Raw genomic sequence first — 52,330 nt, 5'->3', positions numbered from 1 at the left:
GCCGGTTGACCGTTCCATTGTTACAGCATAATGGAACGCGCCATGAGCACCGACGCCGCCAAGACCGCCCTGCTGGACGCCCTGCTTTCGCTGCAGACGCGGGCGGAGGCCGACGCCTTTCTGTCGGACCTGTGCACCCCCGCCGAGCTGCGCGCCTTCGCCGAGCGGTGGCAGGTGGCGCGGCTGCTGGACGGCGGGGACAAGACCTATCGCGAGATCGCGGTGGAGGCCTCGGCCAGCCCGACAACCGTGGTGCGCGTCGCGCGTTCCCTCAAAGACATGCCGCACCAGGGCTATCGCCTGGTGCTGGACAGACTGAAAGCCTGAGTTGAGATCATGAGCACCGTGCAGGGGCGGCTACGCATCGCCGTCCAGAAATCCGGCCGCCTGGCCGAACGCAGCCTCGACCTGGTCCGCGACGCGGGCCTGCGGGTCGTCAAGGGCAACAACGAACTACTGTACCGGATCGAGAACTATCCGATCGACCTGCTGCGGGTGCGCGACGACGACATCCCGACCTTTGTGGCGGACGGAGTCTGCGACCTCGGCATCGTCGGCGAGAACGTGCTGGAGGAGGTCAGGAACGGCGGGCCGAACGCCGAGGTGGTCATGCCGCTGGGCTTTGGCCGCTGCACCCTGAAGATCGCCGTGCCGCCGACGCTCGACTATGCCGGGCCGCAGTCGCTGGACGGGCTGCGCATCGCCACCTCCTACCCCAAGATCCTGCGCCGCTTCCTCAACGACCGCGACGTGCGCGCCGACATCGTCACCATGCGCGGCGCGGTCGAGGTGGCCCCGCGGCTGAAGCTGGCCTCGGCCATCTGTGATCTGGTTTCGACCGGGGCGACGCTGGAGGCCAACGGCCTGATGGCCAAGGAGACGGTGCTGGACAGTCAGGCGGTGCTGATCAAGTCACCGAGCGCGCCGGAAACCGGGCTGCAACACCTGCTGGACTCCATCATCGAGCGGATGGCCGGCGTCGTGTCCTCGCAGGGGGCCAAGTACGTCATGCTGAACGCCCCGCGCTCGGCGCTGGATCAGATCACCGCCATCCTGCCAGGCGCCGGCTCGCCTACCGTCATGCCCCTGTCGGGCCGCGACGACGCCGTGGCCGTCCACGCCGTCTGTCAGGAAGCCGTCTTCTGGGAGACGTTGGAGAAGCTGAAGGCGGCGGGGGCTTCGGCCATCCTGGTCCTGCCAATCGAGAAGATGATGTGATGAAGCGTATCGACTGGAACAAGCTGGACGCCGCCGGGCGTCAGGCGGCGCTGGCCCGCCCGCAGCAACGCACCGAGGGCTTCGTCACCAGCGTGGTGCGCGAAATCTTCGACGACGTGCAAGCGCGCGGCGGACAGGCCGTGACCGACTGGGCCATCAAGCTGGACGGCGCCGCGCCGCGCCGGGTGGAGATCACCGAGAAGGCCGCCGCCGAAGCGCGCGCCGACCTGCCCCCCGCCGCCGCCCGCGCCCTGCGGGTAGCCGCCGACAATGTGCGGGTCTTCCACGCCGCGACCCGGCCCGAGGACTCCGCCTTCATCGAGACCACGCCGGGCGTGAAGTCGAAACTGGTCTGGCGGCCCATCGGCTCGGCCGGTCTCTATGTCCCCGGCGGCACGGCGCCGCTGTTTTCGTCCCTGCTGATGCTGGCCATTCCGGCGAGCGTGGCCGGAGTCGGACGGCGCGTGGCCGTCACCCCACCGTCGAAGGACGGCTCGGTCCACCCGGCCATGATCGTCGCCGCCGCCGAGGCGGGTCTGGACGAGCTGTGGCTGCTGGGCGGGGCGCAGGCCATTGCGGCCCTGACCTTCGGCGTCGAGCTGGAGGCGGGCGTGATCGAACCGGTCGACAAGCTGTTCGGCCCCGGCAACGCCTATGTGGCCGAGGCCAAGCGCTATGCGTCCAGCCTGCCGAACGGGCCTGCGCAGGACATGCCGGCGGGGCCGTCGGAACTGCTGGTCATCGCCGACCGCGACGCCGACTTCGAGATCGTCGCCGCCGACCTGTTGAGCCAGGCCGAGCACGACGCCGACGCGCAGGTCATTCTGGTGTCCGACAGCGGCACGGCCCTGACCGAGATCAGGGCCGAGGTGGAGCGTCAGGTGGAGACCCTGCCCCGCGCCGCGATCGCCCGCGCCTCGCTGGAGCAGGCCCGCGCTATCCGCGTGGCCGACATGGCCGAGGCCTGCTTCGTGGCCAACCTCTACGGCCCTGAACACCTGTCGATTCAGGCCGAGGAGGCCGAGCGGCTGGTGGAGCGGATCACCGCCGCCGGGGCGGTCTTCGTGGGGCAATGGGCGGCCGAGACGCTGGGCGACTACGCCGCCGGGCCCAGCCACGTCCTGCCGACCGACGGCGGGGCGCGGACCCTGGGCGGCGTCACCACCGCCAGCTTCATGACCACCATGTCGGTGCAGATGGTGACGCAAGCCGGCGCCGCCGCCCTCGCCCCCGTCGCCGCCCGTCTGGCGCGAATGGAGGGGCTGGAGGCCCACGCGCGGGCCGCCGATCTGAGGACCGAAGCGTGACCCTGCCCGCCCCCTATCCCCCGCTGGTGTCGGGCGGCGAGGGTCTGGACCGCTATCCGGCCGACCCGACCGCGTTGGGCGCCCGTCTGGCCGAGCTTTACGGCGTCGCCGCCGATCAGGTGCTGCCGGTGCGCGGCCTGACGCACGGGCTGGAACTGGTCTGGCGTCTGGCCGCCCGCGACGGACTGAAGGTGCAAGCGCCGGAGGCCGAGCCCTATCTGGGACTGGCGGCGCTTTACGCCCGTCCGGCCGAAGGGGTCGAGGTCGCCGCCGTGGTCATCCGCGCCCTGGGCTCGCCCGAGGCGGTGGCTGAAATGGCGGAGCGCGTCGCCCCCGCCCTGCTGGTGGTGGACGAGGGCCTGGTCGAGTTCGCCGAGGCGGCGTCAGCGGCGACGGTCGCGAAAGACCACGCCAACCTGATCGTCCTGCGCAGCCTGTCGCTGGCCTATGGTCTGGCCGGGGCGCGGGTCGGGGCGGCGGTGGCGCAATTGCAGACGCTGGCGCGGCTGGCGAGCGTGCTGGAGCCCTACGCCCTGCCCGAGGTCTCGGTGCGGCTGGCGCTACAGGCGCTGGACCCGTCACGGATGATTGAAACCACCGAGCGCATCGACGGGGTGCGGCGCGAGCGCGCCCGCGTGGTGGAGGCCTTGTCGCGGTTGATGCCGCTGGAGGCCGGGGTCGGGCCGGTGATCATCGCCCGGCCCTCCGATCCGGCCGCCGTCATCGCCGACCTGCGCCGTTTCGGCCTGAGCGCTGATGAAGCCGGCGAACGGGTGCGCTTGCCCGTCTCGCTGAAGCCCGAGGTCAACGACCGCCTGCTGGTGGCCCTGGGCGCCGCCGCCCCCAAGGTCCGCCGCACCCGCGTCGGACAGGCCGTGCGCGACACCAAGGAAACCCGCATCGTCTGCGCCGTCGATCTGGACAGCGCCGGGCCGGTGACGATCGCCACCGGGGTCGGCTTCTTCGACCACATGATCGAACAGGTGGCGGCGCACGGCGGATTCTCCATCCGCCTGTCGTGCGAAGGCGACCTGCACACCGACCCGCACCACACCATCGAGGACTGCGCGATTGCCCTGGGGCAGGCGCTGAAGCAGGCGCTGGGCGAGCGAAAGGGCATCGCCCGCTACGGCTTCGTCCTGCCGATGGACGAGGCCAATGCGGCGGTCTCCATCGACCTCTCGGGACGGCCCTATCCGGTGTTCGAGGGGACGTTCGCCACCCCCTTCATCGGCGACTATCGCACCGACCTGACGGCCCACGTCATCCGGTCGCTGGCCGAGAGCCTGGGCGCGGCCATCCACGTCCGCGTCACCGGCGACGACGACCACCACAAGACCGAGGCCGTGTTCAAGGCCCTGGGCCGCGCCCTGCTTCAGGCCATCCGGGTCCAGGGCGATGTCGTGCCGAGCACCAAGGGGGTGCTGTGATGAGCGTTCCGTTTCCGCTCATCCCCGCGGAGGCGGGGACCCAGTCCTTTGGCCTCACGCGCGACAGCGACCGTCTCGACCGCATTGAAGCCAAGGGCGGCGTGCGTGGCTCTCACTGGGTCCCCGCCTCCGCGGGGATGGGCGGTGAATAGATGAGCAGCGTCACCCTGATCGGTTACGGCGCGGGCAATGTCGCCTCGGTGCGGTTCGCGCTGGAGCGGCTGGGCGCGCGGGTGCGGATCACCGCCGATCCCGCCGATCTGATTGATGCCGAGCGGGTCATCCTGCCCGGCGTCGGGGCGGCGGGCTATGCCATGCAGCGGCTGAACGCCCTGGGTCTGGTCGAGCCGTTGCGACGGTTCCAGCGTCCGCTGCTGGGCGTCTGCCTGGGCCAGCAGTTGCTGTTCGAGACCAGCGCCGAAGATGGGGGCGCCGACCTGCTGGGTCTGATCCCCGGTCGGGTCGAGGCCATCGCGCCCGCTCCGTCTCGCCCCTCGCCGCACATGGGCTGGAGCCGGCTGACCATCCGTCGTCCCGATCCGTTGCTGGAGGGGATCAAGGATGGCGACTGGGCCTATTTCGTCCATGGCTTCGTCTGCCCCGACGGCCCAACGACCCTCGCCGCCGCCGACTACGGCGTCCCTGTCCCCGCCGTGGTCAACATGGGCAACCGCTGGGGCTGCCAGTTCCACCCGGAACGGTCCGCCGCTGCGGGCGCGCGTATCCTGAAGAACTTCCTCGAGTTGCCCGCATGATCGTCTATCCCGCCATCGACCTGAAGGACGGCGTCTGCGTGCGGCTGATGCACGGGCGGTTCGATCAGGTGACCCGCTATGACGAGGTCCCGGCCGCGCGTCTGGCGGCCTTCGCGGCTGAGGGGGCCGACTGGGTCCACGTCGTCGATCTGGACGGCGCCGAGGCCGGGCGCGCCATGCAGCACGGCCTGATCGGCGAGCTGGCGGGGTCCGTCGCGGTCAAAATCCAGTCGGGCGGCGGCGTGCGGTCCGAGGCCGATGTCGAGCGTCTGCTGGAGGCGGGCGTCAGCCGCGTCGTGGTCGGGTCGCTGGCTGTGACGAAGTCCGACGAGGTGCTGGCCTGGCTGGATCGGTTCGGGTCGGAGCGCATCACCCTGGCGCTGGACGTGAAATATGAGGACGGGGTTCCGGTGCCGGCGCTGAAGGGCTGGACCCAGTCGGCGGGGGTCGATCTGTGGAGCGTGCTGGCGCGCTATCCGTCCGACCTGCTGACCCATGTGCTGATGACCGACGTGGGCCGAGACGGCGCCCTGACCGGGCCCAATCTCGACCTGCTGGGCGAAGCCCTGGCGCGTCGGCCCGAACTGAAGATCCAGGCCTCGGGCGGGGTGGCGTCGCTGGCCGACCTGACCGCCGCGCGCGATCTGGGCTGCGACGGGGCCATCGTCGGGCGGGCCATCTATGAGGGCCGATTCACCGTGGCTGAGGCGCTGAAGGCCGTGGCGTCATGACGGCGAGACGCATTATCCCCTGCCTGGACGTCAAGGACGGACGAGTGGTCAAGGGCGTGCGGTTCGAGGGTCACGTCGACATGGGCGACGCCGCCGAACTGGCCGCGCGCTATCGCGATGCGGGCGCCGACGAACTGGTCTTCTACGACATCACCGCCAGCCCGCAGGGGCGGACGCTGGACTATGGCTGGGTTCAGGACATCGCCCGGCTGCTGGACATCCCCTTCTGCGTCGCGGGCGGCATTCGCACGGTGGAGCAGGCGGCGCGCTGTCTGGACCACGGGGCCGACAAGGTGTCGATCAACTCCCCTGCGCTGGAACGCCCCGAACTGATCGGCGAGATGGCCGCGCGGCTGGGGCGGCAGTGCGTCGTCGTCGGCGTCGACAGCGCCTTTCAGGACGGCGAATGGCGAGTGCACAAATACACCGGCGATCCCGACGCCCGGCGCGGCGCGGGCAGGCTGACCATGGACTGGATCGTCGAGGCGCAAAGCCTCGGCGCCGGGGAGATCGTGCTGAACTGCATCGATCAGGACGGGGTGCGGCGCGGCTATGACATCGCCCAACTGGCCGAGGCGCGGCGGCGGCTGACCATTCCCCTGGTGGCGTCCGGCGGGGCCGGGGCGGTCGAGCATTTCCGCGATGTGTTCCTTGAAGCGGACGTGTCGGGGGCCCTGGCCGCCAGTGTCTTTCACTCGGGCGCGATCGCGATCCCCGATCTCAAACGTTACCTGGACACGCAAGGCGTGGAGGTGAGGATATGACCTCCTTTTTCCCGCTCATCCCCGCGGAGGCGGGGACCCAGTGCTTTGGCGACGAACGCCACGCCTTGGGTTTCGCGAACAAGGCCGCCGTCCGTCAGATGGCTCAAACCTGGGTCCCCGCCTCCGCGGGGATGAGCGGATCAAACGCATGACCCTCGCCAACACCCTCGACATTTCCAAGATCGACTTCGCCAAGGGCGACGGCCTGATCCCCGCCGTGGTGCAGGACGCCGACACCCTGCAGGTGCTGACCCTGGCCTATATGGACGAGGCGGCGCTGCGCGAGACGCTGGACAGCGGCCAAGCCACCTTCTTCTCGCGCTCGCGCGGCGGGCGGTGGCGCAAGGGCGAGACCTCGGGCGACTTCCTCAATGTCGTCTCGGTAACGCCCGACTGCGACGGCGACGCCGTGGTGGTAAAGGTCCGCCCGGTCGGCAACGCCTGTCACCTGAACCGCGTCAGCTGCTTCGGCGACGAGGACGCGCCCGGGCTGGGCCGCATCGGCCGCCTGGAACGCACCATTCAGGTTCGCGCCCAGGCCGATCCCAATGACAGCTGGACCGCGCGCCTGATCGCCCAGGGCCCCAAACGCGCGGCCCAGAAGGTCGGCGAGGAGGGCGTGGAGACGGCTCTGGCGGGCGCGGCGGGCGATGAAGCGGAACTCGCCAGCGAGGCGGCGGATTTGATCTATCACCTGCTCGTCCTTCTCCATGCCCGTAACATGGTGTTTCAGGACGTACTGGTCGTCTTGGCGAAGCGCGCGGAAGCGGCCAAGACCGAAGCCTAGGCCTTGAGGCGAATATCCCGCGCGTCGGGACCAGGGAGGAACGGGACGAATGGCGGCACTGATTCTGTTCGGCGGCGGCGGCGACCTCGCCATGCGGATGCTGTTGCCTTCGCTCTATTTTCTTGACCACGACGGCCTGCTTCCGGACGATCTGAAGATCATCGGCGCCGCCCGTTCGACCGAGAGCGCCGAGGAATATGTCGCCAAGGTCCATGAGGCGGTGAAGGCCCGCGCCGAGGCCGACGGCGGCTGGAGTGACGCCACCTGGGCCCGGATGAAGGCCCGCCTCGACTATCTGGCGGTGGACGCCACCGACCCGGCCAGCCTGGCTCCGCTGAAGGCCAAGTGCGGCGACGGCGAGGTGACCTCCTTCCTCGCGGTGTCGCCCTCGCTCTATGGCCGCATCGTCACGGCGATGAAGGCGGCGAGCCTGGCCGAGAAGAACTGCCGCATCGTGCTGGAGAAACCGGTCGGGCGTGATCTGGAGAGCTTCCTCGAAATCGACGACGCCGTGGCCCATGCCTTCGACGAGCGTCAGGTCTTCCGCATCGACCACTACCTGGGCAAGGAGACGGTGCAGAACCTGATCGCGCTTCGCTTTGGCAACACCATCTTCGAGCCGCTGTGGAACAATCTGACGGTTGATCACGTCCAGATCACGGTCGGCGAGACGGTCGGGGTCGGCGACCGCTGGCCCTATTACGACGAATACGGCGCCCTCAGGGATATGTTGCAGAACCACATGCTGCAGCTGCTGTGTCTGGTGGCGATGGAGCCGCCCAGCGACCTCGACCCGGACTCGGTGCGCAACGAGAAGGTCAAGGTGCTGCGCTCCTTGCGCCCCATCACCCTGGAAGAAGCCGAGCGCGTCACCGTGCGCGGTCAGTATGTGGCCGGGTCCAGCGAGGGCAAGCCGGCCAAGGCCTATCAGGAGGAACGCGGTCAGGCCTCGGACACCGAAACCTTCGTCGCCATCCGCGCCGACATCGACAACTGGCGCTGGGCGGGCGTGCCCTTCTTCATGCGGACCGGCAAGCGCCTGCCGGAAAAGCGCACCGAGATCGTCATCCAGTTCAAGCCGGTGCCTCACTCGATCTTCGACCACGGCGACCGGGGTGCGATCGAAGCCAACCGTCTGGTCATCGAACTGCAGCCCGAGGAAGACATCTCGCTGTCGGTGATGAACAAGAAGCCGGGGCTGGATCAGCGCATGCAGCTGCAGCCGATCAAGATGAGCCTGTCCTGGGGCGTTAACGGCAAGGACGCGGCCCCGCCGCGCCGCCGCATCGCCTACGAGCGGCTGCTGCTGGACGCCATGCATGGCGACAGCACCCTCTTCGTGCGCCGCGACGAGGCCGAGCAGGCGTGGAAGTGGGTCGACGAGGTGTCCGAGGCCTGGTCGGGCGCGAACTTCAGACCGCTGGACTATGCAGCGGGAACCTGGGGACCGGAGGCGGCGGACCTGCTGCTGTCGCGGACCGGGCGCAAGTGGAACACGCGCGATGAGTAGTCCCGCCATCGAAACCTTCCCCGACGCCGCCGCCTGGGCCGAGGCCGCCGCCGCGCGATTGGCCGAAGCCCTGACCGAGGGCGTCGCCGCCCAGGGCCGCGCGGTCTTCGCCGGCGCGGGCGGATCGACCCCCTCGCCCGTCTATGCGCGGTTGGCGCAAGCCGATCTGGATTGGTCGAAGGTCACGGCGACCCTGGTGGACGAACGCTATGTACCCGAGACCTCGCCGGACTCGAACGCGGCCCTGATGAAGCGGACCCTGCTGACCGGCCCCGCCGCCGCCGCGCGCTTCCTGCCGCTCTATGCGCCCTCGGTCACCGTGGACCGCGCCGCCGCCGAGGCGTCGAAGGCGCTGGCGACTGACGACGCGCGTCTGGACGCCGTCCTGCTGGGCATGGGCGAGGACGGGCATATCTGTTCCATGTTCCCCGAAAGCCCGACACTGAAGACCCTGCTGACGCCGAACCTGAAGCCCGCCGTCTATGGCGTGCCGCCGGGCCGGGACGGGATGGCCCCGCCGCAGGAACGCCTGTCGATCAACCTGCCCTATCTGATTTCCGCCCGCCGCGTGGTCCTGGCCCTGACCGGCGCGAAGAAGCGCGCCGTGTTCGAACGCGAGGCGGCGGGCGATCCGCGCATCCACCCCATCGCCGCAATGATCGCGGCCAAGGTTCCCCTCGAAGTGCTTTGGACGGAGGCTGTCTGATGGCGCTCAATCCTGTGGTGGCGGAAGTCACCGCCCGCATCACCGAACGCAGCAAGGCGACCCGCGCCGACTATCTGCGCCGCATGGACGCCGCCCGCGACAGCGGCGCCGGACGGGCCAAGCTGAGCTGCGCCAACTGGGCGCATGCGTTTGCCGGCCAGACCATCGCCGACAAGCTGACGGCCATGGACGGGTCCAAGCCCAATGTCGGCGTGGTCACCGCCTACAACGACATGCTGTCGGCGCATCAGCCGTTCGAGCGCTTCCCCAACGTGATCCGCAAGGCGGTGCGTGAGGTCGGCGCCACGGCCCAGGTGGCCGGCGGAACCCCGGCCATGTGCGACGGCGTCACCCAAGGCCGCCCAGGCATGGAGCTGTCGCTGTTCAGTCGTGACGCCATCGCCATGGCGACGGGCGTGGCCCTGACCCACGACGCCTTTGACGCCGCCATGATGCTCGGCGTCTGCGACAAGATCGTGCCGGGTCTGTTCATGGGGGCCCTGGCGTTCGGGCACCTGCCGGTCGTCTTCGCGCCAGCGGGGCCGATGCCGTCGGGCATTCCCAACGCCGAAAAGGCCCGTGTCCGCGCCGAATACGCGCAAGGCCTGGTGGATCGCACCACCCTGCTGGCCAGCGAGATCGGCAGCTATCACTCGCCCGGCACCTGCACCTTCTACGGCACGGCCAACTCCAACCAGATGATGATGGAGCTGGGCGGGCTGCATCTGCCCTCGACCGCCTTCGTCCATCCGGAGACGGGTCTGCGCGACGCCTTGACCGCCGCCGCCGCCAAGCGCGCCGTCGAACTGGCCCGCTCGGGCGAGAGCCGCATGGCCGACGTCATCAGCGAGAAGTCGATCGTCAACATGATCGTGGCCCTGCTGGCCACCGGCGGATCGACCAACCATGCCATCCATCTGGTCGCCATGGCGCGGGCGGCCGGGGTGCTGATCGACTGGACCGACATGGACCAGCTGTCTTCGGTGACGCCGCTGCTTGCGCGGGTCTATCCCAACGGCTCGGCCGACGTGAACGCCTTCCAGGCTGCAGGCGGCGTGGCCTTTGTGGCGCGTGAGCTGGCGCAGGCGGGCAATATCCACACCGACGTCGTGACCGTCATGGGTCAGGGCATCGAGGCCTATTTCCAGGAGCCGTCGCTGATCGACGGGGAACTGGTCTGGCGCGACGGCGTGTCGGAAAGTCTGGACCGCGACATTCTGCGCCCCGCCTCCGATCCCTTCGACCGCGAGGGCGGTTTGCGGCTGGTGCAAGGCGACCTGGGCCGGGCGGTGATCAAGATCTCCGCGGTCAAGCCCGAGAACCGCATCGTCGAGGCCCCCGCCGCCGTGTTCGAGACCCAGGAAGACGCCTTGCAGGCCTTCAAGGACGGCAAGCTGAACCGCGACGTGGTGTTGGTGCTGCGCTTCCAGGGCCCGAAGGCCAACGGCATGCCGGAACTGCACTCCCTGTCGCCGGCGCTCAGCGTCTTGCAGGACAAGGGCTTCAAGGTCGCCTTCGTCACCGACGGCCGCATGTCGGGCGCCAGCGGCAAGACCCCCGCCGCCATCCACGTCTCGCCCGAGGCCCTGGCCGGCGGCCCTCTGGCCCATGTGCGCGACGGCGACATCATCCGTCTGGACGCCGAGGCCGGGGTGCTGACCACGGTAGGCGTGGCCGATCTGACCGCGCGCCCCCTGGCCGTCCGTTCGACCGCCAACGCCGAGGGCGCGTCCTGGGGCTATGGCCGCGAACTGTTCGGGGCCTTCCGCCATGTGGTGACGACAGCCGAGCAGGGCGCGACCGTCTGCTTCGCCGTGCCCGCCGGGGTCGGCGGCCATACAGACACCCCGCCCAACCCCAACTTCGTCGACCGGACGGTGGACGCCTGATCCGCCCAACCGAGCGCAGGAAACGACCCATGAATGACAAGATCCTCCTCGTCGGCGACGTCGGCGGCACCAACGCCCGCTTCGCCCTGACCCGCATGGTCGACGGCCGCCCGGTTCTGGAGCACCATGAGAGCTTCCCGGCCTCGGAGCACCCCACCTTCCTCGGCGGGGTGAAGGCCTTCCTCGACGGCTGCGACATCAAGCCGACCGGCGGCGTCATCGCCGTGGCCGGACCGGTGACGGACGGCGAGATCGACCTGACCAACTCGCCGTGGCGGGTGTCGGAAGGCGAGCTTCAGACCCTGGGCCTGAACCCCGTCAAGCTGATCAACGACTTCGAGGCCCTGGCCTGGGGCGCGCCCATCGTGCCGGAGGACCAGCTGGCCTCGCTGGGCGGACCCGTGGACGGCGACCCGCACGCCACGGTGGCGGTGCTGGGCCCCGGCACCGGCTTCGGCGTCTCGGCCCTGGTGCGCGACGCCCACGGCAAGGAGATGGCCATGCCCAGCGAGGGCGGTCACGCCTGTTTCCCGCCCGGCGATCCGGTCGAGGACGAGATCCTGCGTATCCTGCGCCGACGCTATGATCGGGTGTCGATCGAGCGCCTGATCTGCGGGCCGGGCCTGCTGAACATGCACCGCGCCCTGGCCGAGATCGACGGGCGCGAGACGCACATCGAGGATCCCGCCGAGATCACCGAGACGGCGATGAAGGACCCCAACAGCCCGTGCGGCGCCACCCTGGCCCGCTTCTGCGCCATCCTGGGCGCCGTGGCCGGGGACATCGCCCTGACCACCGGGGCGCGCGGCGGGGTCTATATCGCCGGCGGTATCGCCCCGCGTATCCTGCCCTTCCTCAAGGCCAGCCCCTTCCGCACCCGCTTCGAGCGCAAGGGCCGGTTCCAGCCCTATATGCAGGCCATCCCGACCAAGGTGATCCTGCACAAGCAGGCCGCCCTGCTGGGCGCCGCGCGGGTGGCGTTCAACGAGGCGGGCTGACGCCCGCCTCGCGTCTTCATCTCAGTCGATGCAGAGGGTGGCCTCGGCCTTGCCGTCCTTGACGGTGGTGCGGCAGCCGAAGCGGTTGCTGTCGGCCTGACATTGACCGACCGCGCGGGCGCCCGGCGCGACGCCGCTGTTGCCCGCGATCTCGCACTGGCCTTCGCATTGCGAGGCGTCGGTGCAGCGCTTGCCCGCGTCGGCGTAGTTGACCACGCACTGCCAGGTCTGCGCCCGTCCGACCTGCTGCATCTGCCCGCCCCGCGACGAGCAGGACGAGGTGCTGATGCTCATGGTCGGCGGCGGCTCGGGGGCCTCGGCGGGCGTCGGGACCACCGGTTCAGGCGCCGGGGCCGGCGAACAGGCGGCCAGGGCAAGGCCCGCCGCCAGCAGAACAGCTTTCAGCTTCATCCGACCTTTCCTTTTTCAAACCCGGTCCAGCAGTCGTCGTAGTCGAGCTGCATCAGCGGCGTCTTCTCGGCCCAGGCCGTGGTGCGGATGGGCATCCGGGTCTCGAACATGAAGGCCAGGGTGTTCTCGATCTTCATCGGCTTGAGATCGGCCTGGGTCGCGCCGTTCCAGCTGGCCTGATCCGGGCCGTGACCGCTCATGCGGTTGTGGAGACTGGCGCCGCCGGGGGCGAAGCCGCCCGCCTTGGCGTCGTATTCGCCAAAGATCAGCCCCATGAACTCGCTCATGACGTTGCGATGGAACCACGGCGGACGGAAGGTGTTCTCGGCCACCATCCAGCGCGGCGGGAAGATGACGAAGTCGCAGTTGGCCGTGCCGGGCGTGTCCGACGGGCTCGTCAGAACGGTGAAGATCGACGGGTCCGGGTGGTCGAAGCTGACCGTACCGATGGTGTTGAACCGCGCCGTGTCATAGCGATAGGGGGCGTAGTTGCCGTGCCAGCCGACCACGTCCAGCGGGCTGTGATCGAAGGTCGTGGCCCACAGCAGGCCGCCGTATTTCTGAACGCACTCGGTCGGGCGATCCACGTCCTCGAACCAGGCGACCGGGGTTTCGAAGTCGCGCGGATTGGCCAGGCCGTTGGAGCCGATGGGGCCGAGGTCCGGCAGACGGAAGGGCGAACCGTAGTTCTCGCAAACATAGCCGCGGACTTCTCCATCGACTTCCACACGGAAGCGCACGCCGCGCGGGATGACGACGACGTGGCCCGGCCCCGCCTCGATCACCCCCATCTCGGTGACGAAGCGCTGCGCCCCCTGCTGCGGCACGATCAGCAGCTCGCCGTCGGCGGAATAGAAGACGCGATCGACCATCGAGCGGTTGGCGACATAGAGGTGGACGCCCACGCCCACGCCGGAATCGGCGTCGCCGTTGCCGCCATAGGTGGTCAGGCCCTCGACCCAGTCGGTCGGCTGATCCGGCATGGTCAAGGGGTCCCAACGCATGCGGTTGGGATTGGGCGGGGTCTCGGTGAAGGGGCCGGAGCGCACGCGGCCCTGCGCGAAGGGCTGATAGGGCCCATGCTGGGCCGAGGGCCGCAGACGATAGAGCCAGCTGCGCAGATTATGGTCGCGCGGGGCGGTGAAGGCGGCGCCCGACAGCTGCTCGGCATAGAGGCCCAGGGCCGGGCGCTGCGGCGAGTTGCGGCCCACCGGCAGGGCGCCCTCCACGGCCTCGGTGGCGAAATGGTTGGCGAAGCCGGTCTGATAGGCGGGCGCGTTGGATCGCGTCATATGGTTTCTCCCTTGCGGGAGGTTTAGCCGGGCGAGACCGATGCGTCACCCCGGCCCGGCTCAGCTTTGCCCTGGATCAAACCCATCATCCTTCTCCCCTTGAGGGAGAAGGTGGCTCGCGCAGCGAGACGGATGAGGGGTGTGAGCGGCACCGTTGAATATGTTCGCGTATCGCCTCGAACACGAGGTTCGGGTTCCTCAGGATCATCGCGTTGTCGAAGCGCAAACCGTATAGCCCGCCTCGGCCAGCCAGGCGTCACGGTTCGCATCCGCTTCCTCGCGCAGACGATGGACACCCCCGTCAGCCTCGATGACCAGCTTCAGCGCATGACAGGCGAAGTCGGCGACGTAGGGGCCGATGAGGACCTGCCGTCGGAACTTGATGCCGTGCAGTCGTCGGTCGCGGAGCAACCCGCCAGAGTTCTGTCTCGGTGTCGGTCATCGCCCCGCGTGATCGGCGGGCGAAGGCGCGGTTTCGGTCGGACGGTTTCTCCATGGCGAGCCCCTGCGCTGACACCCCTCATCCGACCTGCTCCGCAGGCCACCTTCTCCCTCAAGGGGAGAAGGAATTTAGAACCCCTGCGCCTGCGCCAGTCGTTCGGCGTGGAAGCCCGCGTCGCCCAGCAGTTCGTTCAGGACGCGGACGCGCTTCATGAACAGGCCGACGTCGAACTCGTCGGTCATGCCGACGCCGCCGTGCATCTGGACCGCCTCCTGCACCGCCAGTTCGGCGACGCGGCCGGCCTTGGCCTTGGCGATCCCGGCGGCCTGCTCGGCGTCGGGGCGGCCCGCGTCGATGGCTTGAAGGGCAGCCAGGGTCGCGGCCTTGGCCAGTTCCAGCTCGGTGAACAGGTGGGCGGCGCGGTGCTGCAGGGCCTGGAACTCGCCGATCAGCTTGCCGAACTGCTTGCGGGTGCGCAGGTATTCCAGCGTCACCTTGAAAGCCTGATCCCCCGCCCCGACCAGAGAGGCGGCGGCGCAGGCGCGGCCCAGAACCAGGGCGGCGTCCAGCGGCCCCTGCCCCTCGCCCACGGCGCCGATGACGGCGTCAGCGTCCACAACCACGTCGGTCAGGGTGACGCGGGCGGCGTTGTGGGCGTCGACCATGACGGTGCGTTCGACGGCGACGCCGGGCGTCTGCGGATTGATCAGGAAGAGGGTCAGGCCGTCATCTGTCTGCGCGGCGACAATCAGGGCGTCGGCGACGTGGCCGTCCAGGACGAAGCCCTTGGCGCCGTTCAGTCTGAAGCCGTTGCCGGACCGTTCGGCGCGCGTGGCGATCTTGGCGGGGGCGTGCTTGGGGCCTTCATCGACGGCGAGGCTGAGGATGGCCTCGCCCGCGGCGATCCTGCCCAGCCAGGCCTTCTGCGTCTCTGATCCCGCCGCCTTCAGCACGCTTGCCGCCAGCACCGACGAGCCCATGAAGGGCGAGGGCGTCAGGGTGCGACCCAGGCTTTCGGCGATGACGCCCGCCTCGACGGCGCCGAGGCCCGAGCCGCCGTCTTCCTCGGGGATGACGACGCCGGCGAAACCCATCTCGCCGAAGGCACGCCACAAGTCGCGCGAGACGCCGTCCGGGTCGCGGCTGTCGCGCAGCTGGCGCAGGTGGGCGATGGGCGCGTGTTCATTCAGGAAGCCGTCAGCGGCGTCCTGAAGCATGGTCTGCTCTTCGGTCAGGATCAGGGGCATCAATCCTACTTTCTCTTCGTCATGCCCGGACTTGATCCGGGCATCGGGCGTTGGGGCGAGCGGGCGGCGTCCGGTCCGGCGCAACCCTCGATCCTCGGGTCAGGCCCGAGGATGACGGCGGGCGTGGCGTCACGCTCCCGGCAGTTGCAGCAGGTGTTTGGCGATGATGTTCAGCTGAATTTCGCTGGTGCCGCCCTCGATGGAGTTGGCCTTGGTGCGCAGCCAGTCGCGGGCGGCCTGGCCTTCCTTCGAGCGGTCGCCCTCCCATTCCAGGGCGTCCGAGCCGCCCGCCGCCATGGCCAGTTCGTGGCGGCGTTTGTTCAGTTCCGAGCCGTAGTATTTCAGCATGGAGGCGATGGCCGGATGGGCCTGCTTGGCCTTCACCTGATCGCCCACCCGCTCCATGGCCAGACGGAAGGCGGCGGCGTCGATATCGTAGTCGGCGATGCGGGCGCGAAGCAGGGGTTCATCCAGACGCCCGGCCTCGTCCACGCCCAAGGCGTCCGTCGCGACCTGGCCCAAGGGACGACCGACGCCGGTGTCGCCCATGGCGCCGATCATGGTCCGCTCGTGGGCCAGCAGGGCCTTGGCCACGTCCCAGCCGCGGTTCAGCGTCCCGATCAGGTTCTCTTTTTCCACCCGGACGTCGTCGAAAAAGGTCTCGCAGAAGGGCGACTTGCCCGAAATCAGGGTGATGGGGCGGGTGCTGACGCCCGGCGTCGCCATGTCGAACAGGACGAAGCTGATGCCCAGATGCTTGGGCGCCTCGGGGTCGGTGCGGACCAGACAGAAGATCCAGTCGGCCTTGTCGGCGTAGGAGGTCCAGACTTTCTGGCCGTTGACGATCCAGTGGTCGCCGCGATCCTCTGCGCGGGTCTGGATCGAGGCGAGGTCGGAGCCGGAACCGGGCTCGGAATAGCCCTGACACCAGCGGATCTCGCCGCGCACAATCGGGGGCAGGAAGCGCTGCTTCTGTTCCTCGGTCCCGAAGGCCAGCAGGGCCGGACCCAGCATCCAGATACCGAAGCTGGCCAGAGGCATCTGCGCCTTGATGCGGCGCATCTCCGAGGCCAGCACCTTGGCCTCTTCACGGGACAACCCGCCGCCGCCGTATTCGCTGGGCCATTCCGGGGCGGTCCAGCCGCGTTCGGCCATGCGGTCCAGCCAGAGCTTGTGCGCGGGCGTCTTGAACACGGCGTTGCGGCCGCCCCAGACATAGTCCTCGTCGCCGTCGCGCGGACCGCGCACCTCCGGCGGGCAGTAGGCCTCCAGCCAGGCGCGCGTCTCGGCGCGGAACGTCTCCAAATCGGCCATCTAGCGTGCCCTTGCTGCGTTTCCCTGAGGCCACGCTAACAGCAATCCGTTGCGATTGGCTACGGTCCCTTGGATGCGGAAACACCTTGGCCGTTGGAGCGTTGGCCCAGGACACGAAAGAGGCCCGTCCATGATTCTTCTGACCCGCATCGTCTTCGGCGGCGCCAGCCTGTTGTTGCTGCTTCTGGCGCTCGGCCTGGTGTTTCTAGGGGTCGACGAAGCCCTGCGCGCCGTGGTCAGTCCGGACCATTCGGGCGTGGACGCCCTGCTGGACGTGCTGGGCTATGTCATCGTCGCCATCGCCGTTTTCGACGTGGCCAAGTACCTGTTCGAGGAAGAGGTCCAGCGCGACAAGGAAAAGCGCAGCGCCGCCGAGGCGCGGCGCAGCCTGACCAAGTTTCTGTCCACCATCGTCATCGCCATCTTCCTGGAGGCCCTGGTCGTGGTGTTCAAGACGGCGCGCGAGGACGTGGCCTTGCTGATCTATCCCACCGCCCTGCTGGTGGCGGCGGTGATCGTGCTGGTGGGCCTGGGCGCCTTTCAGCGCTTCTCGGCAGCGGTGGAGGAAAAGGTCGGGGTCGAGGACGAGGCGGCGGATCGGGCCGACGCCGCCAGGGCGACCCGTCGCAGGAGCGCCGTCAAACCACCGGCGTGATTGCAGGCTGCCCCGACAGCACCGCCAACAGGTTCTCGACCACTAGCCCGGCCATGGCGGCGCGGGTCTCGACCGTGGCCGAGCCGACATGGGGCGTCAGGACGCAGCGCGGATGATCCAGCAGGGCCTGAGGCACGCGGGGCTCATGGGCGAAGACGTCGAGGCCCGCGCCGAACAGGCGATTCTCGGTCAGGGCGGCGATCAGGGCCCCTTCGTCCACCACCCCGCCGCGCGCGATATTGATCAACACGCCGTCGGGGCCGAGGGCCGCCAGCACCTCGGCGTCGACCAGCCGGTCGGTCGTCGGCCCGCCGGGCGTGGCGATGATCAGCACGTCCACGGCCTCGGCCAGCGACCGGGCGCTGTCGTAATAGGCGTAGGGCGCGCCCGCCACCGGACGGCGGCTGTGATAGGCGATCGATCCGCCCAGCGGCTCCAGCCGTCGTGCAATGGCCGCGCCGATGCGGCCCAGGCCAAGGACGCCATAGCGCCGGGCGCTGGCCCGGCGGGTCAGGGGCGCGCGTTCGCCCGCCGCCCAGCGGCCGCTGCGCAGATGATGCTCGACCATCGGCAGGGCCCGCAGAGTGTTCAGCGTCAGGGCCAGGGCCAGATCGGCCACGTCCTCGGTCAGGACGTCGGGGGTATTGGTCACGACCACGCCGCGCGAGCAGGCGTGCTCGACGTCCACCCCGTCATAGCCCACGCCATGAACGGCGATGATCTTCAGGTTCGGCAGGGAATCGATCAGGGCGGCGGAGGCCGGACTGCCGCCAAAGACGACATAGGCGCTCGCCGCCTCGGCCTGTTCCAGGGCGGGGGCGCCATCCAGCGTCTGCAAGCTCAGGCCCGAGGCCCTCAGCGGCGTCAGCAGGCTATCGGGCAGGCCCGGCGCCAGAAGGACCAGTCCGGTCATTTCTTCGACGGCAGGAAGGGCGAGAAGGTGATGACGGTGAAGGTGTCGCGGATGTGCGGGCGGGTCTGGACCTGTTTCGTCACGAACGTGCCGATGTCGGCGTCCTTCGGCAGCTGGAACTTGGCCAGCAGGTCATGCTGACCCGAGGTCGAGTAAACTTCCGACACGTTTTCAACATTGTCGACCAGATCGGCGGCGACGTCGTTGGCGTAGCCCAACTCGCATTTGATGAAGACGAAAATGGCGGTCATCATGGTCGGAACCTCCCGTTCAAGCGGAGGTGCATAGCGGATGGAAACGGCATGGGTAAGGCTCCGGCGACACTGACGGCCCCTCCAGTCGATTACGAGGCGGCGTACAACAATCGGGAACGGGTGCCGGGACACCCGGCCATCCTGAAACGATGGCGAGAAGATTCAGCCCGCGTCATTGACGCCCTGAGGCCGGAAACCCACGAATACGGCCCCGGCGAGCGTCAGAGGATGGAATGGTTCGACGCCGGCGCGGGGTCGCCGACCGCCGTCTTCATCCACGGCGGCTACTGGCAGGCGCTGGACCGGGCCTGGTTCGCCTGGGTGGCGCCGCCCCTGCTGGATCACGGAATCAGCGTGGTCATCCCCGGCTATGACCTGGCCCCGACGGTCAGGGTCGGCGCCATCATCAGCGAGATGCGCCGGGCCACCGAAATGGTGCGCGACCGCACGAGCAAGCGGCCCCTGGTCTTCGGCCATTCGGTCGGCGGGCACATGGCGGCCTGCATGCTGTCCGAAGGGCGGGCGCGGGCGGCATTGGCCATCTCGGGCGTGTTCGACATCGAACCGCTGATCCACACCTCCTTGAACCAGGCGCTGGGGCTGGACGCCATGACGGCGCGGGCCCTGTCGCCCATCCACTGGCCTGCCCCCAACGGCGGGGCGCCGGGCGGACGGACGCTGGACTGCTGGGTCGGCGGAGCGGAAAGCAACGAGTTCATCCGCCAGAGCCGCCACATGGCCGCCGAGTGGGGCGGCAAGGGCGCCGACACCCATGTCGAGGTGCTGGACGGGCTGGATCACTTCACCATGCTGGACCCGCTGGCCGACAAGGACAGCGCCATGGTCCGACGCCTGGTGACGCTGGCGACCGCCGAATAGGCGACCGGTTACCGGGATTGATCGGCGCTCCCTTGACGGGGGCGCCGTGAACCGCCGATCTGCGGGCTGCAAGGCCTGAAGGAGACTCCATGCGACACGACCGCCTCAGCGTGCTGACCGCCCTCGAAACCCAGGGCGTGGTCCCGGTCTTCTATCACGCCGACCCGGAGGTCTGCGCAGAGGTGATCCGCGCCTGCGCTCGCGGCGGGGCCAAGGCCGTCGAGTTCACCAACCGCGGCGACTTCGCCTGGGAGACCTTCACCGCCCTGTCGAAGCAGTTCGCCCAGACCGATCCCGACATCATCATGGGCGTCGGCTCGATCCTGGATGCGCCGACGGCGGCGCTGTACCTGGCGTCCGGCGCGCGCTTCGTCATCAGCCCCTGCCTGGTTCCCGAGGTGGCCCAGATCTGCAACCGCCGTCAGGTCGCCTATTCGCCGGGCTGCGGCTCGGTGCGCGACATCTCGGAGGCGCAGGCCCTGGGCTGCGAGATCGTCAAGCTCTTCCCCGGCGCCTCGGTCGGCGGGCCGGACTTCGTCAAGGCGGTGCTGGGGCCCATGCCCTGGACCAAGATCATGCCGACCGGCGGCGTCGATCCTGACGAGGCCTCGATCGCCAAATGGTTCGGCTCGGGCATCGTGGCGGCGGGAATGGGCTCCAAGCTGATCACCGACGCGGCGATCCAGGCGAAGGACTGGGCCGGGATCGAGACCAAGGTGCGCCAGACAGTCGAGACGATCGCGGCGTTCCGCAACAAAGGCTGACCCTCTTTCCTCCCCACTTTGTGGGGAGGGGGACCGCGTAGCGGTGGAGGGGCTTGCGACGACGGAACCAAGCAGCCCCTCCGTCACGGCGCATATCTGCGCCGCGCCACCTCCCCATGAAATGGGGAGGAGAAAGCCGCACTCACACGGCGAGCGATAGAGCCCAAGAAAAAGGCCCCGCCGGTTCGCCAGCGGGGCCTTCTTATTCAGACTCTGCGTCGCCTCAGGCGGCGACGTCGCCCTTGGCGGCCAGCTTGGCCTGGTGGGCGGCCATGCCGGCGGCGATCAGTTCAGCGGCTTCGCCCGCGTCGCCCCAACCGTTGACCGTGACCGACTTGCCCTTCTCCAGGTCCTTGTAGCGGGTGAAGAAGTGCTCGATCTGCTCGATCAGGATGGCGGGCAGCTGACGGTAGCTGGAGACCTCGGTGTAATAGGGGTTCAGCTTGTCGACCGGCACGGCCAGGATCTTTTCGTCGCCGCCGGCCTCGTCGACCATCTTCAACACGCCGATCGGGCGCGAGCGGATGACGCAGCCCGGCACCACCGGTGTCGGGTTCAGCACGATGACGTCGCAGGGGTCGCCGTCGTCCGACAAAGTGTGCGGCACGAAGCCGTAGTTGCCCGGATAGTACATGGCGGTGTGCAGGAAGCGGTCGACGAACAGGGCGCCGGATTCCTTGTCCATCTCATACTTCACCGGCAGGCCGCCTTGCGGGATCTCGATGATGACGTTGATGTCCCACGGCGCGTTGGGGCCGACCGGGATGGCGTCGATGTTCATGATGCGCTCTTGTTGCAGGTGCGAACGGGGAGATTTGACGCGCGTGATAAGCTTTGCGTCGCCGAACAGCAAGCTTCAGGGCAGGCTTTCTGCGGCGTTCGCCCTTGCTCCCTAGGCCGAACTGAAGGCATCAACAGGGCATGACCCTGATCGACTGGATCGCCCTTTTCCTCTTCTTCACCGCATGGCTCGGCTATGGCCCGCTGCTGAAGCTGATCGCCCGGCGCAGCGGCTCGCTGAACGACGACATGCTGATCGTCCGCGACAGCTGGATGACGGCCATGACCCATCGCGAGATGCGGCTGATCGACAGCCAGCTGATGGGCCATTCGATCAACTCGGCCTCCTTCTTCGCCTCGACCAACCTGCTGCTGATCGCGGCGGTGGCCGGCATCCTGTTCGGCGGCGAGAACGCGCTGAAGGGTTTCGCCGCCGTCGGCGCCGAGGCGGTGCCGATGAAGATCCTCGAGGCCAAGCTGGCCCTGGTTCTGGTCTGCCTGGCGCGCGGTTTTCTCGACTTCATCTGGTCGCTGCGCCAGATGAACTACGCCCTGGCCCTGATCGGCGCCGCCCCCGAAATCCACACCGAGACGGATCGCGTCGCCTACGGCCACGCCGTCGCCCAGGTGCTGAACCCGGCCCTGGGCGGGTTCAGCCAGGGGGTGCGCGGCTACTACTTCGCCCTGGCGGCGGCGGCCTGGCTGTTCGGACCGGTCTGGCTGGCCCTGGGCGTGATCTCGGCTTTCGGATTGCTGGTCTGGCGGCAAGCCGGATCGCCGGCGGCGCGGGCCGTGCGGGCGGCCAGACGGCTGCTGGAGCGCAGTTAGGCCCGACTTTGGTCTTATTGCAGCCGCGAACGATTCGTGTGCATCCGCCCTTTTCCGCCGCGTAACGACGAAACGGATTTACGTAACAGCCTGTGATCACGAGTCAAAAATCGGCGCTTGAAATTTTGTGCGCCGCAACCTAACTTGGCTTTCGACGCCTCCGGGCGTCATGCCCTTCCTGGGCGTTTCCTCCCTATAGACTTTATATGCCGCGCCCCCGGGCGCGGCTTTTTTTTGGTCCGCAGCCAGGATCAGGCGAAGTCTTCGCCCAGCGCCGCGATCACCCGGTTCAGACCTGACTGGCAGCGCGCCCAGCCGACCGAAGGCCCGCCCGCCGTCTCATCCCAGTAAAGCCGCCGGTTCAGCTCGATCTGGATCGCCTCGAAACCCTCGTCCGGCCGCCCCCAGATCTGGGTCGCATAGCCGCCCGCATAGGGTCGGTTCAGCGCCACGCGCCAGCCCATGGCCTCGAACAGGGCCCGTAACCGGCGAGTCAGCCCGGTCGCACAACTGGTTCCGTGACGATCGCCCAGCACCACGTCCGGTCCGTTCGGCCCGGTGGCGCGCGACGGCATGGAGTGCCAGTCGATCAGGACCGCGCGTCCGTGCCGGTCACGCGCTGTCTGCATCAGACCGCCCAGGGCGGCGTGATAGGGAACATGGACGCGCGCCACCCGCTCCCTCGCCTCCTCCAGCGTCAGACCACGGTCGTAGAGCGCCGTCCCGTCCCCGGCGAGCCGCGGCACGACGCCATAGCCGGCCATGGTCTTCGCACCCGGCGGCGGCGCCTCGGGGCAGTTGAGGACCAGGATCGGGTCCAGTTCGTCCGGCGCCCGGTTCAGGTCGACATAGGCCCGCCCGATCCGACCGGCGATCAACACCGCCCCCGCCGCAGCGCCGGCGGCCAGCAATCGATCCACGGCCGCATCCTCGGCGCTGCGCAAGGTCGCCTCCGACAGCCCTTCCGCCGCCCGCATGTCGTCGGGATAGAGCCCGCCCGAATGAGGCGAGGCGAACACCAGCGACGTCGTCCGCCCCGCCAGGGCGGGCGTCAGACTGAAGGTCGCATCGGTCGCCGAAGGGATCATGGCTTGGCCATAGCCTGATTTATCCCCGACCGCGCCCTCTACGCGCTCGCCCTCACGGTGATTTTCACTGCGAGTTTACAGATCTGCGCCTAGGGTCGCGCCCGGTATTCAAGGACTTGACCCCGCATGGCGCGTATTCTGCTGGCCGAAGACGACGGCTCGCTTCGAGGTTTCCTGACCCGCGCGCTGGAACGCGCAGGTCACGCCGTGGTGGACTGCGAAAACGGGGACGACGCCATCGACGCCCTGGAGCAGGGCCCCTACGACCTGCTGCTGACCGACATCGTCATGCCCGGCGCCGACGGGATCGAGGTGGCGCGCGTCGCCGCCGTGCGCCAGCCGGGCATCCGCATCATGTTCATCACCGGCTTCGCCGCCGTCGCCCTGTCGGCCGCACAAGCCACGCCCCAGGCCAAGGTCCTGTCCAAACCTGTCCACCTGCGCGACCTGGTGAACGAGGTCGAACGCATGATCGCGGCCTAACGAAAAAATCCGAAAAAAGAAGACACAAGCCTCTTGCGGCCCCCGCGAACTGCGGGTTATAGACGCCGCCTTCCCGCCCACCGACACATCAGTCGGCCGGGCCGCAGAACAGGCGGACGCGTAGCTCAGCGGGAGAGCACTACGTTGACATCGTAGGGGTCACAGGTTCAATCCCTGTCGCGTCCACCATTCTTTTCAATTACTTAGTTGATTGAGAAGCCAAACACCCCCCTGAAATCCCCCCAGAAACGATCCGAAACCGGGGGGCATGCCCTGCCTTAGATCAGACGGGCCTGAGCTGCAGCAGACCCCAGCTCCACGCCCTTGCCGATCAGCAACTCGGCCGCCGGCGACGACTTGTCCCCACCCGCAATCGAATAGGTCGTTTGCACCGCCTCGATGTCGGCCCAGGCGAACATCTCGCGGATCTCCGGCCGGTCGTTGATCGACAGCAGGAACCGCCCGTCGATCGCGCGCAGCTTGTCCGCCATCCGCTGGAAGTCACCGCGCACGAAGACCCCGGCGCCATAGTCGCCCTCGCCGCCCCAATACGGCGGGTCGAGGTAGAAGAGCGTCCCTGGCCGGTCATAGCGGCTGATGACCGCCAACCAGTCCAGGTTCTCGATCACCACCCCGGCCAGCCGGTCATGAAGGCGTCGCAAGCGCGGCTCGATGCGGGCCAGGTCAAAGTTGTGCGGTGAACCGGGGCTGACGCCGAAGCTGCGGCCCGCCATCTTGCCGCCGAAGGCCAGGGTCTGGAGATAGAGGAACCGCGCCGCCCGCTCGATGTCGAGCAGGTCGCAATCACGGGATTCCTTCAGGCGGTCGAACTCCGACCGCACGGCCGGCCGCCAGCGGAACTCGCGCAGCAATGCATCGGGAAAGCGCTGAAGCACGCGGAACAGGGTGACGATGTCGCCGCTGATGTCGTTGATGACCTCGACCGATGGCCGGACCCGCCGGCGCAGGAAGACGCCGCCCATGCCGATGAAGGGCTCGACATAGGCGTCGTGCGGCGTAGCGGCCAGCACATGACAGATGCGCTTGGCCAGATGGCGCTTGCCGCCCAGCCACGCCGCAGGCGGCTCGGCCGAGGCGACGGGGCGCTGATCGACAATGAGAACATTTCGAGAACAATTCATTTGCAGGAAGACCTTTTGCACGCGTAGGAGTCCCCGGCTCGCGCGAGCGGGGGCGGCGACAGGCCGGACGGCCGGTCGGTCCAGTCGTGCGGGGGTCTGCCCGCAGATCGGTGCGTTGACGCGCGCCGATCCCGCCCCGGACGTGAGGCGGAATGAAGAGGAGGAATTGAGATGTCAGACGAACCCGGTTCGCCATCGCCTTCCGAAAAGGCCTTCGCGAACGACCTGCCCCAGCTGGAGCAGGAACTGGCGGACCGCGCCGAGCCGACACGGTCAGACGCACAGGTCCGCGCTGTCGTCGCCGGCCTGCTTGCCGGCATGACCCACGTCGGGAGGCCCTCGCGATGACCGAGGCTGCACACACCAAGGCCGAAGTCGGTCTCGCCCGCATGGTCGCCATCTGGCAGCACGGCGAGGCTGCCGAGCAAGACCCGGTCCTGATCAATATGCTGGCCCGAGAGGTGGCCGACCTGAACCGCCTTGTGCCTGGCGCTGTAGACAAGGTGCGTAACGCCTTCGAAGACATGAAGGCTCGCGGACTGTCGATGGCTGAAGCCACGGAGGGCTGGCCATGAGCCGCTACAAGGGCATGTCGAGCAAGGGCGCGCTGGACGTCGACGACCTCATAGAGCTCCATGACATCTACCACCGCCTTCAGCGGCTGCACGGTCAGCTGAATGCCGTCTCCTCGCAACGCCTCCCCCTCATGGCCGCATCTGCCACCGTAAAGGCGGCCTGGGCTGAACTCAGCGGGGCAGAGCAGGGCTGGAGTTTCCCCGTCGAGGCCATGTCGAAGGCGACAGCCAGGATGAAGGGGGTGGGCGGCGGCTGACTCCACAATCGCCGTTCCGCGTGTCAGGCTCAGATCATGTGCAACAACTTCCGACTGCACGTTCCTGCCAACCAGCTCGCCGCGCCCTTCACGGCGACGCGGCGACCTCTGGCCTTCCCTGAAGGTCTGCCGAACCTTGGATCGGCCGACTACCGTATCGGCGACCGCGCGCCGGTTATCACCCTGGGCAATGACGCACCGCAGCTGACGATGGCGTCCTGGGCATGGAAAGGTCCGAGCGGGAAGCCCGTCTTCAACTTCCGATCCGAGGGCCGCTCCTTTGCGGGCGCGACGCGCTGCCTGATCCCTGCCGATGGCTTCTATGAGTTCACCGAACCCAAGGTGGCGGGCAAGAAGACCAAGTGGCTATTCACCATGGCCGGCCAGCCGTGGTTTTGGATCGTCGGCATCGTCAGGGACGGTGCTTTCGCGATGCTGACGACAGCGCCTGGCCCAGACGTTGCGCCCTATCATGACCGGCAGATCGTCGTCCTGCCGCCTGATGCAGGTATTCACTGGCTAGACCTGTCAGCCAGCGAAAGTCTGATCCTGACACCCAGCGCCTTGGGCGCGCTCAACGTCGAGAGGATCTATCCATGAAGCCGCCTCGCGAACGGGCCGCCCGCGCCCTTTGTCGCCTCCATGGACTGCCCGAAGACACCAGATTCGAGGGCAGGCCAATGTGGCAATCCTATCTGCCCGAGGTCGATGCTGTGTTGAGCGCAGCGCTTGCGCCTGAGGAATGGGAACGCATCAAGGACGCCCCATAGGACGACGAAAGCCCGCCCCGGCGAACCGGAGCGGGCCTGAATAGCGGAACCTGAGGGCTCGACGCTGGAAGGGGGTCGTTCAGACCGATACCCCTAGCCCGGCCAGAGTTTAGCCCACCACGGCCGCTCTATTCGCCTGACCGCCGCCGCATCCCGCGCCTCGCAGGACGTCACGATCTCCACCACGTCCGCCGTGCGTCCGTTGGCGCGGGCGAGTTGACCGGTCTGCTCGATCCCAAACACCTGCCAGTCGGCCTCGACGGCGTCGGCCGGCGGCAGGGCGGCGGACGGAACAGGCTCAGTCCACCCGCTTGGGATCAGCGAGGAGCAGCCGACAGTCGGTCCCAGCACCTGGGTTGATCCGGCACACGCCGCGGCGAGCGGCGAGAGTAGCAGCAGAGCGATCAGGGGCCTGACGGACATCGGCGGTTCCTTCCTGGATGTCATTGGTGATCTGGTCGTTTCGGGCGTCGGCGCGGTCGCGTACGGCGCTGGCGTCCTGAGCGGCGCCTGTGCGGCCCCCTGCGAAGGCTTGACCCGCGTCGGCCTTGCGGGCGTCGTGCCGGGCGCTGCGCATGGTGAAGACGGCCATGGCCAGGCTCAGGACGATCCCGAGGACCAGCAGGCCGAAGATGATCTTGGCGGTTGTGTCGAAGGCCTTGAAGGCAGCGATCATGCTGCGATCCCCACGCGCGTTCGTAGCCAGCCGTAGACGAAGCTCTCGTTGGCCTGCCGCTTCTCGGCCAGTTCGATGTAGCGTTCCCCCTGCAGCGCATTGAGGCCCTTGAGCAGGACACTCTCACCCTCTTTGCCCCGAACGCGCAGGAAGGCCGTCAGCGACCGCAGCGTGGCAGGCCCGACGTCGCCGTCGACCTTGATATCGGGGTAGTCCTTGCCTTGTCGGTTCAGGGCGTTCAGGCACCGCTGGAGCATGGTTGAGGCCACGCCCGGCCCCATGTTCACGCCGGTGTCGAATAGCTCCTCAGCGAGCTTTTCGGACAGGGCGGCGACGCGGTCATAGCCCGGACCTGTCCAATACTGCGCCCGATATATCTCGACGGCCCGGATGCGGGTCATATTGCCCATCGGCCCGACGTATCCATAACGACGGGCCGTTCCGACCGTGATGCCCCAGATCGTTTCGCCACCCTTGTCGTCGGGATGGTTCACATAGCCGCCCTCACGGCCGATTACGCCCTCGATCAGGCGTGCGAAAACATCGCTCATGGCGGTCTCCAGTTCAGATTGTGGGGGAGCAGTCGGGCCGCGCCTGCTGGACAACCGCGCAGCGTGGCGAAATATTATCGTTGTTCAGATGGAGGCAAGACGTGGCGAGAAGGCCAAGCAAACGAAGTGGTCGGACATTGGAGATTGTCCTCACCCTGTTGTGCCTGGCCCTCTTCGGCGTCTTGGGCTGGCTCGCATTCGGCGGTTAGCCGCCGCTGTCGCTCGATTGGTTGCGCCCGAAGTAGAAGCCCAGGATCAGCAGCATCCCGTCCTTGAACATCGACGCGACCAGCATGACGGCGTCGGCGTAGCGCTCAGCGACCATGTCTCCCAGCCAGGCGATCACCGGTAGGAACAGCAGGTTTCCCGCGAGAAAGCCCAGGGCGAGGATCGTGGTAGTGCGCGGCAGGTTGATCACCTGCGGCCACCAGCGGGGCGGCTTGCGGCTCATGTCGATGCTCCTCGACGACGTTGGCGAGCCGGCACGGGCGGCAACTCCAGCGCCTTGCTGGCCCGATCGGTGACGATGTTTGAAAGCGAGCGCTGGAGGCCGCTGACGTCCCTGCTGATGTGGCTGATGTCGCCTTGCGCCGTGTCCATCTGGACCGTCAGCTTGGTCACGGCGTCGCGGATGCCCTGAAGCGCCGACCCGTCACGCTCCAGCGTGGTCACCCGCTGGGAGAGCCGCCCCAGCATGAAGGCGAACACGGCCACCTGCACAAACAGGCCCGCGAACAGGCCTGCCATGGCGACCCATACAGATGGCGTCATGCGCCCCCTCCGTTGTCAGATTGTGATGGATGCCCCGACACGAAAACGGTTCGTCAGGTGGGCCAACCGGCCGTGATGTCGACGGACCAAGGCTCATCGGCAGCAACGATCAGCGCCGTCAGCGTCTCTTCACGATCGAAGCAGGCCTGAATGTGTGACCGAATGGCGATCCCGTAGGCCATCACCTGCTCGAAGGTCCAAAGCCGGAACTCATTCTGAGCCAGCTTCCAGACCGTTGCTCCTTCGGGGGGAGCGATCTGGGCCGCAACCACAAATCCGGTCACAGCCGCCAGAGCACTGTCGGCCGGGGCCGCATCGACGCCGTCGAAGTTGAAAGTTTGGGACTTTTGCCAACGCAAAGCTGCGAGCGCTTTCAGGTGATCGGCAGCCGTCGGGGGTTCAGGAACAATCAGAAGTCCTGGCGCCGTACCTTTGGCGAAAGAGAGCGCGCGCGCCAATGGTGCGGGCAGGCCAGCCGGGAAGATCGTCACGTTGTTTTCGACTTGTCCCAGGGCTTCAGCAACAGCAATCAGCTTGAGGCCCACATAGGTTTCTACCGCAGCGCGGTCAGCTAAATCGGTCATGCGCCATACAGTCCTTTGAAGCGGCCATTGCGTGCAAAGGCCGTGGTGACGTTGGGGCCCTGCGGGTTCATCTGCAGGAGAATTTTCTTGTTGCCGCGGGTGGTTGAGACATGACCCTCCAGCCATTGCTGGATCGGGGTGAAGGTCAGCCACGCCCCTTCAGTGCCGACATTCAGGGTATTGGAGTGGATGACCTGCAGGCCCGATCCGTCCTGGTTCGTGATCGCGATGCGAATGCCGGTCGACCAGTCATCTGCCCCGCCGGGCGCCCCGTTGATCTGATAGTCGAACCACTGGCGAACGACCCAGTCACCCTCGTTGAGCAGGAATTTGGAAGGGACCGCGGCGATTGTAGTCCAAGTGTTCTTGGGCAGGCTGATGGACGTTGCGCTTGGCGCGCCACTGTCAAAAGGGCCGCTGTTCGTCTTACCTCCGAAGAAGGAGTCGCCTGTGTTGTCCCGCCACTGGCCGTTCACCGACTCTGCTGAGGCCTTGCTGGCGGCGGCTGTAGCGACCGTCGACGGACCAACCCAGTAAGTCAGGTTGTCCGGACCGAAAGGAGCGCCCATGGCCGTGATGTATCGAACGCTTCCCGTCGTGGTCTGAAGGGTATCGGTCGCATCTTCAAAGACGGTGTTGTCGCCCCAGTAAATGTAGGGCGCGTCCAGCGCTATGGCTGACCCCAGCGTGGAGGAAACCATCCTGAAGCGGGCAGGCTTGCCTCCCGAAGCTGCCGCGACCAACTCGAACTTGGCGAGCGCAGCGCCAGTCTCGAGGTCAACGATGGCCAATTGCTGCTGGGATACCGAGGCTGAGAGGTCCCGCGCCGTCGCCTGATCGGCCCAAGAGACTGGAGACGGGCCGGCATTGACCATGATCCGCGAGAAGGCTGCGGCGTCCGTGGACGCAGTCTTCCGCAGGACGACGCGCCAGAAATAGGCACCTGACGCACCCGACCCCGGCGCGGGGAAAGGCCCGCCCTTGCGACGGGTCAGCCAGTTTCTGTCGTTGGCGCCGACTTGTGCGCTGGTGCCCAAAAGAGCGGCCGGAGCGCCGTCGTTGCGAGACCAGAACTCAATATAGGCGACTTGGTCACCATCAGGATTGGAGCCTCCGTCCCCATTGAGACTGAGGTTGAACAACTGGCCAGGCTCGCAGTCATAAAACTTCGACCGCAACAGGTGTGACCCGGCGGACGCGCATCGGAAGGCGGATCCGTAGGCTGGATGGGACGCCACCGTCCAAACGCCGCTCACCGGCGTCCAGCCATTCAGGCCGGCGGCGCCGTCCGAGTTGGTCAGCAAATTCGGCGCTTCAACCAATGACGCAGTGATTGCATTGTTCTGCTGCTCCCGAATGACCGTCTCGCTCGCTTGCAGGGCCTCCAGGGCGGCGAGTTCTGCGTTGAGTGCGGTGATCGTCGGTGCGGCCGGCGAAACGTCTACGGCAATGAGGTCCGGCGCGGTGTAGGGCCCATAGACATAGCGTTCGCTGAAGTTGCCTCCGCGCTGATACTGGACGGCGACAAAATAGGGGACCCCCGGCTGCAACCCGTCGATGGGAATGTTCGTCACCGTCGGCGGGCCTTGGTATGCCTGCGTCCATGGACCTGTGGCGCTCGTCCCATGCTCGACGATGATCGCCGTAGCCGTCTCATTGCTGACTACGCCGCCAAGATCGAAGCCAGGTAGTTGTCCTCCGCCAGGAGCAGGGGGACGAGGCGTGATGGTCCAATCGCCGGGGAGCGGGGGGGATACCAACGTAGGGTCGGCAGGCGTCAGGCTTGGATAGTCCGGCATGGTCGTGGTCTTGCCCAGCGCCAGATCATGCTTGCCGTCCGTCTCAGACCGGAAGGCGATGCGGACCTCGCCCGACTGGGGTTGATAGGTCCGGCTCAGGACCATGCATTTCACGCCGTCCAGCAGGAAGCCCGGCTCGTCGATCACGAAGCAGTCGCCCCGTTTGAGGCGGCGCAGGTGGGGCTTGAGCGGGATGGTTCCGCTGAACGGTTCGCGGGCGTCGAGGATGTCATAGGCCGCGAGTTGGGCCGCCTGCTTCACCGCCGGGACGAAGCGGTACTCGATGCTGTCCGACTTCTTGCCGCCGTCCTCAGTGCGCAGGGAGGCGAAGGTGACCGGGTCGGCCGGGACCTTCTTCCATCCATGGGCCTCGGACATGAACTCCGGCGTGATCGTGTTCAGCCGGTTGAAGCTGCTCGATCCGGTGTCGAGTTCGAGGGGGCCGTTGGTGTCCCGGCCGGTGATCGTGACGATGCTCGCCCGCGCTGCGCCTCGGCTGACGCAACTGATCTTCCCGGCATGGCGCGCATAGGAGGCTCCGCCCGCCTGCAGGAACTGCTTCAGGACCTGAGAGACGTCCTCCGACGTGTCAGGCCAGGCCGTCACCTTCCAGTCGTTGGCGTCGGCGATGTTCGCTGCCTCCACGAAAGCGGGCACATCGATGCCGTCGATGCTGGCGCCGACACCACCAACGACCTGACCGTTCTCGACCAGACCTAGTGCCCAGTTCAGGGCGGCGATGATGGGGTTGTCGATCCAGCGATAGGTGGCGCGGACACCAAGGCGGCAAGGCCCGGCGCCCCCCGGATAGGTATCATCAAAGCGCGGGTCATATCCGTAGACGCCCTCAATCACCACCAGCGGCGTGGGTTCGCCCGAGGGGTAGACGTTGAACTTGGAGTCCTGCTGCAACACGAGCATGTCGCAGGCCTTGCCGGACAGCTTGTGACTGCTGCCCCAGCCCGGCACTTGCTGACCAGCGCCTCCAGGAAGACTGAGCGCGAGAGCAGTGTCTGGTTGGGAGCCCGACCGGGTGGCGCGCCACATCTGGCCGGCATATTTGCCGATCGCGGCTCCTGCGCCGGTGAAGCTGACGGTGAGATCACCAGCCTTGTAGGACTGGAAGCTCCGCACAGGCCCCGCGCCGGAGTAGACCGAAACGATCACTTGTCGGAAGTTGTCGGGGCCGAACTCGTCGCGGTGAATGATCTTCCCGACGCAGCCCACCCGACCAAAGGCGAAGGGCGTTGGCTGGTCGGGATTGGACGTCCAGTCAGAGGGGGAGCCCGAGCCAGCCGACTGAGGCTTCTCGAGCAAACCGCCAACCGCTGTCAGACCCGCGCTGACCATATTGAGCGTGCCGGCCGACACGCCGAACAGCGTCACCGATCCCGCCAGACCCGGCATCAGCAGTGCGCCGGCGCCGGTGGCGATCAGGGCTGCGGCGCCGATCACCATGCCGACGGTCTTGAGGGTCCTACCCATTCAGATGACCCTCCAGGCGCAGGGACCGAGGCTGTCGGTCACGAAGGTGGTCACGCCGGTCAGCACCTCGGCGTTTCCGGTGTGGTCGGTGAAGGCCAGCAGATTGCCGTTGCCCATGCTGACGGCTAGGGCTCCCAACTGGTGGGAGGTGGGCAGGGCGACCAGATCGGCCGCCAAAGCCATGGCCGGCGGGATGCGGGGCAGGCCCAGGCTATCGACGGCCTCGATCAGGCTCTTGAACCCGAGCGACTTCAGAACGCGAAGCCCCTCCGCCTCGTCCTTCCACTTCAGGCCCTTGGCCCAGGGCACGGAGACGCCAGCCTTGCGCAGGGCGTGCAGGGCCAGAAGCGGACAGTCGCGGGCGCCGGGCTTGTAGGGTTTGCCCTGGAAGCGCAGGCGGCAAGCCTCGGCGGCGCGCATGCGGCGGGTGGAAGGCTGGATCATCTGGCGTTCAGTGTGCTGGAGATTGAACCGCCGCCGGACACATATCCGCCGCCGCTCGAAATGGCGCCGCCTGACCCGCCGGGCTGATCGACGCGCCAGTAGATCTTTCGGCCGACGCCGGTGACGTAGCTCATGCCCAGTTCGCCAGGCCAGACATCGCGGTGATGAGGGTCCGACAGGCGCCGGTCTTCGTTCGGCTCGTTCAGTCGGGCCTCTTCGGTGCCGCACTCGATGATCAGCTCTTCCGAGGAGCCGATGGTGTAGCGGGCGAAGTCGTATTCGCCGCGGAACAGCGGGTCCGGTTCTCCGACCATCAGTCCGGTGTCAGGATCAACGCAGGCGTCCCACACCTCGACCAGAGCGGTCTGGTGCTTCCGATCCGCAAGCGCGGCGAGGGCGGCGTGGTCGGCGGGATAGAGCGTGATGTCCGCCCGGGTCGTCTGGCTGTCGATCCCGTCTTCAAACAAGGGCAGGTCGCCGAGCGTGCCGTAGGTCAGATCACGCTGGACGAACAACTCAGAACCCCAAACGAGGAACCCGCCCGTCGTCAGACGCAATGTGAAGTCGTCCGTCGTCAGGCGGAACAACTGCACCAGCCAGACGGCCTTGCCGGAACGGCCGGCGATACCGGCGGCGTCCATTACTCGCGCTCCTCGACGGTGAAGCGCGGCGTGACCAGGCCATCCACGCCGACTGTCAGGCTGTCGGTGTCGATGGTGGGCCAGCCCTCGACCATCGGCTGAGCGATCTCGACCACAGCGTTGTTCAGCGTGGGGACGCGCAGCATCGTGCGCAGCGGCAAGGCCATGTTGCCCGAACCATCGGCGGTGGCGGCGGCGCTCGACTTGTAAGCGAACCGCTGCCCGTTCTGGATCAGAGACAGCCACTGCCCCTTGCGGAACACATAGCCCGGCGTCAGGCCCTTCAGGTTCAGGGTGCGGCCCGACTGGTTGGCGCCATTGATCAGGGGAGCGCCCGGCGCTCCGATCACCAGGCCCGGCTGAAGGATTTCCATGACGACCGTGTCGTCCTCGGACAGAAGGTCATCCCACGCCAAGCTCTCGACGTAGCTCATGGCCGGCAGTTCGATGTCCCACGCCCATCGCGTGCCGGGGCGAAGGTTCCGTCCGACAGGACCGGCGCCACTGGCGGGGCGCGTTTCATTGCGCGTGAAAATTGGCCGGGGCGTCATGCTCGACGGCCCGGGCCACGTAGGCAGGATCAGAGGCATCAGCGCTTCCTTCGGCCGATCTGGTGCTGCTGCTGCTTCACCGACTTGGACTGGGTGACGGCCGGGACGTTCTTCGTGGCCCAGGTCTTGGCGTTGCCCTCAGCCTGCGCGCCGATGGCGTTCATCTGGTTCAGAAGGTCTTGGGTCAGAACCGCGCCGCGCAGGTCGAAGTAGGGAGCGCTGCCTCCCATCAGGTTCTGGCCCGGTCGGCGGATGTCCACCATCTCGCCGGGCGTCGCTTTGAACGCGACGAGCGAGCTGTCCACGCCGCCGCCGCCGCCAACCCGGAACGAGCCGCCGGTCTTGAAGCCAGGCAGCTTGCCGAAGAAGCTTCCGATTGTGGACGCGACCTTGCCCCATGCCGACCCGCCTTCGCCGCCTGATCCCCTCATGCTGTCGAAGATCGATCGGCCGGCGCTGCGGAAGCTGTTGCTCAGGATGTCCCCGAAGATCGAGCGCAGCACACCCTGCCAGTCGCCACGCAAGGCCGCGTCGATGCCGTATTCGAAGGCGTCGGCGAACTTCTCACGGCTGTCGTGGATCGCTTGGTTCATTGAGGCGATGGCGTCGTTGACCGCTTGGACGCCAGGGAGGTCGGAAACCGAACCGAGGGTCTGTGCCGCGGGAAGCGTCATGCCCTCTGCCAACAGCCCGCCTTCCATCTGGCGGCCGATCTCAGAAGAAATAACCCCGGAGGCCACTGCCTCTTTCACCTTCTGCATCTCGCGGGCGAGCCTGAGGGCCTTGCCCTCCGTGTCGCTCAACAGCCGGTCCATGATCGCGGCGACATCGTCGCGCAAACCTTTGAAGGCGTCGCTTGCAGCCTTGGTCGCGCTCAGGGCCGGCTGGACCATCCCCGCATCGAGCTTGGCCATCCACTGGGCAATGCCGATCACCATGTCGGGGATGTAGGAGTGACCGACAACGGCATCGTAGAGCTTGAAGAAGGCGTCCGAGACGCTCTTCACCCGGTCGATGACCGCGCGCAGGACGCCGAATAGACGACCCTGAAGCCAAGTCGTGACGCCCTCGACCATCTTGCGGACGGACCCGATGACGCCGGGGAACAGGGACTCGAAGGCGTTGAGGATGGCGCTCACGGCGGACTTCACGGCCTGCCAGAGGAAGCCCCACATGGCGCTGAAATCGCCGCGCAGGAGAGCGCCGAGGGCGCGGAACACGTTGGTGATGATGTTGACGGCGCCAGTGATCAAGTCGATGGCGGCCGCGAACACCTGCGCGATGCTCTGGCCCCAGACCTTGAGGTTGGTTGACGCACTGCCGCCGCCCATCCCGAAGATCGCGGTGAAGACTTCTCCGACAGCGGACACAGCACCTTGCAGCGCGGCGAACAGCGGCTGGACCTTCGGCCCTACCGTTTCCTGGAGCGAGGTCCAGAAGGCTTGCAGCACGGGGATGATGTCGTCTTTGAACGCCATGAAGGCGAGCACGACGGCTCCGACAGCCAGACCGATGGGGCCGAGCAGCGGCAGCAGACCAGCAAGGAAGCCGCCGCCAGCGAACGCAGCGGTGATGGCGCCGACCGAGGCGACCAGAGCGCCGAAGCCTATCAGGATCGGGCCCAGCGCAGCCGCGACCGCTGCGCCAACAGCGACGAACGTCAGCACTTGCGGCGACAGCCCGGCGAAGGCGCGGGCTATGTCCGCCACCTTGGCGATCAGCGGGGCGATGACGTCGCGGATGATGGGCTCGAACGCGCCCTCCAGGTCCATGAGCGCCGTCTTCATAGGCTTCCAGATGTCGGCGTTGCCGGCGGCCTCAGCCGCGCCGCCGAACTGGCGCTCCAACTCGCCAAGCATGATGGCCTGGGCGCCGGCGACATTGCCGACCTCGGTCATCGCCTTGATCATGTTCTGTTGGTCGTCGGTGAACTGGATGCCGACGCGGCGCAGAGCGGCGAGACCCTGAACGGGATCGTTCAAGGCCTTGCCGACCATCATGGTCGCGCCCTGAAGGTCGGAGCCCATGCGGGCCGAAAGGTTCAGGATAGAAAGCTGGGCGCGGTCGAAGACGTCGCCCGACACCTTGCCGAAGGTCAGCAGGTTCGCCGTGACCTTGGTCATGATCTCGTCGTCATCGACGCCTGACAGATTGCGCAAGCCCTCAGCGGCTTTCGCCAGCTGATCGAACGTCTTGCCGCTGGCGTCGCCCATGCTAGTCAGGGCGGCGTTGACCTGAGCGGCGGCGGCCGCCGCGTCCTGGCTGCCTTGCAGAAGATGGAAGCCCAGGGCGATGAATGGGGCGGTGATCGCGGCCGACATTCCAGCGCCGACCGTGGCCAGTCCGGCCCCCACGCGCTGCATCTTTGCGCCGGCGTCCTTGAGGTGCTTCTGGGCGGCGGACAGACCGTCCGTGAACGCGCCGCTGTCGAGGCCAAGGACGACGCGCAGGGCGCCGACTGTTGCTGTGGCCATTCGACCTCCTTGCGCGGCGCGGCCGCACGAGTCTCAATGCGAGGATGAAAATGATCTTGATCGCGGCTTTGGCCGCCGGCGGACTTCAGGCCGCCACACCGGTAGGCCCGCCGTCTGCCGCCCTGCTCGGCGCCGCCAAGGACGCTCTAGACAGGCAGATGTTCGACTATCCGAGCGCGCGCTTTCGCGATGTTCGCGGCAACGCCATGGTCATCTGCGGCTTCGTCAACGGGAAGAACCGCATGGGAGCCTACGGTGGCTGGAAAAGGTTCGCCTACACCGAGCTCGCAAACGATCCGAGTTTGTATGTCGAAGGCTCTGATGACGTAGACGACCTGATGTTGAACGGCTTTTGCGGGGTGGATGGCCGGCGAATGACCGGACCCGACTACACCGCCCGCATCGCACCTTCCCGCGACTAGGCAGTAAGCTCTGACCTGATCGCCGCAAACATGGCCCGCATTTCTTCGGGCGACTGGACGCGCGGAGCGGCTCGTTCGCCCGTCAGGCTCTCCAGCTTCGGCATGTGCTTGGGAGCGTGGAAAGCGAAGGCCATGAGGCTGGCGGTCGTGTGGGCCAGCCAGGCCCGGTTCTTTCTGTCGGTCTCGGCGGCTTCGCCCTTGGCCTGAAGACAGAGGCGGTAGAGGCGGGGCGTCTGACGCCAGAAGGCGTCGGCGTTGAACCCCGCCTCGATCCATAGCGCGAGAGCGCGCTCCCAGCTCCAGGCTTCTACCGAGCCTTCTGAGGGCGCGCGGGTTCCTTACCCTCCGACTTGCCAAAAGACGCGGCCATGGCCTCGCCGATCAGCTCGCCGGCCCGCTCAATCCCCACGGCGTGGATGATCCGGCCGGCGGCCTTCACGTCCAGGTCGGAGTGATACTCGGACAGGGCGGCGTGGAAGACCGCACGGACCGCAGTCGGCGACTTGATTTCCGCCGTGCCGTCCATCAGGCCGGGCACGAAGGCCTCCAACTCGCACAGCGCGTTGAAGTCCAGCAGCAGGGTGTAATCCTTGCCGTCAGCGGTCAGGGCGACTTCACCCTTGATCTGGTTCGCCATCGGTTAGGCCGCCGGGGTGTAGGTGGGCAGGCCGGTGACCTTGATGGGCAGGCTGAAGCGACGAACGCTATCGACCTCGATGGCTTCGGACGGCTTGCCGGTCACGATGCCTTCGAAGTCCTCTGTGCCGCCGTCAGGATACTCGACGCGGAAGATGGTCACGCCGTCCGCCATGAACAGCGTCGAGGCGATGGCGTAGGCCGCGTCGGTGAAGTTGAAGGTGACCTCGGCCTCGCCGGGATCGCGCAGCGTGCCGCGAAACTCGCGCGTGCCGTTGGGGCTGGCGAGGTGTGTCACATCGACCGTCTCGCGAACCGGCTGCGGCGGCTGGATGGAAACAGCCTCGCCGATCTCGGTGTAAACGGCGGGCGGGCCGTCGTCGGTCTGATAGCTGAACTTGGTGCCCAGACCGATGGTGGCTTCTGAAGCGGCCATTGCGGATCTCCTATGCGATGGCGTGATGGACCATCAGGTCCAGGGAGGTTCGGTAGAGGGCGTCGCCGCCCTCATCGAAGGTGTCGTCGCGCTCGTCCGCGATCAGGACGGCGTCGATGCGAACCGGGTTTGTCGTCCAGCGCTCCCCGGACAACTCGGCCTCAACCGCGCGGGCGGCGTGCTTGGCGGACGCAAAGCTGTCACCCCAGCAATCCACCTGGACGCGGGCGGCGATCAGGCCGGACGGACCCTTCAGGTGATAGTCGCGGGGTGCATCGACCAGATGCAGAACGATGGCCGGTAGCGCGCCGCCCTGGGCGCGACGCCCCCAAGTGACGCGTTGGCCAACGCGCGCGGTCACATCCGCTGACGCCAGCAGGCGAGCGATTAATGCGGCTTCCATTCAGCGCCCCTTCGCGGCCAGCCGAGCAGTCTTCCGCGCGAGACGGGCAGCCGCCTTATCGATCTCGGCCCAGAGGTCTTCTCCGACACCGGGCAGGAGGTCGCCCTTCCCCTCGTCCCAGGCCGGGCGGGCAAAGGGTTGCGGCCCGTGCTGTGACGTGCCGAACTCCTGAAGGTGCGCCTGCGGATGACGGCCAGGGCCGGCAAAGGCCTCAACCTCAGACACCTTCCGATGTCGCTTCGGCCGCTTCGTCGTAACCGCAACGCTGTCCTTCAGGTCCGACAGATGCACCGGAGCGTTCTGGCGCATGGCCTCGGCAATCGGCTCAAGTCGCGCAATCGCAACGCGGCGCAACACGTTTCGGCCCGTCGCTTTCGGAAGCTGGCCCAGGGCGGCGTTGACCTCGCGAAGCCCGGCGATTCTGAAGGCACCGCCTCTAGCCATCTCCTCGCCCCACGGCTGTCAGTTCAATCCCCTCGCGCCGACCGATCTCCTTGACGTGGGTGATGGCGTAGGCCCGGCCGTCGAAGACCAGCCGATCTTTCGGCGTCACGTCCTTGACTATCGAAGAGTATCGGATCTGGAACCGAGCGCTGATTTCAGCCGCCCGCTCACCAGCGCGGAAACGCTCGCCGTCCGACACCGGCCGATAGCTGGCCCAGACCGTCGCCAGATCCGCCCAGGTTTCGACCTCGGCGTTGAACTCGTCGCGCGTGATCGTCGCCCTTTGCAGGACGATGCGCCGATCAAGCCTTCCGGCTTGCATCGCGCTTCTCGGGTTTCAGAGCGCCGGCGTTTCGAGCAGCCGCTTCGACCTCCGCGCTGACCGCCAGCCGGGCGCCAGCCGGATACTCGGCATGACCGTCCGGCAGCGGATGGATATAGCGTTTGGCGAAGATCACGGTGCGCATATCGACCTCTTCAGACCCGGATGATGCGATAGGGCCCCAACAGGGCTCTGACCGCGAACGGCGGCTCGGTAACGATATTGCCGACGTTCACCGCCTCCCGGACGGAAAACCACTGCCCGACCAGCAACAGGACCGCTTGCTTGACAGGCTTGGGGACCTCGACGAACCCGGCCTCGTATCGAACGCGGACGCCGTTGGGGTCGCCTCGGAGCAGGGGCCAGGCGAAGCCAGGGGCGCGGTCCATGGCGTCGTCGTCGAGGACATACTCGGCAGGGTCGAGCGTCCGCTCGACGCCGTCGGCGGCGACGTACTGGACGCTGACAATCGCCTGGACGGGGCCGAGCGGCAGTCTCGAAAAGCCGCCGAAGACGTTCGAACGGACCTCGAGGACGTGCTTGCCGATGCATCGGCCCAGCCAGCCCCAGGGGCCGTCAATCCACGCGCAGGCGGCTGCGATGTAACCCTCGATCGAGTCGTTCTCGTCGTCGGAGGTGACACGGAGATGGGCCTTGGCTTCATCCAGGGACACAAGCGGGCCAGGAAGCGTGACGACGAGAACGGCCATGGATCAATCCTTCGGCGGGGAAAATCGGGGCCGGAATGAACCGGCCCCGTCAGTCCTTAGACAGCGATCTTGAAGCCGCGCATGGCCTCGGGGTTCTGGACCCCGCCGCCGACGCGCTTGACCGTGTAGAAGCCGACGTAGGGCTTGTTGGTCAGGTTGTCCCGGATCACCCGGATGCCCAGACGGTCGACGACCAGGTAGGTCGCCTTCATGTCGCCGAACAGCGCCGAGATGGCATTGGCGGCGATGTCGGGCATATCCGGCAGCTCGACCAGCTCATGCCCAGCCAGCGTGACCGGCTGGCCCAGTTGGTAGGACGGCTGCCACAGGTAGTTGCCGTCGCCGTCCTTCAGCTTGCGGGCGGTGCCCTGCGTCAGACGGTTCATGTAGAACTTGGCGTTCGCGCGGAACTTCGCCGGCAGATCGTAGATCAGGTCGATCAGGGCGTCGGACTTGTCCATCGCCGCCGCCGTGCCGGAGTTCTTCAGCTTGATCGCGCCGAAGGGGTGCTTCGCCGCGTTGGCGGCGCCGGTCACATACGTCAGCAGGCCGAAAGGCTTGTTGGCGCCATCGCCCGAAAGGAAGGCGATATTCTCCTGGCGGCTGAACTCGTCCTCGACTTCCGAGGCCAGCCAGGCCTCCAGATCCACAGCCGAGTCGTCCAGCATCTGCTGAGTGGCCTGCGGGTTGGCGTAGAGTTCGCCCGGGATGAAATCCAGGGCGTTGAAGCCCGGGGTGCCCGTCGCCGGGCGCGCCGCCGTTTCGCCGACCCAGCCCGAACCGACTGCACGGTCGGTGAAGACCTTGCGGAAGCCGGCGGTGCTGATGGTCATGACCGTGGCGTTCTCACGCACGGGCGACGACTCCTTCAGCTTACCGGTGATCGTGCGGTCCCACTCGACCGGAGCGAGGAAGCCGCCCTCGGCGTCAGCGCCCTTGTTCAGAGCGGCCTGCACCTCGCCCTTGCGCATGTGGGCGCGGAAGGCGCCGACATACTCGGGGTCGCGCTTGATCTCGCCGATGACGTTGTCGTCTCCGGCGCCGTTCAGCTTCAGCGCAGCGATCTGCTTGGCGTGATCGTCGATGACCTTCTGGCCCTCGTCGATGGCCGCGTTGATCTTGTCGAGCTTCTCGGACAGGACCGTGTCGGCCTTCTTCGAGTTGTCGTCGTTCGTCTTCTTGAACTCCTCGAACGCGGCATTGACCTTCTCGATGGCCGCTTTCACGTCGGAGCTCGAGATGGGGCCTTCAGCGCGCACGGCGCCGCACAGGGCGCGCGGTGCCGCGCCCATCAGATGAGTCTTCATGGTGGTGGTCTCCTAGCGCTCTATGCGCGAATGGTGGCTGTCAGATTGTCCAGAAGGGCGGACAGGCCCGAGGCGCCCGCATCACGCGTGGCGGGGTCCGGGGCTGCATCGCGCGCGCCCCGAATGCGGTCGATACGGGCGCGCGCCGCGTCTCTGCTCATCCCGGCAGAGATCAGGCTGCGTTCCATCCCGCGAAGTTCGTTGACGCGCCGATCCTCAGACTTGGCGTTCTCGTCGACGGTGATCTTGTCCGAGGCCAGCAGAGCGTCGGCGAAGCCCTTGTCGATGGCCTGCGATCCGGAAAGCCAGGTCTCGTCATCCAGCATCTTGGCGACGGTCTTGGCGTCCTGGCCGGTGTGGGCGACATAGACGTCGCACATGGCCTGATCGAACGGCGCCAGCCAATCGGCCAGCTCACGCAGGTCGTTGCGATTGCCGAAGGCCAGCACCCAGCAGTTGTGAATCATGATGAAGCTGGAGGCGCCGATCTCGATGCGGTCGCCGGCCATGGTGATGATCGAGGCAGCCGAGGCCGCCATGCCCATGACCTTCACCGTCACTTCATGCGGGTGCTCCCGCAGGACGTTGTAGATCGCGAAGCCTTCGAACATGTCGCCGCCGGGCGAGTTGATCTGGACCTCGACGGGGCCGGTGATGGCGCGGAGTTGGCTGGCCACCTTCTTCGCCGTCACGCCGCCGCCGGTCCAGTAATCCTCTCCGATCACGTCGAACATGGTGATGACGTTGTCGCCGCGCTCCAGGGCGCGAACGCCGGCCGCGTCCTCGGACCAGCGGTCGAAGACCTCGGGTCCAGTGAAGGCGTGCACATCCTTGCGCGCGGGCACGGGAAGAGCGACGGGCCGATCCTTAGCCTTCACCCGACCGACAAGACCACGAGGCTGTGTCGGCGGCTTCAGAGGAAGAGCGCGCGGAGGCGCGGCGACGGCCGGAGGGGCGGGTTGGGGCTGGGACGCGCGGTCAGTCATTGTCGGTCTCCACGGGCTTGCGCTTCGCCAGGGCCTTGGTGGCGGCGGCATCGGCTTCGGTGTCTTCGGAGATCGGAGCAGCCTTGCCCGACGCGGCCTCCAGTCGGTTGCCGTCCGGATGCGCGGGCATGTTCAGCAGCTTCCGGATTTCGTTCGGCGTCATCCACGGCTTGTGACCACCAGCGCCGCTCGCCTTCGCGAACGCGTCGTACTGATCCTTCATGGTTCCGTTCAGCAGGGCGGCGGGGTTGAACTTGGCGTCGTGGTCGGCTTCGGCGTCGGTCAGCAGCGAGCGGCCGATGGCCTCCTGCCAGGCGGTGAACCACGGGTTCAGGCCGAACCGGACAAAGCCGATGGACAACTGCTCGATGCCGGTCCCCCAGCCGGTGTCATCCAGCATGGCCAGCGGGCGCGGAACGCCGAAGGTCCGCAGGATTTCCTCAACCTGAAAGCGCCGGCTCTCTATGGTCTGCGCCTCGCGCGCGGTCTGGGCGAACGCCTGATACTCGGCGCCGCCCTCCAGCAACGGGGTCGACCCGGCGTTCTCCGCGCCCTGATGCCGCTCGTTCCAGCTGATCTTCAGCCGTTCATATGCCTCGGGCGAAAGCTCGTTCGGAATTTTCAGGGCGCCGGAGGCGAAGGTGCCGTTCTTGAACAGCGCGGCCGTCGCGCGTTCGGCCTGCAGGGCGATGCCGATAGCCTCGGCGGCGCGGCGGACGCGCGAGATGCCGTTGATCCCATCGAAGGTCAGGCCACGGAGGTGGAACACATCTTCCGGCGCCAGCTTCACCCGACCGCCGCTCTTGCGCAGGTAGGTATAGGTGACCTCGAAGTCGTCGCCGATCTTCACGTCGACGCGGTCAGGATTGAGCGGCAGCAGAGCCGAGGGCTTTGAGCCGGTGCGGACGATCAGAGCGACGGCGCCCTTGTCGTGGGTCAGCGCCCGATACTGCATCAGCCCCTTGAACTCGAACGGGGTCTGCCAGCCATTGGGCTTGCGGCGCAGGAGGCGCTGGACAGGGTGTTCCGTGGCCTTCACGAAGTCGCCGTCGGCGGTCTCTCGGTGAAGGTTCAGCGGCAGCATGGCGACGCTGCTGCAGATCAGGTCGACGCAGCGGAACACGGTCGTGTTCCGCAGGGCCTGTTCGACGGTGACGTGCATGCCGCCGGCCGTCAGGCCGTCGCGCAGATACTCGATCACGCGCGGGTCGTTCAGGTCGTGGAAAGCCGTCGCCCCGCCCTGGGCCTGAACCACAGGCACGGCGGATTGCGCCGTCGCGGCAGCGCCGCCGAAGAGGCGTGAAAGCAAGCTCATGCAGCCTCCTCAGATGGTGCGGATGCCGCGGCCCTCGTAGATCGAGGGCTTCGCGATCTCGGCGGACGTCGCCAGGGCGAGCGCGCTCACCAGGGCGGCAATGCCGTCGATCCGTTCGGTGGATTTCGATTTACTCGGCTTGATGTTGCCGGCGGCGTCAGTCTCGATGGCCACGTTGCTGGCGCACCACTCCAGAACCGGGTGGCCCCCATGCCAGAAGCCGTCGCCCAGGAGCAGCCGTTCGAGCTCCTTCGATGGTCCGGAAAGGGTCAGAAAGCCTTGCCGAACCTTCTCCGTCGGCAGCCCCTCGCCGCCCAACTGAATCATTACCTGGAGGGCGTTGAAGGGGTCGAAGCCGAACCGCTCGATCCTGAACTGCTCAGCGTCGTCGAGGACCTGAGACTTGATGAAGTCATAGTCGACGACATTGCCTTCTGTTGAAATCAGAGCGCCTTCCCGCGCCCATCGATCATAGGGAACCCGGTCGCGACGAACCCGGTTCGCGATGCTCTCGGCGGGAACGAAGAAGCGCGGCAGAAAGCACCAGGCCGGAAAATCGCTATCGGGCGGAAACACCAGCAGTTCAGCAGCCAGATCGGTCGTGGCCGCGAGGTCGACGGCGCCGAAGCATCGCCGGCCGCGACAAGCCGCTTCCATTTCCGTCCAGTGAATAGGACCGGCGAGCTTCCGCCACCGATCCATGGGCAGCCATCGAACAGCCTGCTCGGTCCAAAGGTTGAGATGGTAGCGCTTGAAGTCGTTCTCGTGGCGCGGCGATTCTTGAGCGCGTCGACACTCGGCCCTGAGGTAATCGGCCTTTACGCTCACGCCGTAGTTGGGATTGGCGACGCGCCAGGTCTCCTCGTTGGTCCAGTCCGCTTCAGGGTCGGCGGCATAGACGATGATGAGCGTCTCGTGATCGTCGACGAGGCCGGACCGGACCTTCTGGCAGTATTCCCAAGTCTCCCACCCGAACCCGGATCGCTGCCCCGCCGTGGAGATCAGGAACTCCAAGGGCTGACGCCGCGCCACCGATGATTGGTGAACGAACGTGTACAGGTCTCCATTCGGCCATTCGTGGATCTCGTCCCCGATCAGCCCAGACATCGACAGCCCATGCTTGCCGCTGGCGTTGCCGGACAGCGGCTTGAACGCAGCGTTCAACTGCGCGCAGTAGATCGACGGTTTGAATGTCTCCAGCAGTTCCGACAGCTTGGGCGAAAGGTTCACCATGGCGCCCGCCTTGGCGAAAACCAGCCGCGCCTGGTCCTTGTCTTTGGCGATTGAGTAGACCTGTCCGCCGAGCTCACCGTCACCCACGAGGGCGAGCAGCGCAACTCCCGCCGCCAGCTCGGTTTTCCCGTTCTTCCGGGGCACCCACACGATGCAGCGGCGATATTGCCGCGTGCCATCCGCTCGCTTCCAGCCAAACAGCGGGCGGACGATATCGTTCTCCTGCCAAGGCTCCAGCTTGAACGGTCGGCCAGCCCATTCGCCTTCGGTGAATCGCAAGTGATCGTGGAAAAAGCCTACGGCAGCAGCCCCGGCCCGGTCGTCAAACCAGTATTCTCCGTCCTCCCAGCGCTCCCGCTCTTGGCTCCAGGACGCATTCGGCCGGATGTAAGCCGGGCGCTCCGGCAACGATGTCTCCGCCACCTTAGTTCAGCAGCCCGACCGGCCCCTTCGGCTCCTGAGGACGCTCGACAGCAGCGGCCGGTTCCTCGCGACGCGGACCGAAAAGGTCGCCCGCTGGATCTGGCGTCATCGACCGAGCCGCAAAGATCCGCTGACGCTCCGCCGGGTTCAGACCAAACACCGACTCCTGCGCCTCCAGCAGCCGCGCCAGCCGGTCACCGATCAGGAACGCCGGATGCGCCCGCTTCAGTTTGCCGTGCGCGCTCTCGCTCTCATACGTCTCGCCTTCGCGATCCAGTTCATCTTGCATCTTCAGCCAGCGCGCCAGGTTGCGGCAGTAGCGGGCGAATGCCTCGGCATCGACCGGCGTCAGCAGCTTCAGCCGCGCGACGTTCGGTGCCAGCCGGTTCCAGGCCTTCAGCCCTCCACCCTTCAGCCACTCAGGTGGCGCAACGCCGCCGGCCGCCGCGATATCGGCAACCGGATCGGCGCCTATGCGGCGCTTTCCGGGGTTGCCCTTCGCTTGCTTCACTGCGGCCGGAGCCGGTTTAGGTCCCCTCCGCATGGCAGCCTCCCAAAAAAAGTTTCACGAAACTCGCGGGCGTAAAAATTGTGCGCCCCCGCCGGTCCTTAAGCGAAGGATCTCAGACTTTTTGCCCCCCCCTCCCGTCAGGTTTGGAGGGGTGAAAGGCCGAGGCGGACGGCTAGTTGATCGAGGGCCATTCGCCCTTTGCGCTCGACGCGCTGCTTGAACCCGTCGTGGCAAGGTTTGCACGAGGCGATCCAGTAAGAACGGTCCCAGAAAAGCGTCTGATCGCCCCGGTGAGGATAGAGGTGGTCAGTCAACGTGGCGGCCGTCGTATCATCGACCAGTTCGCAGTATCGACAGAGAGGATGGGAACGGATGTAGCCAGCTGATGCCTTGTCCCACCGCGCCGAGTAGCCCCGCGCCCTAGCCGAACCCCGCCGCTTGTCCGCCTCGCGGTTAGAGCTGGCGCGGCTCAGATTACCCGCCGGCCTAAACGTGGGAGGCATGATGGGCATGAGCGCTCCAGACATGCAAAACCCGCCGCGACAAGGTCGGGCGGGCTGCAAGGCGCATTTCTGAACTTGCTGACTCACATGCTCTTAGCCGCCCTGATTCGCAAGACCCTTTTCAACTGCTCATCCGTCGTTCTCAACAAAGGCCCAGCCACCTGCAGCGCTTTGGCCAGGCGCTTGATGTTGCCGGCGCGTACATCGCCGCCACCGCCAAGCGACCAGATCGTCACACCACGCCCCGCGACCGCATCCAGCAGCGCCATGGCGCGCTCCTCGCCGACAGCCGTTTTGACCAGTCGCAGTCTCAGGGCCGCATAGCCGCGATCCAGCGCCGACCACACCGCACCGTCGCTGTTCATGCGCGGCGCGCCGGCACGTTCGTTCAGGCTGGACCCGACCGACGCCTGCGCCTTGGCCACGGTCTGGCGATAGAGCATCCCGTCTGCCAGCGCCTGGTCGTCCAACGCGCCCGACTTCCACATGCTCTCCAATCCGTCGATCCTCTTGGCGCGTGTGGCGGTCTCGACCTTCAGCACCGGTTCGCCCTGGTGGCGCATCACCGCCCCATAAGTGTCGCGGACAAAGCTGGCGGTCTCGACCACCTCCAGCGTCACGTCCGCCTCAGCGCCGCCCAGAGCGATGACGCTGTCCACAATCCCGGCCTCAACCGCCGCCGCCTCGCGCGCGCTGGCCAGCTGGCCTTCGACCCGCCGTACCATGGACGCCGCCTGCCGCCGCTCTTCGATCGAGCCCTGCGCCAGAACCGCCGCCCGCTCCAGCGCCTCGGCTTGCGCCCGGTTCAGCGCCTGTCCGTTGACGATGATCTGATCGGGCTCGACCACAGCCCGAGGCCGCGCGCTCACGTCGCCCGCTGCTTGCGCCAACATCTTCGCCGCCGCGCTCACTGCCTCAGCCATGACGCACGCTCCGTTGTCCGCCAACCTCGACCGTCACTCGCAGAGCCCGCAACGCCTGCCCCGCACCCTCACGCAGCCGTTGGGCCGCAAACGAGGTGAAGGCCAACACCACGCGACGCTCGCCGTCCCACTGCGCCTGCCCGAGGTAGCTTGGCACCGCCGCCGCGCCCATGGCGCCGACAACGGCGACGGCCACGTCCTGAGGCCCGTCCCAGACCGACGACGCCGTCGCCGCCGGGGCTTCACCAGCCAGCGACAGCCAAGGTTCGTAACGCCCCTCGTCCAGCCAGCGGTCGAGGTTCATCGCCTTGCCGCGTCCGAAGTCTGGGTCGCGCGCCACCGCCGCCAGGACTGCGCCCAGCAGCTGGTCGTCGCTGACACCCGATCTCTCGATCACGGTCAGCCAAGCCCGCTCGACGTGACGCGGAGCGACGCGCTCCGGGGCCTTGTCGCCCCATGCCTCGCAGGCCGCCTTGCACGCACGCGCGCCCGCGAAGGGTTTTAACCCTTGAGTATTTTCCTTCCCTATTTGGGTGACACCCGTGTCACCCGTAGGGGTGACAGACGCGACATCTTGGGGTGACACCTGCGTCACCCCGACGCCCGCCCTTGGGGTGACACCAGCGTCACCCCAAGCCTTGCTCTGGGCGTTCTCCCGCTCAGCCTTGATCCGGCGCATGGTGTTCGCATGCCCCGTGTCCAGAGGCAGCTGATAGATCGGGAAGACCCGCTTCTCGAATACCTTGGTCCGGCCGGTGTCCTTGATCAGGCCCAGCGCCTTCAGCTTCGCCAGCCCGCGCTGAACCGAGCGCTCCGACACGTCCATTTCGAGCGCCAGCACGCCGACAGCGGCCCAGCCTTCGCCTGCCGCGTCCACATAGGAGGCCAGATGCACCAGCGTCTGCTTGGCGTTCCGGTCCCGCACGCCCTTGGCGTCCACACATTCCTGCGCCTTGGCCCAGGTCACGGCGATGTCGCTCATGGCCGTCCTCCACGCCGTCTTCTCAGCCCCGCCAGCATCGGCGTCGCCCCCAACTCAAAACTCACATCCAGCCCCTGTCCCGGGCCATCCAGACCGGCATGGTCCACACGTTCTCGTCTCGACCTTCGCCCCGCCGGCACCGGCTCTTAGGCGCCCACTTCGCCACCCGCCGATCGATCCCGGGGGCCAGCAGCCACGCGTCCGCCGACTGGTCGTGCAGCGTCATCGCCAGCGAGATCTCGCCGTCCTTCGGCGGCGCGGCGGCGGGCGCATGTCCGAACAGGTCGCCCGTCATGCCCGCATCCCCGCGTCGGTCGCCCGAACAATCCGGCACCCGGACAGGTGCTCGATCTCCTGCGCCGTCGCCGCCGCGCGCTCCTCGATCAGGCCGCGCCGTTTCAGGACGTTCAGGGCCGCGCGGTTGTGGGGCGTGTCGCGAACGGCGCCCCAGGACAGATCGCCCAGGCTGGGGTCGGTGCGCCCGGCCTCGTACCCCGCCCGATAGCCGCTCAGCATGCGCATCAACCGATCCGCTCCGCCCGCCAGATCGCGGGCCTTGATGACGCCTGCCTCGATCAGGGCGCGAGCCCCGGCCGCCGTCACCGACACCTCGGCGCCGCCGAACCTGTCGGGCCTCAGGGCCATAAAGCCCCGCCGCGCCAGATCGCGCGCCAGCGGCAGCCACGGATGACGCGCCCCCGCGTCCCAGCGATTGGGCTCCAGCATCTCGCACAGCACCCGCTTCAACAGGTCCGCCTCTTCCGGCGGCAAGGCGACCCGGCTCATGCAGCCGCCCTCGCCATGCGTCGCTCTATGTCGGCGCAATACCGGGCTTCCCGCTCGATCAGCAGGGCGCGCTGGCCCTCCATGACCGCGGCCTCACCGGTCGTTCCAGATCCTGCGAACGGGTCCAGGATTACAGCGCCAGGAGGCGCGATCATCCGACACAGCCAGCGCATCAGTCTGACCGGCTTCACCGTGGGATGCTTGGACCCTGCTCGCTCCGCAGGTGATGCCTTGGCGGCATAGAAGAACCGGGCCGCCGACCCGCCATCGTCGTGCATGGCCGCCGGACCACGACCCGCGAACTCGCCGAACACATGGTTGGTCAGACGGGAGGGCTCGCCGCCCCGAACCGCAGCCCTTGCCCCAGCTGCGCCCGGAAAGGCCATAACCACTTCATCCGACCCATCGTGGATCAGGTTCGCCGGCCACCGACGACGCGCGTCCCCGCCACGCGGGCCGGGCTTCATGGCGTAATTGGTGCCGCCTCGATCTGAATAGCTGCGACCGGCCGAGGCTTCGCCGTTCCGGCCGCGCCCACCGCCCTGGCTAGCGATCCTACACCCGTTGATATTCAGCGCACCGACGCCCCAACGCCGCAGGTTCTCATCGACCGTCCCATCCAGCGGCTTGCGCGCCAGAACGATCGGTTCATGCGCGGGCTTCAGGGCCGTGCCCCACCCGTCCCAAGCGCCGCGCTGATTGTGCGACTTCGGAAACCCGCTGCCATAGACCCACGCCAGCTGATCTCGGATTTCGAACCCAGCGTCCTCAATGGCGCAGACCAAGCGGTGATAGGTCCGCGTCCCGCCGAACGCGACGACATGCGCCCCGGGCTTCAAAACGCGCCAGACCTCGGCCCAGAAGGCCGGATCAAACGCCGTTTCACCCGTGTCCCAGGCCTGCCCCATGAATCCGGCCGAGGCCCGTGCATAGGCGCCGGTCTGCCCGGCGCGGGCCGGCGCAGCCTTCTCCGATCCGAACCGCCGAACGATGCTGGCCAGAGCATAAGGCGGGTCCGACACGCAGCCGTCGATCGAGCAGGCGGCGAACTGGCGGAGCACCTCACGACTGTCGCCGCAGAACAGCTGGACCCCGTGCATCAGCAAGGCCCGCCGAAATCCGCCAACGCCGCCTCGGCTGAGGGCCAGGTGCGATAGGCCAGACGCTCGAACGCGCCCTCGGCATGTTCCGCCCGACGAAAGCCATAGGCGTCCGGCCGGCAACTGACCCGGTCGGCCGCCAGCACCCGGCCGTTGATCAGGCGCACGCCCATCGCCACGCCGTCGTCATCAACGGCCGCCACCGGCCATGCGCACCACAGGCCGAATGTGTCGTTGAAACAAGTCACCAGCAGGTCGCCGGGCGCAAGGCCGTCCCGCCCGGCCACGCGGGGCGCCGGGGTGGGGAACTTCAGAATGTCCGCGCTCACGACTCGGCCTCGGCGTGAACTCGAAATGCGGCCTTGATGGCGCTGATGTCAGATGAGCAAAGCCCCGGAAGCTCAGCACGCCCCTTAGGGGTCAATAGCTTGCTGGAAGCGATGAAGTAGTGCTGTCCCAAATCGAACAGGCGGGAGATCGCGATGCACTTGCCATCAACATCGAGGCAGGTTGCCACCGCGCCTTCGTCGTCCACCCCTCCGACAGTCAGCACCCCGAAATCACCGCTGAGCCTCAATCGTCCCACGATCAAGTCGCCTGGCACAGCAGGAACAGGCCTAAGCTCGCCCGCTTTGGCGGCTGGGAACTTCAGAATGTCCGCGCTCATGCCGCCCTCTGGAACCCTGAGCCCGTCAGGGCCTGTTGCAACGCCTCGGCGTCGACGTCGAACAGGTCCGCCAGATAGGCGACCTTGACCCCGCGCCGCACATAGGCGGCCGCCCAACGTCGGATATCCCCCGTGACCGCCTTCATCGCGGCCGCCGGCCGAACGGGCGACGGGACCGCCGCGCGAACCGGGTTTGTCACCAGTCGCACGTCCGGTTTCATGGGGCGCGGCGCGGGGCCGGACGGCTCGGGCGGCTCGGGTTCCAGGTCGATGACCTCGCCCCGGTCCGGCATGTCGCCGCCGTTCATGGCCTCGGCCACGCTCAACAGATGCTCGGCCGTGATCCCTCGCTTGACGCCGGATGACGGCGTCAGGTCCGCGCTCACCACCCGGAACACCACAGCCAGCCGCCCGGGGCTCAGCCCCAGCCGGGATCGCGCGCCCATGGCCGCCATGACCCGCGCGCCATAGGGACCGGTCACCGATCCGCGCTGCCCGGCCCGGGCCGTGCCCTTGTCAAACACCCGGTTCGGATCAACGCCCGTAATCCGACACGCCGCGACCAGGGCCCGGGCCGCCTGTTCCGCCGTAATCATCGTCGTCACCCCCACACCTCCGGGCGCCCGGCATGGGCGCGTTGAAACTCATCCACCGCCAACTGAGTCAGCCGCTGATCCAGAAAGGCCGCCGAGCCGCTGACCATGGCCGTCATCTCGGCCCGCATCGGCTCGGCGGTTTCGCGCCGCGCAAAAGCCTTGGTGATGCGGATGAAGGCCTCGGCCACATCGGCCGTCGCCACCCCGGCCTCGCGAACGAACATCGCGGGACTCGCCGCATTGATCCGGTTGGCCAGATGGGCTCGCCGCACCACGGCGTCGCTGCTGACGTCGCCCTGTCGCGTATCCTCGGCGCACTTCGTCGCCAGGGTCAGCAGATCCCGCCATTCGGCCCGTGACCGCACCCCCGGCGCGGGGGCGCGCCGGCCGCGCTTGTCGCGCCACCCCGTCATGCCGCCACATCCAGGTCAGGTTTCAGGCCCGCCATCTCGCTCAGCCGCGCCAGCCCCTTGACGGTCAAGCCCGTGCCGCGACCGGCGCCCTGGAACTCGACCCCCATGGCCTGGGCCGCGCGACGGGCGGCCTGGACGCGCCGGACCCGGTCTGCATCGCTGTCGCCGCCCCCGCTGACGGAGATCGTCATCAGCCCAAGCGTCAGCTGCGCCGCCGTCATCCGCCCGCCGTTGGCGCGCCACAGTCGCGCGATGATCCGCGCGCTGGGCTGGTCCATGCCCGCCGCGATCAGGGCTGACCGCACGCGCCCCGCCGCCGTCGCCCCATCCATGGGCGGCGGCGCGACCGGATCGACCGCCAGCCCGCCATACAGCCGCTTCAGATCGACCTCCGACGCCCCGGTCATCCGGGCGATCGCCGCCCAGCCTAGGTTCCGCCCCCGCAGTCGCGCCACATGGTCAGCGCCGACATCTGACGCCCGCGTCATGCCTCACCCCGCTTGGTCAGCGGCAGCAAGCAGGCCTCGACATCGTCCAGATGCGACTTCGCCGTCTGGACGATACCCAGCAGGAAGGCGGCCTCTTGAGGATCGATGTCGCCGTCGGCCAGGGCCTCGCGGATATGGCGCTGCAACTCGGCGCCGGTCTCCGTGACCTCGCTGGCCTCGTCGCGCAGTTCGCCCGCCGTTCCTGTGCTGGGCCGCGAATCCGCCATGGCCCGCGACACCAGCGGCTTGCCGCAATAGGCCTCCAGGCACAGCACGATATCGATCGGCATCATGTCCGGCGCCCTTGCGTTCTGGCACCGCGACAGCTGCTTGACCGAATAGGCCCGGCACTCGGCCGCACAGGCCGCCTCAGCCTCGGCAAGCCCCCCGCAGGCCGTGATCAACAGGCGCGTGCGCAGCTTCAACCAGTTACGTCGGGCGCTCATGCCGCCAACTCCGGGAAATGTTCATCAAGGGCGCGCAGGATGGCCGCCTGACGCTCCGGCCCGCGCGGGGCCGGTTCGGCGTTCCAGAACCGGCGCAGGGGGATGGCCGCCAC

67 protein-coding genes and 1 tRNA gene (1 of these 68 running past the window's edge) are annotated in these 52,330 nt (G+C 67.3%); 23 read left to right on the top strand and 45 right to left on the bottom strand.

Annotated elements, in window-relative coordinates; translation table 11 throughout:
- Positions 1-30 precede the first annotated feature (30 nt).
- From IFE19_RS02150 to glk, 12 genes are all read left to right on the top strand, one after another.
- Positions 31-327: a YerC/YecD family TrpR-related protein gene (locus IFE19_RS02150; protein ID WP_207825290.1), complete on the top strand. Its 297-nt coding sequence runs from the start codon at positions 31-33 to the stop codon at positions 325-327.
- Between the two features lie 9 nt (positions 328-336).
- The gene (gene hisG / locus IFE19_RS02145) at positions 337-1,218 is read left to right on the top strand and encodes an ATP phosphoribosyltransferase (protein WP_207825289.1); all 882 of its coding nucleotides are present in this window, start codon (positions 337-339) and stop codon (positions 1,216-1,218) included.
- Positions 1,218-2,525 carry a histidinol dehydrogenase gene (gene hisD, locus IFE19_RS02140; RefSeq protein ID WP_207825288.1) on the top strand — a complete coding sequence of 436 codons (1,308 nt, stop codon included), beginning with the start codon at positions 1,218-1,220 and terminating at the stop codon, positions 2,523-2,525. The genes hisG and hisD overlap by 1 nt, the downstream gene beginning before the upstream one ends.
- Entirely contained in the window at positions 2,522-3,955 is a 1,434-nt protein-coding gene (hisB, locus tag IFE19_RS02135) for an imidazoleglycerol-phosphate dehydratase HisB (RefSeq protein WP_207825287.1), read from the top strand. The genes hisD and hisB overlap by 4 nt, the downstream gene beginning before the upstream one ends.
- 152 nt (positions 3,956-4,107) lie before the next feature.
- Positions 4,108-4,710, top strand: coding sequence for an imidazole glycerol phosphate synthase subunit HisH (gene hisH, locus IFE19_RS02130; RefSeq protein ID WP_207825286.1), 603 nt, complete (start codon positions 4,108-4,110; stop codon positions 4,708-4,710).
- A complete protein-coding gene (hisA, locus tag IFE19_RS02125) occupies positions 4,707-5,441 on the top strand; it encodes a 1-(5-phosphoribosyl)-5-[(5-phosphoribosylamino)methylideneamino]imidazole-4-carboxamide isomerase (protein ID WP_207825285.1) in 735 nt (244 codons plus the stop codon). Before hisH ends, hisA begins: the two co-directional genes overlap by 4 nt.
- Complete coding sequence (gene hisF / locus IFE19_RS02120; RefSeq protein WP_207825283.1) at positions 5,438-6,205, top strand: imidazole glycerol phosphate synthase subunit HisF; 768 nt, start codon at positions 5,438-5,440, stop codon at positions 6,203-6,205. The genes hisA and hisF overlap by 4 nt, the downstream gene beginning before the upstream one ends.
- Before the next feature lie 148 nt (positions 6,206-6,353).
- On the top strand, positions 6,354-6,992 hold the full coding sequence (gene hisIE, locus IFE19_RS02115) for a bifunctional phosphoribosyl-AMP cyclohydrolase/phosphoribosyl-ATP diphosphatase HisIE (protein WP_207825281.1): 639 nt from the start codon (positions 6,354-6,356) through the stop codon (positions 6,990-6,992).
- 49 nt (positions 6,993-7,041) lie between these two features.
- Positions 7,042-8,502 (top strand): glucose-6-phosphate dehydrogenase, encoded by a 1,461-nt coding sequence (gene zwf, locus IFE19_RS02110; RefSeq protein WP_207825279.1) that lies wholly within the window; start codon positions 7,042-7,044, stop codon positions 8,500-8,502.
- Complete coding sequence (gene pgl / locus IFE19_RS02105; RefSeq protein ID WP_207825278.1) at positions 8,495-9,208, top strand: 6-phosphogluconolactonase; 714 nt, start codon at positions 8,495-8,497, stop codon at positions 9,206-9,208. Before zwf ends, pgl begins: the two co-directional genes overlap by 8 nt.
- The gene (gene edd / locus IFE19_RS02100) at positions 9,208-11,097 is read left to right on the top strand and encodes a phosphogluconate dehydratase (RefSeq protein ID WP_207825276.1); all 1,890 of its coding nucleotides are present in this window, start codon (positions 9,208-9,210) and stop codon (positions 11,095-11,097) included. The genes pgl and edd overlap by 1 nt, the downstream gene beginning before the upstream one ends.
- Before the next feature lie 29 nt (positions 11,098-11,126).
- Complete coding sequence (glk, locus tag IFE19_RS02095; RefSeq protein ID WP_207825274.1) at positions 11,127-12,095, top strand: glucokinase; 969 nt, start codon at positions 11,127-11,129, stop codon at positions 12,093-12,095.
- Positions 12,096-12,116: 21 nt separating this feature from the next.
- Here the strand turns inward: glk and IFE19_RS02090 are convergent, their stop codons facing one another.
- The 5 genes from IFE19_RS02090 to IFE19_RS02070 all read right to left on the bottom strand — a co-directional run bounded on the left by IFE19_RS02090 (position 12,117) and on the right by IFE19_RS02070 (position 16,801).
- Entirely contained in the window at positions 12,117-12,506 is a 390-nt protein-coding gene (locus IFE19_RS02090; RefSeq protein ID WP_207825272.1) for a hypothetical protein, read from the bottom strand.
- On the bottom strand, positions 12,503-13,798 hold the full coding sequence (hmgA, locus tag IFE19_RS02085; protein ID WP_207825270.1) for a homogentisate 1,2-dioxygenase: 1,296 nt from the start codon (positions 13,796-13,798) through the stop codon (positions 12,503-12,505). The genes IFE19_RS02090 and hmgA overlap by 4 nt, the downstream gene beginning before the upstream one ends.
- Before the next feature lie 204 nt (positions 13,799-14,002).
- A complete protein-coding gene (locus IFE19_RS17490; RefSeq protein WP_225910351.1) occupies positions 14,003-14,209 on the bottom strand; it encodes an endonuclease domain-containing protein in 207 nt (68 codons plus the stop codon).
- A 159-nt stretch (positions 14,210-14,368) separates the two neighbouring features.
- A complete protein-coding gene (locus IFE19_RS02075; RefSeq protein ID WP_207825269.1) occupies positions 14,369-15,487 on the bottom strand; it encodes an acyl-CoA dehydrogenase family protein in 1,119 nt (372 codons plus the stop codon).
- A 129-nt stretch (positions 15,488-15,616) separates the two neighbouring features.
- A complete protein-coding gene (locus IFE19_RS02070; protein WP_207825268.1) occupies positions 15,617-16,801 on the bottom strand; it encodes an acyl-CoA dehydrogenase family protein in 1,185 nt (394 codons plus the stop codon).
- A 130-nt stretch (positions 16,802-16,931) separates the two neighbouring features.
- Between IFE19_RS02070 and IFE19_RS02065 the strand changes: the two genes are divergently transcribed.
- Positions 16,932-17,456 (top strand): GNAT family acetyltransferase, encoded by a 525-nt coding sequence (locus IFE19_RS02065; protein WP_207825267.1) that lies wholly within the window; start codon positions 16,932-16,934, stop codon positions 17,454-17,456.
- On the opposite strand, the gene IFE19_RS02060 is transcribed toward IFE19_RS02065, so the two are convergent.
- Positions 17,440-18,369: a 2-hydroxyacid dehydrogenase gene (locus tag IFE19_RS02060; protein ID WP_207825266.1), complete on the bottom strand. Its 930-nt coding sequence runs from the start codon at positions 18,367-18,369 to the stop codon at positions 17,440-17,442. The genes IFE19_RS02065 and IFE19_RS02060 overlap by 17 nt on opposite strands.
- A complete protein-coding gene (locus tag IFE19_RS02055) occupies positions 18,366-18,623 on the bottom strand; it encodes an Lrp/AsnC ligand binding domain-containing protein (protein WP_040347054.1) in 258 nt (85 codons plus the stop codon). Before IFE19_RS02055 ends, IFE19_RS02060 begins: the two co-directional genes overlap by 4 nt.
- A 48-nt stretch (positions 18,624-18,671) precedes the next feature.
- On the opposite strand from IFE19_RS02055, the gene IFE19_RS02050 reads away from it, so the two are divergent.
- Positions 18,672-19,502, top strand: a complete 831-nt coding sequence (locus IFE19_RS02050; protein WP_207825265.1) for an alpha/beta hydrolase — start codon at positions 18,672-18,674, stop codon at positions 19,500-19,502.
- Positions 19,503-19,591: 89 nt separating this feature from the next.
- Entirely contained in the window at positions 19,592-20,266 is a 675-nt protein-coding gene (locus IFE19_RS02045) for a bifunctional 4-hydroxy-2-oxoglutarate aldolase/2-dehydro-3-deoxy-phosphogluconate aldolase (protein ID WP_207825264.1), read from the top strand.
- A 223-nt stretch (positions 20,267-20,489) separates the two neighbouring features.
- Here the strand turns inward: IFE19_RS02045 and ppa are convergent, their stop codons facing one another.
- Positions 20,490-21,047, bottom strand: a complete 558-nt coding sequence (gene ppa / locus IFE19_RS02040; protein WP_087140482.1) for an inorganic diphosphatase — start codon at positions 21,045-21,047, stop codon at positions 20,490-20,492.
- A gap of 140 nt (positions 21,048-21,187) precedes the next feature.
- Here ppa and IFE19_RS02035 point away from each other — a divergent pair, with 140 nt between their 5' ends.
- A complete protein-coding gene (locus IFE19_RS02035) occupies positions 21,188-21,874 on the top strand; it encodes a DUF599 domain-containing protein (RefSeq protein ID WP_207825263.1) in 687 nt (228 codons plus the stop codon).
- Between the two features lie 251 nt (positions 21,875-22,125).
- On the opposite strand, the gene IFE19_RS02030 is transcribed toward IFE19_RS02035, so the two are convergent.
- Positions 22,126-22,962 carry an N-formylglutamate amidohydrolase gene (locus IFE19_RS02030; protein WP_207825261.1) on the bottom strand — a complete coding sequence of 279 codons (837 nt, stop codon included), beginning with the start codon at positions 22,960-22,962 and terminating at the stop codon, positions 22,126-22,128.
- A 126-nt stretch (positions 22,963-23,088) separates the two neighbouring features.
- Here IFE19_RS02030 and cpdR point away from each other — a divergent pair, with 126 nt between their 5' ends.
- Together cpdR and IFE19_RS02020 are read left to right on the top strand one after the other, a co-directional pair.
- Positions 23,089-23,445, top strand: a complete 357-nt coding sequence (gene cpdR, locus IFE19_RS02025; protein ID WP_105562479.1) for a cell cycle two-component system response regulator CpdR — start codon at positions 23,089-23,091, stop codon at positions 23,443-23,445.
- 114 nt (positions 23,446-23,559) lie between these two features.
- A tRNA-Val gene (locus IFE19_RS02020) sits at positions 23,560-23,634 on the top strand.
- An 89-nt stretch (positions 23,635-23,723) separates the two neighbouring features.
- Here IFE19_RS02020 and IFE19_RS02015 read toward each other — a convergent pair.
- Positions 23,724-24,587 (bottom strand): DNA adenine methylase, encoded by an 864-nt coding sequence (locus tag IFE19_RS02015; RefSeq protein ID WP_207825260.1) that lies wholly within the window; start codon positions 24,585-24,587, stop codon positions 23,724-23,726.
- Positions 24,588-24,758: 171 nt separating this feature from the next.
- Here IFE19_RS02015 and IFE19_RS02010 point away from each other — a divergent pair, with 171 nt between their 5' ends.
- From IFE19_RS02010 to IFE19_RS01995, 4 genes are read left to right on the top strand one after another with little or no spacing between them, the layout of a single operon-like run.
- On the top strand, positions 24,759-24,935 hold the full coding sequence (locus IFE19_RS02010) for a hypothetical protein (RefSeq protein WP_207825258.1): 177 nt from the start codon (positions 24,759-24,761) through the stop codon (positions 24,933-24,935).
- Complete coding sequence (locus IFE19_RS02005; RefSeq protein WP_207825255.1) at positions 24,932-25,162, top strand: hypothetical protein; 231 nt, start codon at positions 24,932-24,934, stop codon at positions 25,160-25,162. The genes IFE19_RS02010 and IFE19_RS02005 overlap by 4 nt, the downstream gene beginning before the upstream one ends.
- Positions 25,159-25,419: a hypothetical protein gene (locus IFE19_RS02000; protein ID WP_207825253.1), complete on the top strand. Its 261-nt coding sequence runs from the start codon at positions 25,159-25,161 to the stop codon at positions 25,417-25,419. Before IFE19_RS02005 ends, IFE19_RS02000 begins: the two co-directional genes overlap by 4 nt.
- A gap of 36 nt (positions 25,420-25,455) precedes the next feature.
- A complete protein-coding gene (locus IFE19_RS01995; protein WP_207825250.1) occupies positions 25,456-26,019 on the top strand; it encodes an SOS response-associated peptidase family protein in 564 nt (187 codons plus the stop codon).
- 263 nt (positions 26,020-26,282) lie between these two features.
- Here IFE19_RS01995 and IFE19_RS01990 read toward each other — a convergent pair whose 3' ends face one another.
- The 11 genes from IFE19_RS01990 to IFE19_RS01940 form a co-directional block, all read right to left on the bottom strand.
- Positions 26,283-26,540 carry a hypothetical protein gene (locus IFE19_RS01990; RefSeq protein ID WP_207824688.1) on the bottom strand — a complete coding sequence of 86 codons (258 nt, stop codon included), beginning with the start codon at positions 26,538-26,540 and terminating at the stop codon, positions 26,283-26,285.
- Positions 26,488-26,865: a hypothetical protein gene (locus tag IFE19_RS01985; RefSeq protein ID WP_207825248.1), complete on the bottom strand. Its 378-nt coding sequence runs from the start codon at positions 26,863-26,865 to the stop codon at positions 26,488-26,490. The genes IFE19_RS01990 and IFE19_RS01985 overlap by 53 nt, the downstream gene beginning before the upstream one ends.
- Positions 26,862-27,416, bottom strand: coding sequence for a glycoside hydrolase family 108 protein (locus tag IFE19_RS01980; protein ID WP_207825247.1), 555 nt, complete (start codon positions 27,414-27,416; stop codon positions 26,862-26,864). The genes IFE19_RS01985 and IFE19_RS01980 overlap by 4 nt, the downstream gene beginning before the upstream one ends.
- Positions 27,417-27,621: 205 nt before the next feature.
- A complete protein-coding gene (locus IFE19_RS01975) occupies positions 27,622-27,867 on the bottom strand; it encodes a hypothetical protein (protein WP_207825245.1) in 246 nt (81 codons plus the stop codon).
- On the bottom strand, positions 27,864-28,187 hold the full coding sequence (locus IFE19_RS01970; RefSeq protein WP_207825243.1) for a hypothetical protein: 324 nt from the start codon (positions 28,185-28,187) through the stop codon (positions 27,864-27,866). The genes IFE19_RS01975 and IFE19_RS01970 overlap by 4 nt, the downstream gene beginning before the upstream one ends.
- 53 nt (positions 28,188-28,240) lie before the next feature.
- Positions 28,241-28,771: a DUF4376 domain-containing protein gene (locus IFE19_RS01965; protein ID WP_207825240.1), complete on the bottom strand. Its 531-nt coding sequence runs from the start codon at positions 28,769-28,771 to the stop codon at positions 28,241-28,243.
- Entirely contained in the window at positions 28,768-32,055 is a 3,288-nt protein-coding gene (locus IFE19_RS01960; RefSeq protein ID WP_207825238.1) for a hypothetical protein, read from the bottom strand. The genes IFE19_RS01965 and IFE19_RS01960 overlap by 4 nt, the downstream gene beginning before the upstream one ends.
- Complete coding sequence (locus IFE19_RS01955; protein ID WP_207825236.1) at positions 32,056-32,499, bottom strand: DUF6950 family protein; 444 nt, start codon at positions 32,497-32,499, stop codon at positions 32,056-32,058.
- Entirely contained in the window at positions 32,496-33,140 is a 645-nt protein-coding gene (locus IFE19_RS01950) for a hypothetical protein (RefSeq protein ID WP_207825233.1), read from the bottom strand. Before IFE19_RS01950 ends, IFE19_RS01955 begins: the two co-directional genes overlap by 4 nt.
- On the bottom strand, positions 33,140-33,574 hold the full coding sequence (locus IFE19_RS01945; protein ID WP_207825231.1) for a hypothetical protein: 435 nt from the start codon (positions 33,572-33,574) through the stop codon (positions 33,140-33,142). Before IFE19_RS01945 ends, IFE19_RS01950 begins: the two co-directional genes overlap by 1 nt.
- Positions 33,575-33,729: 155 nt before the next feature.
- Entirely contained in the window at positions 33,730-36,165 is a 2,436-nt protein-coding gene (locus IFE19_RS01940) for a phage tail protein (protein ID WP_207825229.1), read from the bottom strand.
- 50 nt (positions 36,166-36,215) lie between these two features.
- On the opposite strand from IFE19_RS01940, the gene IFE19_RS01935 reads away from it, so the two are divergent.
- The gene (locus tag IFE19_RS01935; protein ID WP_207825227.1) at positions 36,216-36,587 is read left to right on the top strand and encodes a hypothetical protein; all 372 of its coding nucleotides are present in this window, start codon (positions 36,216-36,218) and stop codon (positions 36,585-36,587) included.
- A 307-nt stretch (positions 36,588-36,894) separates the two neighbouring features.
- Here the strand turns inward: IFE19_RS01935 and IFE19_RS01930 are convergent, their stop codons facing one another.
- The 24 genes from IFE19_RS01930 to IFE19_RS01815 form a co-directional block, all read right to left on the bottom strand.
- The gene (locus IFE19_RS01930) at positions 36,895-37,224 is read right to left on the bottom strand and encodes a hypothetical protein (protein WP_207825224.1); all 330 of its coding nucleotides are present in this window, start codon (positions 37,222-37,224) and stop codon (positions 36,895-36,897) included.
- A 3-nt stretch (positions 37,225-37,227) separates the two neighbouring features.
- Positions 37,228-37,659 (bottom strand): phage tail tube protein, encoded by a 432-nt coding sequence (locus tag IFE19_RS01925; RefSeq protein WP_207825223.1) that lies wholly within the window; start codon positions 37,657-37,659, stop codon positions 37,228-37,230.
- A gap of 10 nt (positions 37,660-37,669) precedes the next feature.
- Positions 37,670-38,062, bottom strand: coding sequence for a tail completion protein gp17 (gp17, locus tag IFE19_RS01920; RefSeq protein WP_207825221.1), 393 nt, complete (start codon positions 38,060-38,062; stop codon positions 37,670-37,672).
- On the bottom strand, positions 38,063-38,506 hold the full coding sequence (locus IFE19_RS01915) for an HK97-gp10 family putative phage morphogenesis protein (protein WP_207825219.1): 444 nt from the start codon (positions 38,504-38,506) through the stop codon (positions 38,063-38,065).
- The gene (locus tag IFE19_RS01910) at positions 38,499-38,828 is read right to left on the bottom strand and encodes a phage head closure protein (RefSeq protein WP_207825217.1); all 330 of its coding nucleotides are present in this window, start codon (positions 38,826-38,828) and stop codon (positions 38,499-38,501) included. Before IFE19_RS01910 ends, IFE19_RS01915 begins: the two co-directional genes overlap by 8 nt.
- Positions 38,809-38,973: a hypothetical protein gene (locus IFE19_RS01905; protein ID WP_207825215.1), complete on the bottom strand. Its 165-nt coding sequence runs from the start codon at positions 38,971-38,973 to the stop codon at positions 38,809-38,811. The genes IFE19_RS01910 and IFE19_RS01905 overlap by 20 nt, the downstream gene beginning before the upstream one ends.
- Positions 38,974-38,983: 10 nt before the next feature.
- Positions 38,984-39,538, bottom strand: coding sequence for a head-tail connector protein (locus IFE19_RS01900; protein ID WP_207825214.1), 555 nt, complete (start codon positions 39,536-39,538; stop codon positions 38,984-38,986).
- A 56-nt stretch (positions 39,539-39,594) separates the two neighbouring features.
- Positions 39,595-40,845 (bottom strand): phage major capsid protein, encoded by a 1,251-nt coding sequence (locus IFE19_RS01895; RefSeq protein WP_207825212.1) that lies wholly within the window; start codon positions 40,843-40,845, stop codon positions 39,595-39,597.
- Positions 40,846-40,865: 20 nt separating this feature from the next.
- Positions 40,866-41,690, bottom strand: coding sequence for a head maturation protease, ClpP-related (locus IFE19_RS01890; RefSeq protein WP_207825210.1), 825 nt, complete (start codon positions 41,688-41,690; stop codon positions 40,866-40,868).
- Between the two features lie 133 nt (positions 41,691-41,823).
- Complete coding sequence (locus IFE19_RS01885; RefSeq protein ID WP_207825206.1) at positions 41,824-43,146, bottom strand: phage portal protein; 1,323 nt, start codon at positions 43,144-43,146, stop codon at positions 41,824-41,826.
- 9 nt (positions 43,147-43,155) lie between these two features.
- Entirely contained in the window at positions 43,156-44,787 is a 1,632-nt protein-coding gene (locus tag IFE19_RS01880; protein ID WP_225910350.1) for a terminase large subunit, read from the bottom strand.
- Positions 44,788-44,803: 16 nt separating this feature from the next.
- A complete protein-coding gene (locus tag IFE19_RS01875; RefSeq protein WP_207825204.1) occupies positions 44,804-45,313 on the bottom strand; it encodes a phage terminase small subunit P27 family in 510 nt (169 codons plus the stop codon).
- A gap of 586 nt (positions 45,314-45,899) precedes the next feature.
- Positions 45,900-46,739: a hypothetical protein gene (locus tag IFE19_RS01870; protein ID WP_207825203.1), complete on the bottom strand. Its 840-nt coding sequence runs from the start codon at positions 46,737-46,739 to the stop codon at positions 45,900-45,902.
- The gene (locus IFE19_RS01865) at positions 46,732-47,721 is read right to left on the bottom strand and encodes a helix-turn-helix domain-containing protein (protein WP_207825202.1); all 990 of its coding nucleotides are present in this window, start codon (positions 47,719-47,721) and stop codon (positions 46,732-46,734) included. The genes IFE19_RS01870 and IFE19_RS01865 overlap by 8 nt, the downstream gene beginning before the upstream one ends.
- A 61-nt stretch (positions 47,722-47,782) precedes the next feature.
- Entirely contained in the window at positions 47,783-48,016 is a 234-nt protein-coding gene (locus IFE19_RS01860; RefSeq protein ID WP_207825201.1) for a hypothetical protein, read from the bottom strand.
- Complete coding sequence (locus tag IFE19_RS01855; protein WP_207825200.1) at positions 48,013-48,507, bottom strand: hypothetical protein; 495 nt, start codon at positions 48,505-48,507, stop codon at positions 48,013-48,015. The genes IFE19_RS01860 and IFE19_RS01855 overlap by 4 nt, the downstream gene beginning before the upstream one ends.
- A complete protein-coding gene (locus IFE19_RS01850; RefSeq protein ID WP_225910529.1) occupies positions 48,504-49,607 on the bottom strand; it encodes a DNA-methyltransferase in 1,104 nt (367 codons plus the stop codon). Before IFE19_RS01850 ends, IFE19_RS01855 begins: the two co-directional genes overlap by 4 nt.
- Positions 49,607-49,936 carry a hypothetical protein gene (locus IFE19_RS01845; RefSeq protein WP_207825197.1) on the bottom strand — a complete coding sequence of 110 codons (330 nt, stop codon included), beginning with the start codon at positions 49,934-49,936 and terminating at the stop codon, positions 49,607-49,609. The genes IFE19_RS01850 and IFE19_RS01845 overlap by 1 nt, the downstream gene beginning before the upstream one ends.
- Positions 49,933-50,274, bottom strand: coding sequence for a hypothetical protein (locus IFE19_RS01840; protein WP_207825196.1), 342 nt, complete (start codon positions 50,272-50,274; stop codon positions 49,933-49,935). Before IFE19_RS01840 ends, IFE19_RS01845 begins: the two co-directional genes overlap by 4 nt.
- A complete protein-coding gene (locus IFE19_RS01835) occupies positions 50,271-50,879 on the bottom strand; it encodes a hypothetical protein (protein WP_207825194.1) in 609 nt (202 codons plus the stop codon). Before IFE19_RS01835 ends, IFE19_RS01840 begins: the two co-directional genes overlap by 4 nt.
- Positions 50,876-51,283 (bottom strand): hypothetical protein, encoded by a 408-nt coding sequence (locus IFE19_RS01830; RefSeq protein WP_207825192.1) that lies wholly within the window; start codon positions 51,281-51,283, stop codon positions 50,876-50,878. The genes IFE19_RS01835 and IFE19_RS01830 overlap by 4 nt, the downstream gene beginning before the upstream one ends.
- Positions 51,280-51,771: a hypothetical protein gene (locus IFE19_RS01825; RefSeq protein WP_207825190.1), complete on the bottom strand. Its 492-nt coding sequence runs from the start codon at positions 51,769-51,771 to the stop codon at positions 51,280-51,282. Before IFE19_RS01825 ends, IFE19_RS01830 begins: the two co-directional genes overlap by 4 nt.
- The gene (locus tag IFE19_RS01820) at positions 51,768-52,217 is read right to left on the bottom strand and encodes a hypothetical protein (RefSeq protein ID WP_207825188.1); all 450 of its coding nucleotides are present in this window, start codon (positions 52,215-52,217) and stop codon (positions 51,768-51,770) included. Before IFE19_RS01820 ends, IFE19_RS01825 begins: the two co-directional genes overlap by 4 nt.
- A protein-coding gene (locus IFE19_RS01815) for a DUF6525 family protein (RefSeq protein ID WP_207825186.1) crosses the window boundary here: on the bottom strand, positions 52,214-52,330 show its 3' portion. It continues 108 nt past the right edge of the window; the window shows 117 of its 225 coding nt (coding positions 109-225); its start codon lies off the right edge, out of view — the gene reads right to left on this strand; its stop codon occupies positions 52,214-52,216. Before IFE19_RS01815 ends, IFE19_RS01820 begins: the two co-directional genes overlap by 4 nt.

The sequence above is a fragment of the Brevundimonas pondensis genome (assembly GCF_017487345.1).
GTDB lineage: Bacteria > Pseudomonadota > Alphaproteobacteria > Caulobacterales > Caulobacteraceae > Brevundimonas > Brevundimonas pondensis.
This window is presented reverse-complemented; position numbering and strand designations above follow the sequence as displayed.

What these genes read in the sequence shown, in the direction of transcription:
- IFE19_RS01935 (WP_207825227.1), top strand. Translation starts at nt 36,216, where the DNA reads ATGATCTTGATCGCGGCTTTGGCCGCCGGCGGACTTCAGGCCGCCACA.
- IFE19_RS02055 (WP_040347054.1), bottom strand. Translation starts at nt 18,623, where the DNA reads ATGATGACCGCCATTTTCGTCTTCATCAAATGCGAGTTGGGCTACGCC.
- zwf (WP_207825279.1), top strand. Translation starts at nt 7,042, where the DNA reads ATGGCGGCACTGATTCTGTTCGGCGGCGGCGGCGACCTCGCCATGCGG.
- IFE19_RS01820 (WP_207825188.1), bottom strand. Translation starts at nt 52,217, where the DNA reads ATGAGCGCCCGACGTAACTGGTTGAAGCTGCGCACGCGCCTGTTGATC.
- IFE19_RS02070 (WP_207825268.1), bottom strand. Translation starts at nt 16,801, where the DNA reads ATGGCCGATTTGGAGACGTTCCGCGCCGAGACGCGCGCCTGGCTGGAG.
- IFE19_RS01910 (WP_207825217.1), bottom strand. Translation starts at nt 38,828, where the DNA reads ATGCAAGCCGGAAGGCTTGATCGGCGCATCGTCCTGCAAAGGGCGACG.
- IFE19_RS01825 (WP_207825190.1), bottom strand. Translation starts at nt 51,771, where the DNA reads ATGACGCGGGCGTCAGATGTCGGCGCTGACCATGTGGCGCGACTGCGG.
- IFE19_RS01860 (WP_207825201.1), bottom strand. Translation starts at nt 48,016, where the DNA reads ATGACGGGCGACCTGTTCGGACATGCGCCCGCCGCCGCGCCGCCGAAG.
- IFE19_RS02005 (WP_207825255.1), top strand. Translation starts at nt 24,932, where the DNA reads ATGACCGAGGCTGCACACACCAAGGCCGAAGTCGGTCTCGCCCGCATG.
- IFE19_RS01915 (WP_207825219.1), bottom strand. Translation starts at nt 38,506, where the DNA reads ATGGCTAGAGGCGGTGCCTTCAGAATCGCCGGGCTTCGCGAGGTCAAC.
- IFE19_RS01975 (WP_207825245.1), bottom strand. Translation starts at nt 27,867, where the DNA reads ATGAGCCGCAAGCCGCCCCGCTGGTGGCCGCAGGTGATCAACCTGCCG.
- edd (WP_207825276.1), top strand. Translation starts at nt 9,208, where the DNA reads ATGGCGCTCAATCCTGTGGTGGCGGAAGTCACCGCCCGCATCACCGAA.
- IFE19_RS01865 (WP_207825202.1), bottom strand. Translation starts at nt 47,721, where the DNA reads ATGAGCGACATCGCCGTGACCTGGGCCAAGGCGCAGGAATGTGTGGAC.
- IFE19_RS01945 (WP_207825231.1), bottom strand. Translation starts at nt 33,574, where the DNA reads ATGAGCTACGTCGAGAGCTTGGCGTGGGATGACCTTCTGTCCGAGGAC.
- IFE19_RS02150 (WP_207825290.1), top strand. Translation starts at nt 31, where the DNA reads ATGGAACGCGCCATGAGCACCGACGCCGCCAAGACCGCCCTGCTGGAC.
- IFE19_RS02060 (WP_207825266.1), bottom strand. Translation starts at nt 18,369, where the DNA reads ATGACCGGACTGGTCCTTCTGGCGCCGGGCCTGCCCGATAGCCTGCTG.
- IFE19_RS01850 (WP_225910529.1), bottom strand. Translation starts at nt 49,607, where the DNA reads ATGCACGGGGTCCAGCTGTTCTGCGGCGACAGTCGTGAGGTGCTCCGC.
- glk (WP_207825274.1), top strand. Translation starts at nt 11,127, where the DNA reads ATGAATGACAAGATCCTCCTCGTCGGCGACGTCGGCGGCACCAACGCC.
- IFE19_RS02075 (WP_207825269.1), bottom strand. Translation starts at nt 15,487, where the DNA reads ATGCCCCTGATCCTGACCGAAGAGCAGACCATGCTTCAGGACGCCGCT.
- IFE19_RS01840 (WP_207825196.1), bottom strand. Translation starts at nt 50,274, where the DNA reads ATGAGCGCGGACATTCTGAAGTTCCCAGCCGCCAAAGCGGGCGAGCTT.
- IFE19_RS01905 (WP_207825215.1), bottom strand. Translation starts at nt 38,973, where the DNA reads ATGCGCACCGTGATCTTCGCCAAACGCTATATCCATCCGCTGCCGGAC.
- IFE19_RS02065 (WP_207825267.1), top strand. Translation starts at nt 16,932, where the DNA reads ATGATTCTTCTGACCCGCATCGTCTTCGGCGGCGCCAGCCTGTTGTTG.
- IFE19_RS01895 (WP_207825212.1), bottom strand. Translation starts at nt 40,845, where the DNA reads ATGAAGACTCATCTGATGGGCGCGGCACCGCGCGCCCTGTGCGGCGCC.
- gp17 (WP_207825221.1), bottom strand. Translation starts at nt 38,062, where the DNA reads ATGGAAGCCGCATTAATCGCTCGCCTGCTGGCGTCAGCGGATGTGACC.
- ppa (WP_087140482.1), bottom strand. Translation starts at nt 21,047, where the DNA reads ATGAACATCGACGCCATCCCGGTCGGCCCCAACGCGCCGTGGGACATC.
- IFE19_RS02000 (WP_207825253.1), top strand. Translation starts at nt 25,159, where the DNA reads ATGAGCCGCTACAAGGGCATGTCGAGCAAGGGCGCGCTGGACGTCGAC.
- hisA (WP_207825285.1), top strand. Translation starts at nt 4,707, where the DNA reads ATGATCGTCTATCCCGCCATCGACCTGAAGGACGGCGTCTGCGTGCGG.
- IFE19_RS01960 (WP_207825238.1), bottom strand. Translation starts at nt 32,055, where the DNA reads ATGGGTAGGACCCTCAAGACCGTCGGCATGGTGATCGGCGCCGCAGCC.
- IFE19_RS01930 (WP_207825224.1), bottom strand. Translation starts at nt 37,224, where the DNA reads ATGGCGAACCAGATCAAGGGTGAAGTCGCCCTGACCGCTGACGGCAAG.
- IFE19_RS02010 (WP_207825258.1), top strand. Translation starts at nt 24,759, where the DNA reads ATGTCAGACGAACCCGGTTCGCCATCGCCTTCCGAAAAGGCCTTCGCG.
- hisIE (WP_207825281.1), top strand. Translation starts at nt 6,354, where the DNA reads ATGACCCTCGCCAACACCCTCGACATTTCCAAGATCGACTTCGCCAAG.
- IFE19_RS02050 (WP_207825265.1), top strand. Translation starts at nt 18,672, where the DNA reads ATGGGTAAGGCTCCGGCGACACTGACGGCCCCTCCAGTCGATTACGAG.
- IFE19_RS01985 (WP_207825248.1), bottom strand. Translation starts at nt 26,865, where the DNA reads ATGATCGCTGCCTTCAAGGCCTTCGACACAACCGCCAAGATCATCTTC.
- IFE19_RS01970 (WP_207825243.1), bottom strand. Translation starts at nt 28,187, where the DNA reads ATGACGCCATCTGTATGGGTCGCCATGGCAGGCCTGTTCGCGGGCCTG.
- IFE19_RS02015 (WP_207825260.1), bottom strand. Translation starts at nt 24,587, where the DNA reads ATGAATTGTTCTCGAAATGTTCTCATTGTCGATCAGCGCCCCGTCGCC.
- hisD (WP_207825288.1), top strand. Translation starts at nt 1,218, where the DNA reads ATGAAGCGTATCGACTGGAACAAGCTGGACGCCGCCGGGCGTCAGGCG.
- IFE19_RS01940 (WP_207825229.1), bottom strand. Translation starts at nt 36,165, where the DNA reads ATGGCCACAGCAACAGTCGGCGCCCTGCGCGTCGTCCTTGGCCTCGAC.
- pgl (WP_207825278.1), top strand. Translation starts at nt 8,495, where the DNA reads ATGAGTAGTCCCGCCATCGAAACCTTCCCCGACGCCGCCGCCTGGGCC.
- IFE19_RS02090 (WP_207825272.1), bottom strand. Translation starts at nt 12,506, where the DNA reads ATGAAGCTGAAAGCTGTTCTGCTGGCGGCGGGCCTTGCCCTGGCCGCC.
- IFE19_RS01955 (WP_207825236.1), bottom strand. Translation starts at nt 32,499, where the DNA reads ATGATCCAGCCTTCCACCCGCCGCATGCGCGCCGCCGAGGCTTGCCGC.
- IFE19_RS01855 (WP_207825200.1), bottom strand. Translation starts at nt 48,507, where the DNA reads ATGAGCCGGGTCGCCTTGCCGCCGGAAGAGGCGGACCTGTTGAAGCGG.
- IFE19_RS01995 (WP_207825250.1), top strand. Translation starts at nt 25,456, where the DNA reads ATGTGCAACAACTTCCGACTGCACGTTCCTGCCAACCAGCTCGCCGCG.
- IFE19_RS01900 (WP_207825214.1), bottom strand. Translation starts at nt 39,538, where the DNA reads ATGGCCGTTCTCGTCGTCACGCTTCCTGGCCCGCTTGTGTCCCTGGAT.
- IFE19_RS02035 (WP_207825263.1), top strand. Translation starts at nt 21,188, where the DNA reads ATGACCCTGATCGACTGGATCGCCCTTTTCCTCTTCTTCACCGCATGG.
- IFE19_RS01885 (WP_207825206.1), bottom strand. Translation starts at nt 43,146, where the DNA reads ATGAGCTTGCTTTCACGCCTCTTCGGCGGCGCTGCCGCGACGGCGCAA.
- IFE19_RS02045 (WP_207825264.1), top strand. Translation starts at nt 19,592, where the DNA reads ATGCGACACGACCGCCTCAGCGTGCTGACCGCCCTCGAAACCCAGGGC.
- IFE19_RS01965 (WP_207825240.1), bottom strand. Translation starts at nt 28,771, where the DNA reads ATGACCGATTTAGCTGACCGCGCTGCGGTAGAAACCTATGTGGGCCTC.
- IFE19_RS01980 (WP_207825247.1), bottom strand. Translation starts at nt 27,416, where the DNA reads ATGAGCGATGTTTTCGCACGCCTGATCGAGGGCGTAATCGGCCGTGAG.
- IFE19_RS02030 (WP_207825261.1), bottom strand. Translation starts at nt 22,962, where the DNA reads ATGATCCCTTCGGCGACCGATGCGACCTTCAGTCTGACGCCCGCCCTG.
- IFE19_RS01950 (WP_207825233.1), bottom strand. Translation starts at nt 33,140, where the DNA reads ATGGACGCCGCCGGTATCGCCGGCCGTTCCGGCAAGGCCGTCTGGCTG.
- IFE19_RS01830 (WP_207825192.1), bottom strand. Translation starts at nt 51,283, where the DNA reads ATGACGGGGTGGCGCGACAAGCGCGGCCGGCGCGCCCCCGCGCCGGGG.
- IFE19_RS01925 (WP_207825223.1), bottom strand. Translation starts at nt 37,659, where the DNA reads ATGGCCGCTTCAGAAGCCACCATCGGTCTGGGCACCAAGTTCAGCTAT.
- hisG (WP_207825289.1), top strand. Translation starts at nt 337, where the DNA reads ATGAGCACCGTGCAGGGGCGGCTACGCATCGCCGTCCAGAAATCCGGC.
- hisH (WP_207825286.1), top strand. Translation starts at nt 4,108, where the DNA reads ATGAGCAGCGTCACCCTGATCGGTTACGGCGCGGGCAATGTCGCCTCG.
- IFE19_RS01870 (WP_207825203.1), bottom strand. Translation starts at nt 46,739, where the DNA reads ATGGCTGAGGCAGTGAGCGCGGCGGCGAAGATGTTGGCGCAAGCAGCG.
- hmgA (WP_207825270.1), bottom strand. Translation starts at nt 13,798, where the DNA reads ATGACGCGATCCAACGCGCCCGCCTATCAGACCGGCTTCGCCAACCAT.
- cpdR (WP_105562479.1), top strand. Translation starts at nt 23,089, where the DNA reads ATGGCGCGTATTCTGCTGGCCGAAGACGACGGCTCGCTTCGAGGTTTC.
- hisF (WP_207825283.1), top strand. Translation starts at nt 5,438, where the DNA reads ATGACGGCGAGACGCATTATCCCCTGCCTGGACGTCAAGGACGGACGA.